Annotated in this window: 58 protein-coding genes, 4 tRNA genes and 1 riboswitch (1 of these 63 running past the window's edge); of the genes, 24 read left to right on the forward strand and 38 right to left on the reverse strand. The window is 69.1% G+C overall.

Annotation, left to right across the window (positions count from 1 at the left end; all coding sequences use genetic code 11):
- From clpX to BJQ94_RS10535, 5 genes are all read right to left on the reverse strand, one after another.
- On the reverse strand, nt 1–86 hold the start of the coding sequence (gene clpX / locus BJQ94_RS10515; RefSeq protein WP_265400326.1) for an ATP-dependent Clp protease ATP-binding subunit ClpX. It extends 1,195 nt beyond the left edge of the window; the window shows 86 of its 1,281 coding nt (coding positions 1–86); its start codon is at nt 84–86; its stop codon lies off the left edge, out of view.
- Nucleotides 87–264: 178 nt separating this feature from the next.
- On the reverse strand, nt 265–936 hold the full coding sequence (locus BJQ94_RS10520; RefSeq protein WP_275875468.1) for an ATP-dependent Clp protease proteolytic subunit: 672 nt from the start codon (nt 934–936) through the stop codon (nt 265–267).
- 12 nt (nt 937–948) lie between these two features.
- Nucleotides 949–1,548: an ATP-dependent Clp protease proteolytic subunit gene (locus BJQ94_RS10525; protein ID WP_130178823.1), complete on the reverse strand. Its 600-nt coding sequence runs from the start codon at nt 1,546–1,548 to the stop codon at nt 949–951.
- A 180-nt stretch (nt 1,549–1,728) separates the two neighbouring features.
- A complete protein-coding gene (gene tig / locus BJQ94_RS10530) occupies nt 1,729–3,114 on the reverse strand; it encodes a trigger factor (protein ID WP_265400325.1) in 1,386 nt (461 codons plus the stop codon).
- Between the two features lie 41 nt (nt 3,115–3,155).
- A tRNA-Pro gene (locus tag BJQ94_RS10535) sits at nt 3,156–3,232 on the reverse strand.
- A gap of 230 nt (nt 3,233–3,462) precedes the next feature.
- Between BJQ94_RS10535 and BJQ94_RS10540 the strand changes: the two genes are divergently transcribed.
- Nucleotides 3,463–3,536 (forward strand) — tRNA-Gly (locus BJQ94_RS10540).
- A 164-nt stretch (nt 3,537–3,700) separates the two neighbouring features.
- Here BJQ94_RS10540 and BJQ94_RS10545 read toward each other — a convergent pair.
- Complete coding sequence (locus BJQ94_RS10545) at nt 3,701–4,654, reverse strand: oxidoreductase (RefSeq protein WP_265400324.1); 954 nt, start codon at nt 4,652–4,654, stop codon at nt 3,701–3,703.
- Nucleotides 4,655–4,656: 2 nt separating this feature from the next.
- Nucleotides 4,657–5,643 (reverse strand): L-lactate dehydrogenase, encoded by a 987-nt coding sequence (locus tag BJQ94_RS10550; protein WP_265400323.1) that lies wholly within the window; start codon nt 5,641–5,643, stop codon nt 4,657–4,659.
- Nucleotides 5,644–5,776: 133 nt separating this feature from the next.
- Here BJQ94_RS10550 and BJQ94_RS10555 point away from each other — a divergent pair, with 133 nt between their 5' ends.
- Nucleotides 5,777–6,508: a hypothetical protein gene (locus tag BJQ94_RS10555; RefSeq protein ID WP_265400322.1), complete on the forward strand. Its 732-nt coding sequence runs from the start codon at nt 5,777–5,779 to the stop codon at nt 6,506–6,508.
- Between the two features lie 158 nt (nt 6,509–6,666).
- Here the strand turns inward: BJQ94_RS10555 and BJQ94_RS10560 are convergent, their stop codons facing one another.
- The 7 genes from BJQ94_RS10560 to BJQ94_RS10590 form a co-directional block, all read right to left on the reverse strand.
- Nucleotides 6,667–7,341, reverse strand: a complete 675-nt coding sequence (locus tag BJQ94_RS10560; protein ID WP_265400321.1) for a response regulator transcription factor — start codon at nt 7,339–7,341, stop codon at nt 6,667–6,669.
- A gap of 20 nt (nt 7,342–7,361) precedes the next feature.
- Complete coding sequence (locus BJQ94_RS10565; RefSeq protein WP_265400320.1) at nt 7,362–8,942, reverse strand: sensor domain-containing protein; 1,581 nt, start codon at nt 8,940–8,942, stop codon at nt 7,362–7,364.
- A gap of 352 nt (nt 8,943–9,294) precedes the next feature.
- Nucleotides 9,295–10,800, reverse strand: coding sequence for an amidohydrolase family protein (locus BJQ94_RS10570; protein WP_265400319.1), 1,506 nt, complete (start codon nt 10,798–10,800; stop codon nt 9,295–9,297).
- Nucleotides 10,797–11,483, reverse strand: a complete 687-nt coding sequence (locus BJQ94_RS10575; protein WP_265400318.1) for an FMN-binding negative transcriptional regulator — start codon at nt 11,481–11,483, stop codon at nt 10,797–10,799. The genes BJQ94_RS10570 and BJQ94_RS10575 overlap by 4 nt, the downstream gene beginning before the upstream one ends.
- A gap of 125 nt (nt 11,484–11,608) precedes the next feature.
- Complete coding sequence (locus BJQ94_RS10580; RefSeq protein WP_265400317.1) at nt 11,609–12,601, reverse strand: DNA-formamidopyrimidine glycosylase family protein; 993 nt, start codon at nt 12,599–12,601, stop codon at nt 11,609–11,611.
- A gap of 15 nt (nt 12,602–12,616) precedes the next feature.
- Nucleotides 12,617–13,105, reverse strand: a complete 489-nt coding sequence (locus BJQ94_RS10585; protein ID WP_265400316.1) for a ribose-5-phosphate isomerase — start codon at nt 13,103–13,105, stop codon at nt 12,617–12,619.
- Between the two features lie 10 nt (nt 13,106–13,115).
- A complete protein-coding gene (locus BJQ94_RS10590) occupies nt 13,116–13,733 on the reverse strand; it encodes a DsbA family protein (RefSeq protein ID WP_265400315.1) in 618 nt (205 codons plus the stop codon).
- A 283-nt stretch (nt 13,734–14,016) separates the two neighbouring features.
- Between BJQ94_RS10590 and BJQ94_RS10595 the strand changes: the two genes are divergently transcribed.
- The 7 genes from BJQ94_RS10595 (at nt 14,017) to BJQ94_RS10625 (ending at nt 24,765) form a co-directional block, all read left to right on the forward strand.
- A complete protein-coding gene (locus BJQ94_RS10595) occupies nt 14,017–15,594 on the forward strand; it encodes an MFS transporter (protein WP_265400314.1) in 1,578 nt (525 codons plus the stop codon).
- 207 nt (nt 15,595–15,801) lie between these two features.
- Nucleotides 15,802–17,364, forward strand: a complete 1,563-nt coding sequence (locus BJQ94_RS10600) for an SDR family oxidoreductase (protein ID WP_265400313.1) — start codon at nt 15,802–15,804, stop codon at nt 17,362–17,364.
- 141 nt (nt 17,365–17,505) lie between these two features.
- Nucleotides 17,506–18,249 (forward strand): exonuclease domain-containing protein, encoded by a 744-nt coding sequence (locus tag BJQ94_RS10605; protein ID WP_265400312.1) that lies wholly within the window; start codon nt 17,506–17,508, stop codon nt 18,247–18,249.
- A 141-nt stretch (nt 18,250–18,390) separates the two neighbouring features.
- Complete coding sequence (pepN, locus tag BJQ94_RS10610; RefSeq protein ID WP_265400311.1) at nt 18,391–20,934, forward strand: aminopeptidase N; 2,544 nt, start codon at nt 18,391–18,393, stop codon at nt 20,932–20,934.
- Nucleotides 20,935–21,047: 113 nt separating this feature from the next.
- Nucleotides 21,048–22,490, forward strand: coding sequence for a mechanosensitive ion channel domain-containing protein (locus tag BJQ94_RS10615; protein WP_265400310.1), 1,443 nt, complete (start codon nt 21,048–21,050; stop codon nt 22,488–22,490).
- Complete coding sequence (locus BJQ94_RS10620) at nt 22,483–22,983, forward strand: globin (protein WP_265400309.1); 501 nt, start codon at nt 22,483–22,485, stop codon at nt 22,981–22,983. The genes BJQ94_RS10615 and BJQ94_RS10620 overlap by 8 nt, the downstream gene beginning before the upstream one ends.
- A gap of 75 nt (nt 22,984–23,058) precedes the next feature.
- On the forward strand, nt 23,059–24,765 hold the full coding sequence (locus BJQ94_RS10625; RefSeq protein ID WP_265400308.1) for an FAD-binding dehydrogenase: 1,707 nt from the start codon (nt 23,059–23,061) through the stop codon (nt 24,763–24,765).
- A 77-nt stretch (nt 24,766–24,842) separates the two neighbouring features.
- Here BJQ94_RS10625 and BJQ94_RS10630 read toward each other — a convergent pair whose 3' ends face one another.
- Entirely contained in the window at nt 24,843–25,430 is a 588-nt protein-coding gene (locus BJQ94_RS10630) for a hypothetical protein (RefSeq protein ID WP_345893437.1), read from the reverse strand.
- 153 nt (nt 25,431–25,583) lie between these two features.
- On the opposite strand from BJQ94_RS10630, the gene BJQ94_RS10635 reads away from it, so the two are divergent.
- Together BJQ94_RS10635 and BJQ94_RS10640 are read left to right on the forward strand one after the other, a co-directional pair.
- Complete coding sequence (locus BJQ94_RS10635; RefSeq protein WP_265400306.1) at nt 25,584–26,459, forward strand: acyl-CoA thioesterase II; 876 nt, start codon at nt 25,584–25,586, stop codon at nt 26,457–26,459.
- A 93-nt stretch (nt 26,460–26,552) separates the two neighbouring features.
- A complete protein-coding gene (locus BJQ94_RS10640) occupies nt 26,553–26,981 on the forward strand; it encodes a Rieske (2Fe-2S) protein (protein ID WP_265400305.1) in 429 nt (142 codons plus the stop codon).
- A 91-nt stretch (nt 26,982–27,072) separates the two neighbouring features.
- On the opposite strand, the gene BJQ94_RS10645 is transcribed toward BJQ94_RS10640, so the two are convergent.
- Genes BJQ94_RS10645 through ssb form a run of 4 tightly spaced genes read right to left on the reverse strand, consistent with a single transcriptional unit; the run spans nt 27,073 to nt 30,339 of the window.
- On the reverse strand, nt 27,073–27,555 hold the full coding sequence (locus tag BJQ94_RS10645) for a thioesterase family protein (protein WP_265400304.1): 483 nt from the start codon (nt 27,553–27,555) through the stop codon (nt 27,073–27,075).
- 6 nt (nt 27,556–27,561) lie between these two features.
- Complete coding sequence (ettA, locus tag BJQ94_RS10650) at nt 27,562–29,244, reverse strand: energy-dependent translational throttle protein EttA (RefSeq protein ID WP_265400303.1); 1,683 nt, start codon at nt 29,242–29,244, stop codon at nt 27,562–27,564.
- 5 nt (nt 29,245–29,249) lie between these two features.
- Nucleotides 29,250–29,771, reverse strand: a complete 522-nt coding sequence (locus BJQ94_RS10655) for a hypothetical protein (RefSeq protein WP_265400302.1) — start codon at nt 29,769–29,771, stop codon at nt 29,250–29,252.
- A gap of 46 nt (nt 29,772–29,817) precedes the next feature.
- The gene (ssb, locus tag BJQ94_RS10660; protein WP_265400301.1) at nt 29,818–30,339 is read right to left on the reverse strand and encodes a single-stranded DNA-binding protein; all 522 of its coding nucleotides are present in this window, start codon (nt 30,337–30,339) and stop codon (nt 29,818–29,820) included.
- A gap of 230 nt (nt 30,340–30,569) precedes the next feature.
- Here ssb and BJQ94_RS10665 point away from each other — a divergent pair, with 230 nt between their 5' ends.
- The 5 genes from BJQ94_RS10665 to BJQ94_RS10685 all read left to right on the forward strand — a co-directional run bounded on the left by BJQ94_RS10665 (nt 30,570) and on the right by BJQ94_RS10685 (nt 33,984).
- On the forward strand, nt 30,570–31,577 hold the full coding sequence (locus tag BJQ94_RS10665) for an aldo/keto reductase (protein ID WP_265400300.1): 1,008 nt from the start codon (nt 30,570–30,572) through the stop codon (nt 31,575–31,577).
- A 178-nt stretch (nt 31,578–31,755) separates the two neighbouring features.
- Nucleotides 31,756–32,013, forward strand: coding sequence for a hypothetical protein (locus BJQ94_RS10670; RefSeq protein ID WP_265400299.1), 258 nt, complete (start codon nt 31,756–31,758; stop codon nt 32,011–32,013).
- Between the two features lie 65 nt (nt 32,014–32,078).
- The gene (locus tag BJQ94_RS10675) at nt 32,079–32,903 is read left to right on the forward strand and encodes an EI24 domain-containing protein (protein WP_265400298.1); all 825 of its coding nucleotides are present in this window, start codon (nt 32,079–32,081) and stop codon (nt 32,901–32,903) included.
- Between the two features lie 141 nt (nt 32,904–33,044).
- On the forward strand, nt 33,045–33,686 hold the full coding sequence (locus BJQ94_RS10680; protein ID WP_265400297.1) for a hypothetical protein: 642 nt from the start codon (nt 33,045–33,047) through the stop codon (nt 33,684–33,686).
- A gap of 109 nt (nt 33,687–33,795) precedes the next feature.
- Nucleotides 33,796–33,984, forward strand: coding sequence for a VOC family protein (locus BJQ94_RS10685; protein WP_265400296.1), 189 nt, complete (start codon nt 33,796–33,798; stop codon nt 33,982–33,984).
- A gap of 34 nt (nt 33,985–34,018) precedes the next feature.
- Here BJQ94_RS10685 and nadE read toward each other — a convergent pair whose 3' ends face one another.
- Entirely contained in the window at nt 34,019–34,840 is an 822-nt protein-coding gene (gene nadE / locus BJQ94_RS10690; protein WP_265400295.1) for an ammonia-dependent NAD(+) synthetase, read from the reverse strand.
- A gap of 148 nt (nt 34,841–34,988) precedes the next feature.
- Between nadE and BJQ94_RS10695 the strand changes: the two genes are divergently transcribed.
- Complete coding sequence (locus BJQ94_RS10695) at nt 34,989–36,080, forward strand: YeeE/YedE family protein (protein ID WP_265400294.1); 1,092 nt, start codon at nt 34,989–34,991, stop codon at nt 36,078–36,080.
- A 67-nt stretch (nt 36,081–36,147) separates the two neighbouring features.
- Nucleotides 36,148–36,375: a sulfurtransferase TusA family protein gene (locus BJQ94_RS10700; protein ID WP_265400293.1), complete on the forward strand. Its 228-nt coding sequence runs from the start codon at nt 36,148–36,150 to the stop codon at nt 36,373–36,375.
- Between the two features lie 53 nt (nt 36,376–36,428).
- Here the strand turns inward: BJQ94_RS10700 and BJQ94_RS10705 are convergent.
- From BJQ94_RS10705 to BJQ94_RS10715, 3 genes are all read right to left on the reverse strand, one after another.
- A tRNA-Arg gene (locus BJQ94_RS10705) sits at nt 36,429–36,501 on the reverse strand.
- Nucleotides 36,502–36,577: 76 nt separating this feature from the next.
- On the reverse strand, nt 36,578–36,838 hold the full coding sequence (locus BJQ94_RS10710) for a thioredoxin family protein (protein WP_265400292.1): 261 nt from the start codon (nt 36,836–36,838) through the stop codon (nt 36,578–36,580).
- Between the two features lie 8 nt (nt 36,839–36,846).
- Nucleotides 36,847–37,065, reverse strand: coding sequence for a hypothetical protein (locus tag BJQ94_RS10715; protein ID WP_265400291.1), 219 nt, complete (start codon nt 37,063–37,065; stop codon nt 36,847–36,849).
- A gap of 63 nt (nt 37,066–37,128) precedes the next feature.
- On the opposite strand from BJQ94_RS10715, the gene orn reads away from it, so the two are divergent.
- The 4 genes from orn to BJQ94_RS10735 all read left to right on the forward strand — a co-directional run bounded on the left by orn (nt 37,129) and on the right by BJQ94_RS10735 (nt 39,619).
- On the forward strand, nt 37,129–37,749 hold the full coding sequence (orn, locus tag BJQ94_RS10720; RefSeq protein WP_265400290.1) for an oligoribonuclease: 621 nt from the start codon (nt 37,129–37,131) through the stop codon (nt 37,747–37,749).
- A 46-nt stretch (nt 37,750–37,795) separates the two neighbouring features.
- Nucleotides 37,796–37,871 (forward strand) — tRNA-His (locus BJQ94_RS10725).
- 67 nt (nt 37,872–37,938) lie between these two features.
- Nucleotides 37,939–38,289, forward strand: coding sequence for a metallopeptidase family protein (locus BJQ94_RS10730; protein ID WP_265400289.1), 351 nt, complete (start codon nt 37,939–37,941; stop codon nt 38,287–38,289).
- A 22-nt stretch (nt 38,290–38,311) separates the two neighbouring features.
- Nucleotides 38,312–39,619 carry a hypothetical protein gene (locus BJQ94_RS10735; protein WP_265400288.1) on the forward strand — a complete coding sequence of 436 codons (1,308 nt, stop codon included), beginning with the start codon at nt 38,312–38,314 and terminating at the stop codon, nt 39,617–39,619.
- Nucleotides 39,620–39,679: 60 nt separating this feature from the next.
- Here the strand turns inward: BJQ94_RS10735 and BJQ94_RS10740 are convergent, their stop codons facing one another.
- The 9 genes from BJQ94_RS10740 to BJQ94_RS10780 form a co-directional block, all read right to left on the reverse strand.
- Nucleotides 39,680–39,940 carry a hypothetical protein gene (locus tag BJQ94_RS10740; RefSeq protein ID WP_265400287.1) on the reverse strand — a complete coding sequence of 87 codons (261 nt, stop codon included), beginning with the start codon at nt 39,938–39,940 and terminating at the stop codon, nt 39,680–39,682.
- 9 nt (nt 39,941–39,949) lie between these two features.
- The gene (locus tag BJQ94_RS10745) at nt 39,950–40,627 is read right to left on the reverse strand and encodes an ATP-binding protein (protein WP_265400286.1); all 678 of its coding nucleotides are present in this window, start codon (nt 40,625–40,627) and stop codon (nt 39,950–39,952) included.
- The gene (locus BJQ94_RS10750) at nt 40,614–41,408 is read right to left on the reverse strand and encodes an energy-coupling factor transporter transmembrane component T (protein ID WP_265400285.1); all 795 of its coding nucleotides are present in this window, start codon (nt 41,406–41,408) and stop codon (nt 40,614–40,616) included. The genes BJQ94_RS10745 and BJQ94_RS10750 overlap by 14 nt, the downstream gene beginning before the upstream one ends.
- On the reverse strand, nt 41,405–42,943 hold the full coding sequence (locus BJQ94_RS10755) for an ATP-binding cassette domain-containing protein (protein ID WP_265400284.1): 1,539 nt from the start codon (nt 42,941–42,943) through the stop codon (nt 41,405–41,407). Before BJQ94_RS10755 ends, BJQ94_RS10750 begins: the two co-directional genes overlap by 4 nt.
- A gap of 40 nt (nt 42,944–42,983) precedes the next feature.
- Entirely contained in the window at nt 42,984–43,637 is a 654-nt protein-coding gene (locus tag BJQ94_RS10760) for an ECF transporter S component (protein ID WP_265400283.1), read from the reverse strand.
- Nucleotides 43,638–43,669: 32 nt separating this feature from the next.
- Nucleotides 43,670–43,779: riboswitch (TPP riboswitch) on the reverse strand.
- A 92-nt stretch (nt 43,780–43,871) separates the two neighbouring features.
- Nucleotides 43,872–44,201, reverse strand: coding sequence for a hypothetical protein (locus BJQ94_RS10765; RefSeq protein ID WP_265400282.1), 330 nt, complete (start codon nt 44,199–44,201; stop codon nt 43,872–43,874).
- A 9-nt stretch (nt 44,202–44,210) separates the two neighbouring features.
- Nucleotides 44,211–45,479: a DNA polymerase IV gene (gene dinB, locus BJQ94_RS10770; RefSeq protein ID WP_265400281.1), complete on the reverse strand. Its 1,269-nt coding sequence runs from the start codon at nt 45,477–45,479 to the stop codon at nt 44,211–44,213.
- 119 nt (nt 45,480–45,598) lie between these two features.
- Entirely contained in the window at nt 45,599–46,222 is a 624-nt protein-coding gene (locus BJQ94_RS10775; RefSeq protein ID WP_265400280.1) for a hypothetical protein, read from the reverse strand.
- A gap of 30 nt (nt 46,223–46,252) precedes the next feature.
- Entirely contained in the window at nt 46,253–47,296 is a 1,044-nt protein-coding gene (locus BJQ94_RS10780) for an LLM class flavin-dependent oxidoreductase (RefSeq protein WP_265400279.1), read from the reverse strand.
- 146 nt (nt 47,297–47,442) lie between these two features.
- Here BJQ94_RS10780 and BJQ94_RS10785 point away from each other — a divergent pair, with 146 nt between their 5' ends.
- Together BJQ94_RS10785 and BJQ94_RS10790 are read left to right on the forward strand one after the other, a co-directional pair.
- Nucleotides 47,443–47,913 carry a DUF3566 domain-containing protein gene (locus BJQ94_RS10785; RefSeq protein ID WP_265400278.1) on the forward strand — a complete coding sequence of 157 codons (471 nt, stop codon included), beginning with the start codon at nt 47,443–47,445 and terminating at the stop codon, nt 47,911–47,913.
- Nucleotides 47,914–48,006: 93 nt separating this feature from the next.
- Nucleotides 48,007–48,636, forward strand: coding sequence for a TIGR03086 family metal-binding protein (locus BJQ94_RS10790; RefSeq protein ID WP_265400277.1), 630 nt, complete (start codon nt 48,007–48,009; stop codon nt 48,634–48,636).
- A 122-nt stretch (nt 48,637–48,758) separates the two neighbouring features.
- On the opposite strand, the gene BJQ94_RS10795 is transcribed toward BJQ94_RS10790, so the two are convergent.
- From BJQ94_RS10795 to BJQ94_RS10820, 6 genes are read right to left on the reverse strand one after another with little or no spacing between them, the layout of a single operon-like run.
- On the reverse strand, nt 48,759–49,859 hold the full coding sequence (locus BJQ94_RS10795; RefSeq protein WP_265400276.1) for a VIT1/CCC1 transporter family protein: 1,101 nt from the start codon (nt 49,857–49,859) through the stop codon (nt 48,759–48,761).
- A 5-nt stretch (nt 49,860–49,864) separates the two neighbouring features.
- Complete coding sequence (locus BJQ94_RS10800; protein WP_265400275.1) at nt 49,865–50,176, reverse strand: hypothetical protein; 312 nt, start codon at nt 50,174–50,176, stop codon at nt 49,865–49,867.
- Nucleotides 50,176–51,696, reverse strand: a complete 1,521-nt coding sequence (gatB, locus tag BJQ94_RS10805; RefSeq protein ID WP_265400274.1) for an Asp-tRNA(Asn)/Glu-tRNA(Gln) amidotransferase subunit GatB — start codon at nt 51,694–51,696, stop codon at nt 50,176–50,178. The genes BJQ94_RS10800 and gatB overlap by 1 nt, the downstream gene beginning before the upstream one ends.
- Entirely contained in the window at nt 51,696–53,243 is a 1,548-nt protein-coding gene (gene gatA, locus BJQ94_RS10810) for an Asp-tRNA(Asn)/Glu-tRNA(Gln) amidotransferase subunit GatA (RefSeq protein ID WP_265400273.1), read from the reverse strand. Before gatA ends, gatB begins: the two co-directional genes overlap by 1 nt.
- A gap of 3 nt (nt 53,244–53,246) precedes the next feature.
- A complete protein-coding gene (gatC, locus tag BJQ94_RS10815; RefSeq protein ID WP_265400272.1) occupies nt 53,247–53,543 on the reverse strand; it encodes an Asp-tRNA(Asn)/Glu-tRNA(Gln) amidotransferase subunit GatC in 297 nt (98 codons plus the stop codon).
- 36 nt (nt 53,544–53,579) lie between these two features.
- The gene (locus tag BJQ94_RS10820; RefSeq protein ID WP_265400271.1) at nt 53,580–54,950 is read right to left on the reverse strand and encodes an alpha/beta hydrolase; all 1,371 of its coding nucleotides are present in this window, start codon (nt 54,948–54,950) and stop codon (nt 53,580–53,582) included.
- Between the last annotated feature and the right edge of the window lie 310 nt (nt 54,951–55,260).

A 55,260-nucleotide genomic window follows, 5' to 3' on the forward strand; every position in this document is an offset into this window, starting at 1 on the left:
CCGGCAATGAGCTGCTGAACCTGCTTCTGGCTCTTTCCGCAGAAAGAACACTTCAACAGGTCGGCGCTCTCGCCTATTCGTGCCATCCGTGAGCCTCCTCCATCAATGACGCTGAATCGAGCCTAGCTTGTGCGTGTGACAGATAGGTGCACCCGCGGAACAAAGCGAAACGGCGCGCCGCCGGTGGGGCGGCACGCCGTTTCGCAGCCATCGGACTCCGGGCGGGGCCCGGAGCGGGTGGGACGTGACGTGTTACGTGACGAGTTACTTGACGAGCGTCGGCACGTTTTTGCGGCTGGTCAGGATCTGGTCGATCAGGCCGTACTCGAGGGCCTCGGGGGCGCCGAGGATCTTGTCGCGGTCGATGTCCTTGTGGACCTGCTCCTTGGTGCGGTTGGAGTGACCGGCGAGGGTCTCTTCGAGCCATTCGCGCATCCGCTGGATCTCGGCTGCCTGGATCTCGATGTCGGACGCCTGGCCGCCACCCTGGCCGCCCGCGGAGGGCTGGTGGATGAGGATGCGGGCGTTCGGCAGCGCGAGGCGCTTGCCGGGGGTGCCACCGGCCAGCAGCACGGCAGCGGCGGATGCCGCCTGACCCAGGCAGACCGTCTGGATGTGCGGACGGATGTACTGCATGGTGTCGTAGATCGCCGTCATCGCGGTGAACGAGCCACCGGGCGAGTTGATGTACATCACGATGTCGCGGTCGGGGTCCTGGCTCTCGAGCACGAGGAGCTGGGCCATGACGTCATCGGCTGATGCGTCGTCGACCTGCACGCCGAGGAAGATGATGCGGTCCTCGAACAACTTGGCGTACGGGTCCTGGCGCTTGTAGCCGTAGGCGGTGCGCTCCTCGAAGGTGGGGAGGATGTAGCGCGACTGCGGAGCCTGCGGTGCCATCCCGCCGGCCTGGTGGCCGAAGTTTGTGAATTCCATTGTCTGCCCGTCCTACTTCTTGTTCACTGAGTCGTCGGTACCGCCGCCGCCGACCACTTCCGACGCGAATTCGCGCAGGTGGTCGACAAAACCGTAGGCCAAGGCCTCCTGGGCGGTGAACCAGTTGTCACGGTCGTTGTCGATGAGGATCTGCTCGACCGACTTGCCGGTCTGCTCGGCGGTGAGCTCGGCCATCCGCTTCTTCATGTCGAGGATGACCTTGGCCTGGGTCTGGATGTCGGCCGCGGTGCCGCCGAATCCACCGGACGGCTGGTGCAGGAGCACACGCGCGTTCGGGGTGATGTAGCGCTTGCCCTTGGTGCCGGAGGAGAGCAGGAACTGGCCCATCGAGGCCGCCAGTCCGATTCCCACGGTGACGATGTCGTTCGGCACGAACTTCATGGTGTCGTAGATCGCCATGCCGGCCGTGATCGAGCCACCGGGTGAGTTGATGTAGAGGAAGATGTCCCGCTGCGAGTCCTCTGCTGCCAGCAGCAGGATCTTGGCACAGATCTCGTTGGCGTTGTCGTCGCGCACCTCTGAGCCGAGCCAGATGATGCGGTCGGCCAGCAGTCTGTCAAAAACGCCGGGTGTAGGTGCCATTTCGGCCATGTCGCGCTCCGTTTCGCTTGTCGCTTCAGAATGAATCTATAGGGTCTAACGCGCGCAAACGTCTCTGTTCGCCCTCGGCAGATTCACCGGCCGGGCGGGGCAGAACGCGGCATACACGAAACGGGCCGGATGTCCGAAGACAACCGACCCGTTCTCAGCGCACCCCTGCGGGCGGCGGTGCTACTTCTTTGCTGCGGCCTTCTTCTTCGGCTTGGCCTCGGCGGCCGGAGCCTCCTCGGCTGCGTCCTCGGCGGGCGCCTCGGCGGCCTCATCCGCGGCCGGCTCGTCGTCGACGACGGCCGTGAACTCGGACAGGTCGACGGCGGCGCCGTTGGAGTCGGTGACCTCGGCCTTGCCCAGGGCGATCGCGAGGGCCTTGTTGCGGGCTACCTCGGCGACCATGGACGGGATCTGGCCGTTACCGGACAGCGCCTGAACGAACTCGCTCGGGTCCATGCCGTACTGCGAGGCACCCTGGATCAGGTACTGGGTGAGCTCGTCCTGGCTGACCTTGACCTTCTCGGCCTCGGCGATGGTGTCGAGCAGGATCTGCTGACGGAAGGTCTTCTCGCTGGCCTCGGTGACCTCGGCGCGGTGGGTCTCGTCTTCGAGGCGGTTCTCGCCCTCGAGGTGACGGTGCACCTCGTCGGCGATGATCGCTTCGGGGATGGGGACCTCGACGGAGGAGAGCAGCTGCTCGATGAGCAGTTCGCGAGCCTGGTTGCCCTGGCCGAAGACCTTGGAGCGGCCGACCTGGACCTTGAGGCTCTCGGTGAGCTCCGCGATGGTGTCGAACTCGCTGGCGATCTGCGCGAAGTCATCATCGGCGGTGGGAAGCTCGCGCTCCTTGACGGCGATGACGGTGACGGTGATCTCAGCGGTCTCGCCCTCGTGGTCGCCGCCGAGCAGCTTCGACTCGAAGGTGGTGGTCTCACCGGCGGTGAGGGACTCGAGGGCTTCGTCGATGCCCTCGATGAGGTCGCCGGAGCCGACCTCGTAGGAGATGCCGCTGGCGTTGTCGACCTCGACACCGTTGACGGATGCGACCAGGTCGATCTGCGCGAAGTCACCGGTGGTGGCGGGGCGGTCGACGGTGATCAGCGTGCCGAAGCGGCTGCGCAGCGTGTTGAGCTCTTCGGTGACCTCGTCATCGGAGATGTCCACGGCGTCGACGGTGAGCTTGAGGCCCTCGTAGGCGGGCAGGTCGATCTCGGGACGCACGTCGACCTCGATGGCCAGCAGCAGGTCTCCGGAGAAGTCCTTGTCGCTGGGCCATTCGACGATGTCGGCCTCCGGGCGGCCGAGCGGGCGCAGCTTGTGCTCGTCGACGGCCTTGCGGTAGAAACCGTCGAGGCTCTCGTTGACGGCGTGCTCCAGCACGGCGGACTTGCCGACGCGCTGGTCGATGATGGGCGGCGGAACCTTGCCCTTGCGGAAGCCGGGGATGTTGATGTCCTCAGCGATGTGCCCGTAGGCGTGGGTGATGCTGGGCTTCAGCTCTTCCGGGGTCACCGAGATGGTGACCTTGGCGCGCGTGGGGCTCAGCTTTTCGACCGTGGACTTCACGTTAAGATCTCCTGTGTTCTGACAGATGTGCAGGGGGGTGATGGTCGGGGCGACAGGATTCGAACCTGCGACCTCTCGGTCCCAAACCGAGCGCTCTACCAAGCTGAGCTACGCCCCGGATGTCATCTCAACCCGTTGGGGCCACCAACTTGGCGCGCAGACTCACGCGACAGGCGGATTGACCTCCGTCAGTCTAGTGCACGAGCTGAAGCCTGGGGCGTCCCTGTGTGTATTCCGGGCGCGTTCCTGGGTGTCTCCCTGGTCGCGTCCTGGCCACGTCCGGCGCAGCGGGAAAAGCTTCCCCGAAACCTGTACTACGATATTCGAGTGCCGCTACGCGTGGCACATGGGGATGTAGCTCAATGGTAGAGCCTCAGTTTTCCAAACTGATGGCGCGGGTTCGATTCCCGTCATCCCCTCCATATCACCCGCTCAAGCCACATGTTCTCCGGCGTGCCTGCGGGACGCCACCACCCCGCTGGTCGAGCTTGTCGAGACCTCCCGACGTGCCCGCACAACGTAGGCAGGGTCGCGGGATCTCGACAAGCTCGATCAACGTCTCGGTGCGACCGAGGTCCAACCGCGGTTAGGCGAAGGCGTAGCTGACGCCGGTGAGGCGTTCGCTCTCGGCCCAGAGCCGGCGGGCATCCTCGGTGTTCTGTGCGCGCTTGGAGCGCGTCACCGGCACCGGATGCCCGTGCTGCTGGCCGAATCCCTCCGGGCCCACGAACGAGTTGCCGGCCAGGCCGGGCACCGTGGCCGCGTAGAGCGTCGGCAATGCGCCCCACACCGCCGGCTGCGCGAATTCGCGCGTGAGGGTGGCGACCAGCCGGCTGCGCCGCGTGCTGCTGTCGGCGCCGCGCATGGCCGGTCCGGCGGTCTGCAGGTTGGTGAGAGCGAATCCCGGATGCGCCGCCATCGCCCGCAGCGACACTTTCGCCGCCGCCGCCCTGCGCTGCAACTCACTGGTGAACAGCAGGTTCGCGAGCTTGCTCTGCCCGTACGCCGGCCAGGCCCTGTACCGCCTGGCGCCCATCAGGTCGTCGAAGTCCATCTTGCCGATGCGGTGCACCGTGGACGACAGCGTCACGACGCGCGCATCCGGGCTGGCCAGAAGCAGCGGCAGCAGGCGCCCGGAGAGAGCGAAATGGCCCAGGTGGTTGGTACCGAACTGCATCTCGAAGCCGTCCGCCGTGCGGCGCTGGGGCAGGTTCATCACGCCGGCGTTGTTCACGAGCAGGTCGAGGCGGCCCGTGCCGGCCGTGAACTCCTCGGCGAACGCGGCGATGGAGTCGAGACTGGCCAGGTCGAGCACCCGCACCGTGAGCTCGGCGTCCGGCAGGCGCGGACGCATCCGCTCGACGGCGGCGGCACCCTTGGCGGCGTCGCGTACGGCCAGTGTGACGGCTGCGCCGTGCGCGGCGAGCTGCGCCGCGGTCACGAAGCCGAGGCCGGAGTTGGCGCCTGTCACGATCGCGGTGGTGCCGGTGAGGTCGGGGATCTTGTCTTCGGTCCAGCCGTAGCCGAGTTTCGGTTCCATGATCAGGCCAATCCGAGGGTGTCGAGTGAGGCGCGCAGCGTGGCTGCTGAGTGTTCGAAGAGAGCCTGCTCCTTGGCGGAGAAGGGCACGTCGATGACGCGGGCGATCCCGCTGGCGTCGATCACGCTGGGCACGGACAGGGCCACGCCGCTGACGCCGCGGTAGTCGGTGAGCACCGAACTCACCGGCAGGATCGCACCTTCGTCGCGCAGCACGGCCTCCACGATGCGGGCGCCGGAGAGCCCGATGGCGTAGTTGGTGGCACCCTTGCCCTCGATCACCTTGTAGGCGGCGTTCTTGACCTCCTCGGCGATCGACTCGAATTCGGCCTCGGTGAACGGCACCGCCCCGGGCGACGACGTCGATCCTGCGGCGCCGCGGGAGAGCATCCAGTCGGCCAGGGAGATCGGGCCGATACGGGCCTGCGACCAGAGCGGGAACTCGGAGTCGCCGTGTTCGCCCACGATGAGGGCGTGCACATTGCTGATCGCCACGCCGACCCGCTCGGAGAGCATCCAGCGCAGCCGGGAGGAGTCGAGCACGGTGCCGGAGCCGAAGACCCGGGCCGGCGGCAGCCCGCTGAACTGCTGGGCGGCCACGGCGAGCACGTCGACGGGGTTGGTGACGAGCACGAAGATGGCGTCGGGGGCGCGCTCGACGAGCTTGGGCATCAGGTCGCGGAGGATCTCCACATTGACGCCGGCCATCTCGAGGCGGGACTGGCCCGGGTGCTGGCGCGCACCGGCGGTGATCACCACGACGTTGGCGTCGCTCACCACGTCGAGGTCGTCGCCGCCGGTGACCCTGGAGGCGCCGGTGAACTGGGTGCCGTGCGCGAGGTCGAGCACCTCGGCGGCGACCTTGGCCGAGTTGATGTCGTACAGGGCCACCTCGCGGGCGGATTCCCGGATCAGGGCCGCATACGCCAGGGATGTTCCCACGGCGCCGGCACCGACGATGGCCAGTTTGGAGTTCTCAATCACGCTCATGGTCCTAGTGTCCTCCATCCTGATCGGGCCCTTGGTACCGAGCGGCCCCCGGGCACTGTGCGGTTGGCACTGTGCGGTCGGTACTGTGCGGTCGGTACTGTGCGGCGTGGCGGATGCGGGCCACTATGGCTGCATGCCCGACGACGAGCCGGCGTCGACAGCGCCGAGACCCGAGGAGCCGGGGTCCGCAGAGCCGAGACCCGGCGTTCCGCCCGCGGTGCGCGCGCAGTTGCTGGCCACAGAGCACTGGAGCCTGCTGGCCTCGCGCAGCACCACCCAGGGCGAGGTGCTCACCCGCATCAGCATGTTCCTCTACCTGGTGTCAGCCGGGCTGGTGAGCCTGGCCCTGGCCGGGCAGGCCACCGACTTCGACGAGGGATTCCCCGGTTTCGCGCTCACGGTGTTGAGCATCATCCTGCTGGTGGGCATCCTCACCCAGGTGCGGGTGACCAACGTCAGCATGGAGGACCTGGCCTATGTGCTGGCGATGAACCGGTTGCGGGCTGCCTACGTGGAGCTCGACCCCGGCGTGGAGCCGTTTCTCATGGCGTCCCGCTTCGACGACATCCGCGGCTCGCAGACCACCTACTACTTTCTCGGCGACCGGCCGCGCAACCTCAGCCAGATTCTGGGCAGCAGCATGGTGTTCATCATCGCGGTCAACTCCACCCTGCTCGGCCTGTTGCTGGCCGGAATCACGCTGGGCCTGGCCCTGCCGCTGTGGACGAGTGTCGCGATCTCCGTCGTCGGCGGGCTGTGCTTCCTGGTCGGCTCGGTCGCGGTGGGCGGCAACCGGTATCTCGGCCTCTGGCGGCGCTACACGCCCCTGTTCCCCTCTCCCCCGGCCGACGGGCCGGCCGCCTGACCGGCTGCCTGATCCGACCACTAGTTGCGAACAGCGGATGCGCACGGCGCCCCGCGTGCGCCGACTTCGGGCAAAGACCCCCTTCAGGAGCGCTGAAGGGGCAGTTTGCGGCAAGTCGCGAGGAGTAGGAGCCGGGATGCGCGCCGGACGCGGGCAGGCTAGCCCTGCAGGAACGCCAGCACGGCGAGCACCCGCCGGTGGTCAGAGCCGGTGTCGTCCAGGCCGAGCTTGGAGAAGATCGCCGTGACGTTCTTCTCCACGGCGCCCACCCCGATCACGAGCCGCTCGGCGATGCCCACGTTGGTGCGGCCCTCGGCCATCAGGCCGAGCACGTCCCGCTCCCGCGGGGTGAGCGCCGCGAGCGGGTTGGTGCGCCGGGCGAGCAGCTCGCGCACCACCTGCGGATCGAGCACGGTGCCGCCGGCGCTCACCCGGGCGACGGCATCCTGCAGCTCGTCGAGCGAGGCCACCCGGTCCTTGAGCAGGTAGCCCAGGCCGCCCTCGCCCGACGCGAGCAGCTCCTGCACGTAGGTGCCCTCGACGTACTGGCTGAGCAGCAGGATGCCGATGCCCGGCAGCCGGCGGCGCAGCTCGATGGCCGCCCGCACACCCTCGTCGCGGAAGGTGGGCGGCATCCGCACATCGAGCACGGCCAGGTCGGGTCGCAGTGCGTCTACCTCGGCGAGCAGACTGTCGGCGTCGCCGTAGGCGGCGATGGTGTCGAAACCGGCCTCGGCGAACAGCCGCACCAGGCCCTCCCGCAGTAGCACCGAATCCTCGGCGAGCACCAGACGCAACGGCACCGGTCGGTCTGGACGTTGGAGTGTGCTCACCCGTTCAGGATAGGGCGCACTCACGGCCGGGCGAGCGAACTGCCGAGCGAACTGCCCAGGTCGCTCACCAGGGGAATGTGCGCGCCCACTGCGGTGGGGCCACCGTCGGGGCTGCGCACCGAGAGCACCCCGCGCAGGCCGCGCAGGCGTTCGTCCAGACCCGCCAGGCCGTGGCCATCCCGCAGCACCGCGCCGCCCCGGCCGTTGTCGATCACCCAGAGATCCAGCCAGGTCGAGTCGTCCTCCGGGATGCGGCGCAGTTCGAGGTGCAGGCGGATGCCGGTGGCCCCGGCGTGCTTGGCCACATTGGTGAGCAGTTCGGAGGCGATGAAGTAGGCGCTGCGCTCGATCTCCGAGGGCAGTCGCAGCTCACGGTCGACCAGCAGTTCCAGCCGCACCGGCACGGTGCTGCGGGCCGCGAGCGACTCCAGGGCCACGATCAGGCCACGGTCCTGCAGGATCGGCGGCACCAGGCCGCGGGACAACGCCCGCAGTTCCTCGAGGGTGTCCCTGGCCTGCTCGCGGGCTTCGACCAGCAGCCGGCGGGCGGCCTCCGGGTCGTCGTCGAGACGGCGCTCGGCACTGGCCAGGTCCATCTGCAGGCGCACGAGGCGCTGCTGCGGGCCGTCGTGGATGTCGCGCTCGAGCCGGCGCAGCGACTGGTCCTCGGCCGACACGGCGGCACCGCGGGAGGCGCTGAGATCGGCGACCTCGCGCTGCAGCGCCTCGGACGACCAGGCGCCGAGCATCCCGCGGGCGATGCCCTGGTGGGCCAGCACCAGCGCGCGAGTGACGAACGGGAGGGTGACCAGGAAGAACAGGCCGGTGGCGGCGTTCACGAGGTTCTCGGCGGCAAGGTTCTGCACGCTGCCCGAGCCATAGACTCCCGCCCACAGGCCGTAGAGGCCCACGGAGTCGTTGTCGACCGGCAGCGACCAGCTCCACATCCAGTAGGTGAGGCCGCCGAGGGCCCCCGACACCCAGACGATGGCGATCGACCAGGTGGCGACACCCACGATGAAGTTCACGATCATGCCGTGCATCAGGTAGAGCCAGTAGCGCAGCGAGACCAGCGGGCCCAGGATGGTGCGCAGCGGCGTCGCGGGCTCGCCGCGGGGCGTCCACTGCGGCGCGGCGATCGCGGGCTGGCCGGCCCACCGCAACCGGGTGAGTTCGACGACGCCGAACCCCCTGGCGGCGTAGAGGGCGGCCACCACGATGAACAGGCCCACGAACAGGGCCACGAGGCTGACGCCGGTGGAGAACAGGGTGACCAGCACGGTGAATGCAACGATGACCACGGGCAGGGTGGGCAGCAGGAAGCCCAGTTCTCTGGGCGTGCGCGCCCACAGGCCGAGGTAGCCACGGCCGGCGCCGGCGGCGCCGGGATCGACGGGGGCACGACCGGCGGACCCGGCGGCGGGCTCCGTGGTGGACGGCGCAGCGGTCGAGGGCTCAGCGGTCGAGGGCTCAGCGGTCGCGCCAGCGGGGATGTTGTCGGGTTGCACGAAGCCCAGCGTGGCAGAGATCGGGGCGTCGGTGGTGGCACCGGTGTCGGTGGCGCTCTCGGCGCCGGCTGGGGGCAGGGTGTCGTTCGTCATGGTTCCAGCCTCGCCGGGCCGCCGCCCACCGCCCATCCCCCCAGCCGCCGGATCGACTCGGGGGTTATCCCCCGCGGGCACGACACCCGCGCACGTCACGAAGTGTTGAACTCGACCAGTGGCCAGTGTCGGCGAGCGTGCCCGCAGACCGCGCCCATTCCGTTGGTCGAGCTTGTCGAGACCCGGTGAGCCGGCCTCGAGACACGTCACGGGGTCTCGACAGGCTCGACCAACGTGCGGGGCACGCCATACGCGCACGTCACGGGGTCTCGACAGGCTCGACCAACGTGCGGGGCACGCCATACGCGCACGTCACGGGGTCTCGACCGGCTCGAGCAGCCTGCGGGGACGGTCAGAGGGCGCTGTGCGTGAACCGGCCGCCGAGCAGCGTCGCGGCCACGGGCATCCGGCGCAGGTCGGCGACGGAGGCGACGAAGGGGTCGATCTCGCAGATCGCGAGGTCGGCCACCTGACCCGCCGAGATCGTGTGCCGGCCGCGGGCGGATGCCGCCAGTGCGGCCTGCCGGGAGATCGCCTGGTCGGGGTGCCACGCGGCGCGGTCTCCTCGGCTGCGGCCGACGGCGGCCGAGATGGCCAGCCACGGATCGAGCGGGGCAACCGGGGCGTCGGAGCCGAGGGCGAGGTGCACGCCGGCGGCCAGCAGGTCGGCCAGCCTGAACGCCCTCTCCGTGCGGCCGGCCCAGTACCGGTCGGCCACGTCGCGGTCATCGAGGGCGTGTTCTGGCTGCACGCTGGCCGTGACGCCCAGACGGGCGAACCTGGCCACATCCGCTGCGGTGAGCAACTGGGCGTGCTCGATGCTGCCGGCGCAGCCCACGGCCTCGAAGGCGTCGAGGGCGAGGCTGTTGGCCTGGTCACCGATGGCGTGCACGGCCGGGCGGATGCCCGCGGCCCAGGCCCGGCGCATCTGCGCCTCGAGTTCGTCGGCCGGCACCGTGAGCATGCCGTGGGCGTGCTCGCCGGTGACACCGGGGTAGGCGTCGAAGCAGTACGCCGTGCGGGTGTTCAGCGACCCGTCCGTGATCACCTTGTACGGGCCCACCGTGAGCAGACCTCCGGTGCCGTCGATGGTCTGTCCGCTTGTCAGGCCCTGCGCGACGGCATCGTCGAGGTGGTGGGTGTACAGGCCGAAGTCGACTCGCAGCGAGTTCTGTCCGGCGGCCATCCGGCGCGTCCAGACGTCGAGGTTCCAGGTCATCTCGAGGTCGACGATGCCCACCACACCGCGGGCGGCGGCGGCACGTGCGGCCTCGTGCGCCCAGGCGTCGAGGTCGGCGTCCGGCACATTGTCGATGGCCCGCTCCACCGCGAAGGCGTCGTCCTCCCGGAGTAACCCGGTCTGGTGGCCGGCGAACCCGTAGACGGCCAGCGCCGCGGAGTTGAGCCAGCAGCTGTGCAGGTCGCCGCTGACGAGCACCACCGGAACCGCGCCGGTGGCCGCGTCGAGCAGGGTGCGGCTCGGCGCATCCGGCCACAGTCCGTCCCGGAAGCCGAAGCCGACGAGCCTGTCGTGCCCGGGTCCGGTGTGGTCGCCGGCACCCGGCAGCGCGGCCAGGGCCGCGAGCCGCTCCGCCACCAGCTGGGCGGCGGCGTGCGCGCTCGTGGCCGCCGAGACGTCGAGCCGCCTGGAGGTCTGCGCCCACTGGCTGAAGTGTACGTGGTTGTCCCAGAGCCCGGGGATGATCCAGCGCTCGGCGAGGTCGACGGTCCTGGTCGCCGGCGCGTGGTCGTCGGCGGGCGGGAGGTAGCCGATCGAGGTGATCCGGCCGCCGTCGATGCGCACGTCGACGAGGTCGTCGCTGCCGGGCAGCCGGCCGTTGCGCAGCACCAGGCTCATTCGGCGAGCCCGTCCGCCGAGATGCTGGGTGCTGATGCGCTCTGTTCCGCTGCGCTGCCGTGCACCCGGCGCATCCGCTCGGCCAGCGCCGGGCTCGCGTACGGCCCGCTGCCCTCGAGTTCGGTGATGATGCGGGCGACGGTCTCGGCCGGCTTGTTCTGGCTCATCTTCTCCTTGGCCGTGAAGCGGGTCACCCGCAGGCGGAAGCCGACGGTGCCGGAGACAATACGGGCGGCGTAGTCGGCGTTCGCCAGGGTGCCGTTCATACGCCGGGGCTCGGGCATGCGGTCTTCGAAGTAGTCGACCAGGGCGGCCAGCACCCGCAGGTTCTCGACGTCGCTGAGTATTTCCGGGGTGCCGTGCAGGTGCGCGCTGACGAAGTTCCAGGTGGGAACGGCGGGACTGGCGTCGTACCAGCCGGGTGAGATGTAGCCGTGCGGACCCTGCACGATGACGAGCAGGGCGTGCCGGCCAAGTTCGTGCAGCGTCTCGTCGGGCCGGCCGACGTGGCTGAGCAGCACGATCTCGTCGTCGGCGGCCGCCGGGTCGAGGATCACCGGGTAGTGCGAGGCGACGAGGTCACCGGCATCGGTGTGGCTCACCAGGGTGACCCAGGGGTGCTCCTGGATGAGTCGGCGCACCTCGTCGACCTGGTCGAGCGCGAAGCTGGGGTTGTCTCTCACGGGGAACGCTCCTGGGTGTGGGCCGGGTTCAGCGGGCGGTTCAGCGGGCAATTCAGCGGGCAGTTGAGCGGGTGGTGCAGCGGATGCGGCGGAGTCGGTCGTCGCTGCAGGTCAGGTCTGTCGGCTCAGGCCTGGCAGCGCGGGCACCAGTAGAGCTTGCGCGCGCCCATCTCCTCGAGGGTGATGTGGGTGCCGCAGACTCGGCACGGCAGGCCTTCGCGCTTGTAGACCCAGTGTCGGTCGGCCCGGTTCTTCATGGCGAGCACGTAGGCGTCGTCGTCGAGGTCGTCCATGGTCATCATCTGGCCGGTCGCGACGCCGATGTGCAGCAGGTGCGCCCAGTCCCGCCAGAGGGCGCGCAGGCTCTCCTCGCTGAGGGACTTGCCCGGGGCGTGCGGGTTGATTTTCGCGCGGAACAGCAGCTCGGCCCGGTAGACGTTGCCGATGCCGCTGACGACGGACTGGTCCATCAGGAGCAGGCCGATGCGGGTGGGTTTCTTGCGCACGACGTCGACGAACCGCTGTTCGGCCTCTGGGCTGTCGTCGAGCTGCGGGTCGGGGCCGAGCCGGTTCATGACGGCCTCCACCTGGGCCGGGTCGAGCACCTCGCAGGCGGTGGGGCCGCGCAGGTCGGCCGAGACGGTGTCGGTGAGCAGGCGCACCCGCACCTGGCCGACGGGCTCGGGCGGGAAGGTGTCCAGCTGGTCGATCTCCTTCTCCTGCTCGGCCATCCGCACCCGGGTGCGCCGGGGCGCTCCGATGCTGTGCATCGAGTTCTCGCCCGCGGAGTCGAGCACCGGTGCCGCGGCCAGGTCGGTGCCGCGCTGGTTGGTCTGGCCCATCCGGCCGTTGCTCGAGGCGATGGTGGCGTCCATCACGATGTCGCCCGCGAAGTCCCAGGCTCCGTACATGCCCAGGTGCACCCGCAACCAGAGCCCGTTGTCGAACTCGAGGAACATCTGCTTGCCCACGGCGCGGGCATCCGTCATGACATGACCGTTCAGCTGCGCGGCGCCGGCCGCGAACCGGCCCTGCGGGCTCGACAGCGCCACCCGGCGGCCCACGAAGTTACGCGCGAACTGCCGGGTGATGCGGTGGACGGAATGACCTTCTGGCACGACGGCGCCCCGTTTTCAGTTGCCCAGGACGGTGCCGGCGATGGTGCCGGTGGCCTCGTACTCGGCCAGCTGCAGGATGCGGCGCTGGTGGCGCTCCTCGCCGGGGAACGGGGTTGCGATGAACGTGTCGATGAACCCGGAGACGTCCTCGATGGGGTGCTGGCGGGCGCCGATCGCGATGACGTTCGCGTTGTTGTGCTCGCGGGCGAGCGTGGCCGTCGACTGGTTCCAGACCAGCGCGGCGCGCACGCCGTGCACCTTGTTCGCTGCGATCTGCTCGCCGTTGCCCGACCCGCCGAACACCACGCCGAGCGCCTCGACCCCTGCGGCCTGGTCGGCGACGACGGCCGCGGCCGCACTGATGCAGAACGCCGGGTAGTCGTCGAGCGGGTCATAGCTGGTGGGCCCGTGGTCGATGACCTCGTGACCGTTCGCACTCAGGTGGCTGATCAGGTGCTGGCTGAAATCGAGGCCGGCGTGGTCTGTGGCGATATGGATGCGCATGAATAGCAGTCTATTTAGTGAGCGCGGGCGCGAAGATCGGGTCGCGGGTGCGGCTGCGCTTGATCTCGAAGAAGCCGTCGTAGCTGGCCACGGCCACCACGCCGTCCCACAGGGCCACGGCCGCATCGCCGGTCGGCGCCGGCGAGATGACCGGGCCGAAGAAAGCGACGTCGTTCACGGCGATGACGGGGGTGCCGACATCCTGGCCCACCCGGTTGATGCCGTCGAAGTGGCTCGAGCGCATCTGCACGTCGAACTCGTCGCTCAGCGCGTAGCGGGCGAAATCGGCCGGAAGGCCCACCTCGGCGAGCGCCGCGGGAATCACGGAATCGGCATCCGAGTTGCCCTCGTGGTGGATGCGCGTGCCCAGCGCGTCGTACAACGCCTTCACGGTCTCCTGACCGTGCAGCTCCTGTGCGGCCTGCACCAGGCGGGTGTATTTGAGGGCCCGGGGGAAGAACGCCCGGTACTCCTCGGAAACGTCGGTGTTCTCGTTCAGGACGGCCAGGCTCATCACCTGCCAGTTCACCTCGAAACCACGCAATTCACTCACCTCGTCCACCCAACGAGAAGTCATCCAGGCCCAGGGGCAGGAGGGGTCGAACCAGAAGGTCACAGAGTCGCTCATCGGTCCAGCCTAAGTGAGTCGAAGGTCCCGAAATGCCGCATTCCGAGCACACTCGAAACCCGGCTAAAGCCCTGTCCAGACCCGCTATCGAAAACAAAATGCCTGATTCTGGGCTATTTTGCGCTAAAATTGAGTCTTATGCCCACTGAGGGGCGGCCCCGCATCCGGGGCACATGACCTCCATCTGAGGCATCTCACGACCTCCACTCGAGGACTGACGTGCCTGCGCAAGAGTCATGTCATGACCTCCACAAGAGGCATCTCTACTGTCAGAAAGTGACACATGTCAAACGTAACGAATGGTGCGGAACGCACCGTCAAGAAGCTTAAGAAGCCGCTGCTCCGACGCCGGCTGAAGGTGTCCGACGTGAACGTCGTCGACACCCCCATGCTCCGCAAGGCGCTCGGCGGCACGATCGTCGGAAACACCATGGAATGGTACGACGTCGGAGTCTTCGGCTACCTGATCACCACCATGGGCCCGGTCTTCCTCCCCGAGGCCGACCCGACCGTGCAGACCCTCTTCCTGCTCGGCACCTTCGCCGCCACCTTCATCGCCCGCCCGCTCGGCGGAGTCTTCTTCGGCTGGCTCGGCGACAAGATCGGCCGCCAGAAGGTTCTCGCCATGACCCTGATGATCATGGCCGCTTCGACGTTCGTCGTCGGCATCCTGCCCGGCTACGCCCAGATCGGAATCTGGGCCGCCGCTCTGCTGGTGTTGACCAAGCTCGTTCAGGGATTCTCCACCGGCGGCGAGTACGCCGGCGCCACCACCTTCGTCAGCGAGCACGCCCCGGATAAGAACCGCGGCTTCCTCGCCAGCTTCCTCGATATGGGCAGCTACCTCGGCTTCGCGATGGGTGCGGCACTCGTGTCGATCCTGCAGGTCACCCTCGGCCAGGCGGCCATGGAGGAGTGGGGCTGGCGTCTGCCGTTCCTGCTCGCCGGACCCCTGGGCCTCATCGCCATCTACTTCCGCATGAAGATCGAGGAGTCCCCCGCGTTCCAGGCCAGCCTGGACGCCCAGGAGGTCAACTCCAAGAACCCCGACTTCGTCGAGGACGACAGCATCCCCAAGGGACCGCTCGCGATCTTCAAGAACTACTGGCGCGGCATCCTGCTCGCGATGATCCTCGTCGCCGCAGCGAACACCGTCGGGTATGCCCTCACGTCGTACATGCCCACCTACCTCACCAGCACCATGGGGTATGACGAGCTGCACGGAACCCTGCTGACCATCCCGATCCTCGTGATCATGGCCTGCTGCATCCCGCTCACCGGTCGTCTCTCCGACAAGATCGGTCGCCGCCCGGTGCTCTGGATCGGTTCGATCAGCGCCGTGGTGCTGTCGATCCCCGCATTCATGCTCATCGGTGTCGGTACGATCTTCACCACTCTGCTGGGCCTGGCCCTGATCGCCTTCCCGGTGACGTTCTACGTCGCCAACCTGGCCTCCGCGCTGCCGGCACTGTTCCCCACCGCCAGCCGCTACGGTGCCATGGGCATCGCGTACAACTTCGCTGTCGCCATCTTCGGTGGCACGACGCCGTTCATCATTGCGGCGCTCATCGCGGGCACCGGCAACGACATGATGCCGGCCTACTACCTGATGGCCACCTCGTTCATCGGCGCGATCAGCATCTTCTGGCTCAAGGAATCGGCCAACCGCCCGCTGCCCGGCTCCATGCCGAGCGTGGACACGGTGGAAGAGGCCCACGAGCTCGTCGCCGGCCAGTTCGAGAACCCGCTGCTCGACCACGACGAGATGCCCTTCGACGCCACCTATGAGCCGCCGACCTCGTCGATGGACCTCACTGCGCTCAAGGCTGCCGAAGCCGACGAAGAGCCCGCCAAGGTCTAGCTCCACCCGCACCGCAGCTCCAACCGCACCGCAGCTCCACCCGCACCGCAGCTCCACCCGCACCGCCCCCTCCCGCTGTCCCGGAGGGTCCTCGATCCGAGGAACTGTGGCCGGTGCGGACAATTGCACCCCGCACACCGGGACCAATTGTCCGCACCGGCCACAGTTGTCTGGCTGGGCACGGATGGCTCGTCGTAGAATTCTCTGATGACCACCGAGCAACACCCGCAGAGCACGCCCGCCGATGCCGTCTCCCCTGATACCGTCTCAGCCGACGCCGCATCCGCAGCCGCCGCACCCGCTTCCGCTTCCGCCGCACCCGCGATCGACCCGCACGACCTCGAGGTTGCGCTGCGCGTTCTCGCGTCGCTGGCCACCATCGATCCCGACGACCCCGACTTCGTCACCGTGCGCCAGGCCACCGCCAAGATGTTCAAGTCGGTCAAGACCGTGCGCAGGCACGAGAAGCGCCAGCTGATCGCGGATGCCGACCGCGAGGTCATCGCGGCCACCGCCACGGGCGCCCCCACCCGCATCGACGACGAGACCATCGGCGCCCAGCTGCGGCTCGGCACCGACCGGGCCTCCGCCGGCGAGCTGCTCGTGCCGCGCGCCTGTTACATCTGCAAGCAGAAGTACACCCTGGTGGATGCGTTCTACCACCAGCTCTGCCCGAGCTGCGCGGCAATGAGCCACAGCAAGCGGGATGCCCGCACCGACCTCACCGGCCGACGCGCGCTGCTCACCGGCGGCCGCGCCAAGATCGGCATGTACATCGCCCTGCGGCTGCTCCGCGACGGCGCGCACACCACCATCACCACCCGGTTCCCCCGCGACGCTGTGCGCCGGTTCAGCGCCATGCCGGACTCCAAGGACTGGCTGCACCGCCTCCGGGTGGTGGGCATCGACCTGCGTGACCCGGCGCAGGTGATCGGCCTGGCCGACTCCGTCGCGGCGCAGGGACCGCTGGACATCCTGATCAACAACGCCGCCCAGACCGTGCGTCGCTCCCCCGGCTCGTACTCTCCGCTGGTGGAGGCCGAGTCGTCGCCGCTGCCGGAGGGCGAGCTGCCCGAGATCGTCTCGTTCGGGCACACCAACGACGCGCACCCCACCGCGCTGGCCGCCTCCGTGGCGAGCCACCCGATCCTCGCCGCCGCGGCCACCGGCGCGGCCCTCACGGCCGACGACCTCACCGCGCTGGCCCTGGCGCCCGGGTCCTCGTCGCTGGCCCGCCTGGCCGCCGGCACCGCGATCGACGCGGGCGGCCTGGTGCCCGACCTGCACGAGGAGAACAGCTGGACCGCCAACGTCGAAGATGTGGACCCGCTGGAGATGCTCGAGGTGCAGCTGTGCAACACCACGGCCCCGTTCCTGCTGGTGAGCCGGCTGCGCGCCTCAATGGCCGCATCCGACGCCCGGCGCACCTACATCGTGAACGTCTCGGCGATGGAAGGCGTGTTCGGCCGCGGTTACAAGGGCCCAGGCCACCCGCACACCAATATGGCCAAGGCCGCGCTGAACATGCTCACCCGCACCAGCGCCAAGGAAATGCTCTCGGACGGCATCCTGATGACCAGCGTCGACACCGGCTGGATCACCGACGAGCGCCCGCACCCGACCAAGATCCGCCTCGCCGAGGAGGGCTTCCATGCCCCGCTCGACCTGGTCGACGGTGCCGCGCGCGTCTACGACCCCATCGTGCGCGGCGAGCAGGGCGAAGACATCCACGGCGTCTTCCTCAAGGACTACAACCCCAGCACCTGGTAACTCGCGAGCCGTGAGGAAAGCCCCGAAAACTCACGATTTTCGGGGTAAAGCTCACGGCTCGCGAGAGATGCGCGGGAGAGATGCGCGGCACTCCCGGGCGCCTGACGGGAAGTGTCGGGGGTGGCCGTTAGGGTTTTGAGCGTGCAGACATCAACCGCGAAGATCGCCATCACCGACATCGCCTCGCTCTGTGTCTTCGACCTGGAGACAACCGGCGTCAACACCGACGAGGACCGCATCGTCACCTGCTTCATCGGCCGCGTCATGCGCGACGGCCAGGTGAACGGCTCGTACAGCTGGCTCGTCAACCCGGGAATCCCCATCCCGGAGGGCGCCTCCGCCATCCACGGCATCACCGACGAGGTCGCCCAGCGCGACGGGGTCGACCCGGCCACCGCGATCGCCGAGATGCTCACCGTGCTGCGCCGCAGCATCGCGGGCGGCCGCCCGATCGTGGCCTACAACGCCAGCTTCGACCTGTCCATGCTCAACGCCGAGGCCCGCCGCTACGGCCTGGAGCCGATCACCGACTTCGGTCCGGTGCTCGACCCCTACGTGATCGACAAGGCCATCGACAAGTACCGCAAGGGCAAGCGCACCCTGGTGGCCACCGCCGAATACTACGGCGTGCTGCTCGAGGGCGCCCACGACGCCGAGGCGGATGCCGTCGCCACGGGCCGGGTCTGCTGGGCCTTGCTGGCCAAGACCGAGGAGTCCGACCTGCACTCCCTGCACAACCGGCAGATCGACTGGGCGTTGGAACAAGCCGCGAGCTTCCAGTCCTACCTGCGCAAGTCCAAGGGCGACGACCTCATCGTGATCGACGGAGCCTGGCCTATCCGGGTCGGCAGCGACCGCGCCGTCGCCCCCGTTCCCGCCCTGTAGCCTGCGCTGTCGCCCACCCGGACGCCCGCCGGGTAGCCGGCACCGGGCCGGTCCCCGCGCCATCGGCTGATTCATGGCTAGGCTTGTTCTCTATGCGGAAGCGCCAGAAGCGCTCGCGCGAAACGAAGATGGAGAATACCGTTGCCCGGAGAAAACCTCACCAGGATCGAAGCCCAGGAGCGCGCGGCGCTCGTCACGGTGACCAGTTACGACGTCACCCTTGACCTGACGACCGGTCCCACGACCTTCGCCAGCACCACCACCGTCGCCTTCGGCGCCGTGGCCGGCAGTTCGACCTTCATCGACGCGATCACCGAGACCGTGCACAGCGTCACCCTCAACGGCGTCGAGCTCGACCCGGCCGTCGTCAGCGACGGCATCCGCATCCAGCTCGACGGCCTGCAAGCCTCGAACGTGCTCACCGTCGTCGCCGACGCCGCGTACACGAACACCGGCGAGGGCCTGCACCGCTTCGTCGACCCCGTCGACAACGAGGTCTACCTCTACAGCCAGTTCGAGGTACCCGACTCCCGCCGCGTCTTCGCGGTCTTCGAGCAGCCTGACCTCAAGGCCGTCTTCAGCTTCACGGTCACAGCGCCCGGCGCCTGGGAGGTCATCTCCAACTCGGCCACACCTGAGCCCACCGACGCCGGCGACGGCAACAAGACCTGGGCGTTCGCCCCCACCCACACCATTTCCAGCTACATCACCGCGCTCGTGGCCGGCCCGTACGCCGTGGTGCGCAGCGAGCTCACCTCCAGCGACGGCCGGGTCATCCCGCTGGGCCTGTTCAGCCGCAAGAGCCTGTTCGAGTACCTGGATGCCGACTACATCTTCGAGAAGACCCGGCAGGGCTTCGCGTACTACGAAGAGAAGTTCGACTTCCCCTACCCGTTCGACAAGTACGACCAGATGTTCGTGCCGGAGTTCAACGCCGGCGCGATGGAGAACGCAGGCGCGGTCACCTTCACCGAGACCTACGTCTTCCGCTCCAAGGTGACCGACGCCATCAAGGAACGCCGCGTCGTGACCATCCTGCACGAGCTGGCCCACATGTGGTTCGGCGACCTGGTCACCATGAAGTGGTGGAACGACCTGTGGCTGAACGAGTCGTTCGCCGAGTGGGCCTCTACCATCGCCACCGCAGAGGCCACCGAGTGGACCGAAGCGTGGACCACCTTCGCCGCGATGGAGAAGAGCTGGGCATACCGCCAGGACCAGCTGCCCTCCACCCACCCTGTTGTGGCCACCATCACCGACCTCGAAGACGTGCAGGTGAACTTCGACGGCATCACCTACGCCAAGGGCGGCTCGGTGCTCAAGCAGCTCGTCGCCTGGGTCGGCATCGACGCGTTCTTCACCGGCGTCGCCTCCTACTTCAAGAAGCACGCCTGGGGCAACACCGAGCTGCGCGACCTGCTCGTGGAGCTCGAGGCCGCGTCCGGCCGCGACCTCAGCGACTGGGCCGCCCTGTGGCTCGAGACTGCCGGCGTCAACACGCTGCGCCCGCAGATCGAGGTCGACGAGGCCGGTGTCATCACCGCGTTCGCCGTGCTGCAGACCGCCACGGCGGACTACCCCACCATCCGCCCGCACCGCCTGGCGATCGGGTTCTATGACCTCGTCGACGGCGCTCTGGTGCGCACCCACCGCGTCGAGCTCGACGTCGACGGCGCCCAGACGGATGTGCCGCAGCTCGTCGGCCGCACCCGCGCCGACCTGATCCTGCTCAACGATGACGACCTCGCCTACGCCAAGGTTCGCCTCGACCCCGCCTCGCACGCCGTGGCGCTCGAGCACCTCGCCGCGATCGAGAGCCCGCTCGCCCGTTCACTGGTCTGGGGTTCCGTCTGGGATGCCACCCGCGACGCCGAGACCTCCCCGCGCGACTTCGTCAAGCTGGTTCTGGGAAACATCGCCACCGAGACCGAGTCCACGACGTTGCGCACGGTTCTGGGTCAGGTGTCGCTCGCCGCGCAGTACTACGTGGCGCCGGAGCACCGCGACGCCACCGTCGCCGCCGTCGGTGACACGCTCTGGACCCTGGCCCAGGGCGCGGAGGCCGGCAGCGATGCCCAGTTCCAGTTCGTCAAGTTCTTCGCCTCCGTCGCCGAGACGCCGGCCCAGCTGGCTGCCATCGCGGGCCTCCGCACCGGCTCGTTCGCACTGCCGGGCCTGGAGATCGACACCGACCTGAGCTGGGAGCTGCTCGGCGCACTCGTCGCCGGCGGAGAGGCCGGAGCCGCGGAGATCGATGCGGCGCTGGCCGCCGACAACACCGCCACCGGCGCTCAGTCGGCCGCGAACGTGCGCGCCGCCATCCCCACCATCGAGGGCAAGCAGGCCGCCTGGTCGTCGCTCATCGATGTGGACACCGCACCGAACACCATCGTGCGGGTCACCGCGGCCGGGTTCCTGCGGGCGCACGACTCCAGCCTGCTCGAGCCGTTCGTGAGCCAGTACTTCGACGTTCTGCAGAAGGTCTGGGCCGAGCGGAGCTACTCCATCGCGGAGAAGCTCATCGTGGGCCTCTACCCGTCGCCGCTGTCGAACCAGGCCCTGGTGGACGCCACCCGCGCCTGGCTGGACGCCAACCAGGAGCCCGCCGCCCTGCGTCGCCTCGTGGTGGAAAACCTGGCCGGCGTGGAGCGTTCCCTCCGCGTGCAGGCCCGCGACAAGGAGTAACACCTCCCGACGCAGCCCAGCTGGCGCCGCACCGTTCCGCAAGGAACGTGCGGCGCCATCGTCGTTGTGCCTTCAGGAAGGCCGGAGTCGCCGCTCGGTAGACTGGGCGGGCTATGACATGGGACACATTCTTCACAACAGTCAACAAAGTTCTCGAGTGGGACATCGTCCAGATCGCCATCATCGTCATCTTCGCGTTCGCCGCGCGCTGGGTGCTGTTGTTTGTGATCCACCGGGTGGTCAACCAAATCGTCTCCGGGGTTAAGAAGACCCAAAACGTCGAAGACACCCAGGCGCTGAACGTCTCACCGCTCTCTGCTGTGCGCACCGTGCAACGCACCCGCACGCTCGGCTCGGTACTCACCAACATTGTGAACGTGGTCGTCGTTGTCGTGGCCGTGCTGCTGAGCGTGAATGCTATCGACACGAGTATCCTCACCTCGTTCGCCCTCCTCACCGCCGCCCTCGGCGCCGGCCTCGGTTTCGGCGCCCAGAACATCGTCAAGGACGTGCTCAACGGGCTGTTCATGGTGATGGAGGACCAGCTCGGCGTCGGCGACGTCGTGGACCTGGGACCGGCGACGGGTGTGGTCGAAGCCGTCGGCATCCGCATCACCCAGGTACGCGACGTGAACGGCACCCTCTGGTTCGTGCGCAACGGGGAGATCCTGCGGGTGGGCAACATGTCGCAGGGCTGGGCCCGCGTGATCATCGACCTCGCCGTGCCGTACAAGACCGATGTCGACGCCGTTCAGGCCGAGATGCTGCGCGTGGCCGTGGAGATGGCCACCAATACCAAGTGGCGCTCCCGGGTGCTGGAGAAGCCCGAGATCTGGGGCCTGGAGTCGATCTCCGAGGATGCCATTGTCATCCGCATCGTGATCAAGACCCGCACCACGGCCAAGGACGACGTGGCCCGCGAACTGCGCCTGCGGCTCAAGAAGGCGCTGGATGCCATGGGCGTGCAGCTGCCATCTTTGACCAGCATCGTGCTCACCGGCTTCGAGGGCGCCGCGAGCGTGCAGGGCGCCCGACCGCCACGCACCACCCCGCTTCCGGTGATCGCGCCGCCGGCGAAGAAGGCTCCGCGCAAGACCCGGGCCCAGAAGGCCGCAGAAGCTGCCGCAGCGGCCGCAGCCCCGGCCGCGCCGGCCGCGCCGCACCCGGCAACACCCCGGGCCGCCAAGGCCCCGACCGCGCCGGCCGGCTCGGCCAGCCCGGCGGCACCACAGGCCGCGGAGGCCGCCGTGCGTCCCACCACCCGCATCCCGTCGATCGCCCGCAACCAGGCGCCGCGCTCACCCCGCACCGTGCACCTGCCGGTTCAGGAAGCTGCGCCCGAGCCTGCGCCGTCGGACACGGCAGCCGAGACTGCAGCCGGAACGGCGGCGGAGTCGGCAGCCCCGCCCGTGAAGCCCGCCACGAAGCAGCCCGCCAAGCCCCGCACCCGCCCGATCGAGAAGCCGGCCGGCGCCTCGGCCGACGCCGAGGCCGCCCCGAAGACAGACCCGCGGCCCGACCAGGCCACACCCCGTGATGGAGACACCAATGACTGATCCGCAGGCCGCCGAACCGACCAGCCAGCCCGCATCCGCCCAGGGCCCCGTTCTCATCCCCGTGACCGGCCCGTCCGGTGTGCACCTCCGCTCGGGCGAGAACGGCGCGTCACTCGGCCCGTCGTTCTATCAGGACGTGGGAGGCCGGCCGTTCTTCGAGAAGCTCGTCGCCGAGTTCTACCGCGGCGTGGCCGGCGACCCCGTGCTCAAGCCGATGTATCCGGAAGAGGACCTGGGCCCCGCTGCCGAGCGGCTCACCGGATTCCTCGAGCAGTACTGGGGCGGCCCAGGCACCTACAGCGAGCAGCGTGGCCACCCGCGTCTGCGCCAGCGGCACCAGCCGTTCAAGGTGAACCCGGATGCCCGCGACCGCTGGCTGCTGCACATGAAGGCCGCCGTGGACTCCTGCGAGCTGCCCCCGTTGCAGCGCGCCACGCTCTGGGACTACCTCGAGCGGGCCGCGCACGCTATGGTCAACACCTTCGACGAGTAAGCTCGGCCCGCACGATCCGCCTCACTGGCACACCCGCCTCACTGGCACACCCGCCTCACTGACAATGGAGTCAACATGAGCCCAACCCGCCCCGGCCTGCCCACGCAGAATCCGACATCCGCTGACGTGATCGTGGTGGGCGCGGGGTTGGCGGGCCTGGTCGCAACGGCCGAGCTGGTGGATGCCGGCAAACGGGTTCTGCTCGTCGATCAGGAGCCCGCTGCCTCGCTTGGCGGGCAGGCCTGGTGGTCCTTCGGCGGGCTGTTCCTGGTGGACTCCCCCGAACAGCGTCGGATGGGCGTGAAGGACTCCCTCGAGCTCGCCCGGCAGGACTGGTTCGCGAGCGCCGGTTTCGACCGCACCGAGGATTATTGGCCCACCCGCTGGGCCGAGGCGTACCTCAACTTCGCCGCCGGCGAGAAGCGGGCCTGGCTGCGGGAACGCGGCGTGGGCTTCTTCCCCGTGGTCGGCTGGGCCGAACGCGGCGGCTACACGGCGCTGCAGCACGGCAACTCGGTGCCCCGCTTCCATATCGTCTGGGGCACCGGTCCGGCCATTCTCGAACCGTTCATCACCCGGGTGCGGGAGGGGGTGCGCGCCGGCCTGGTCACGGCCCTGCACCGGCACCAGGTCGACGAGCTGATCGTGGAGGCTACAGCAGGGTCCGCCCCCACCGGAGCCGTGGTGGGTGTGCGCGGCAGTGTGCTCGCCCCGAGCTCGGCCGGTCGCGGGCAGGCCAGCAGCCGCGAGGTCGTGGGCGAATTCGAATTGCGGGCATCCGCGGTGATCGTCACCAGTGGTGGCATCGGCGGCAACCACGACCTGGTGCGCGCCCAGTGGCCGGCCCGGCTCGGCGCCGCACCCGCCCAGCTGCTCTCCGGTGTGCCCGCCCACGTCGACGGCCGGATGCTCGGCATCACCGAGGCTGCGGGTGCCAGGCTCATCAACGGCGACCGCATGTGGCACTACACGGAGGGCATCGTCAACTGGGACCCGGTCTGGGCCCGGCACGGCATCCGCATCCTGCCCGGGCCGTCGTCGCTCTGGCTGGACGCCACCGGCACGCGGCTGCCCGCGCCGCTGTTTCCCGGTTTCGACACTCTCGGCACCATGGAGTACCTGCTGAAGACCGGCTACCAGCACAGCTGGTTCATTCTCACCCAGAAGATCATCGAGAAGGAGTTCGCGCTCTCCGGTAGTGAGCAGAACCCCGACCTCACCGGCAAGGACCTCCGGCTGCTCGCGAAACGGGTCGCTCCGGGCGCTCCAGGGCCGGTTGAGGCGTTCAAGAGCAAGGGCGAGGACTTCGTCGTGGCCGACACCCTGCACCAGCTGATCGCCGGTATGCAGCAGCGCTCCCCCGAGGTGCGCATCGACGCCGCGCAGGTGGAGCGCGAGGTGCTCGCCCGCGACCGCGCCCTCGACAACGACTTCGGCAAGGATGCCCAGATCACCGCGATCCGCCAGGCGCGGCACTACCGCGGCGACAGGCTGATCCGGGTCGCAAGTCCGCACAAGCTGCTGGATCGGGCCCACGGGCCACTCATCGCCGTGAAGCTGCACCTGCTCACCCGCAAGAGCCTCGGCGGCATCGAGACGGACCTCTCGGCCCGGGCGCTCGGCGCCGACGGCCACCCGGTGCCCGGCCTGTATGCGGCCGGTGAGGCATCCGGCTTCGGTGGCGGCGGAGTGCACGGCTACCGTGCCCTCGAAGGCACGTTCCTCGGCGGCTGCCTCTTCTCCGGCCGCATGGCAGGCCGGGCCGTCGCCGCCGCCCTGTAGCCGCGAGCCGTGACCTGAGCCCCGAAAACCCCGAGTTTTCGGGGCCGAACTCACGGCTCGCGAGAGGTGACGGGCGGTTAGGCCTGCAGGCTCCAGGGCTTGCGGCGCACGAGGATGTGTCCGCGAGAGGTGCTCAGGCGGGTCCAGGGACCGGTCTCGAAGAGCTGCACCGGCTCATCGGCCGACAGGAAGCCGAGGCTCACCGCGGCGAAGCCCGCGCCGGACGGCACGAAGTCGAGCGCGTCGATCGGCCGGCCCCAGACCTCGGAGCGCACCCGCTGCACGATCTGCTCGCCCGTACCCGTGGGAATGACCGATGCGACCTCGGCGATACCCGCGTGCGCTGCCGCCTCGAGCACCGCGGCAGGAGCGCTGCCCTGCGGCTTCCAGCCGCCCCGTGGCGGCGTGATGCCCGCCCAGGTGACCGAGGACACCTGCAGCGGAACGGTCACCGTCACAGGCGCCTCCACATCGGTCACGGCCGCCTCGAGGCGCAGCAGCCGATCGAGAAGCGACCGCACCGGAACGACGACATCGAGCTCAACCGGTTCGGTGAGCGCGAAGGTGCGCAGCCCGAGCACGGTGGGGCTCGAGTCCAGCAGACCACGCGGGTACAGGATCGCGGTGTACACCGCCAGGACCCCCGCGGCGGACACGAGCCGCACCGACCCGTCCTCCACCCTGCTGGCACGCGAAAGGTATACCTGAAGGTCACCGAGGGACAGGGAATCTGAGAGGGAAAATGACTGGCTCATCTGCTGTCTAAACTACCAAGGTACGTCGGCGTCTCCGGACCCGAGCTCGAACAAGGAGGCAGCATGCACGCACCGCTGGAGGGTCTTCTGGCCGCTCTCGACCTGACCGACACCGGAGCCCGCACGAGCGAGGACATCTTCACGGGTCCGTCCCAGTGGATGCCGCAGGGCCGCGTCTTCGGCGGACAGGTGCTCGCCCAGTCCCTCGTCGCCGCGATGCGCACCGTGCCCGACGAACGGCATGTGCACTCGATGCACGGCTACTTCCTGCGCCCTGGCGACATCAACCATCCCATCACGTTCTCGGTCGACCGCATCCACGACGGCCGCTCGTTCTCCACCCGCCGCACCCAGGCCTACCAGAACGGCGTGCCGATCCTGTCGATGATCGCCTCGTTCCAGGACGACGACGAAGGCCTCGAGCACCACCTGGAGATGCCCGCTGACCTGCCCGACCCCGAGTCGCTGCCGACCACAGCCGACACCCTCGGCCACATCGACCACGACTTCGCGCGCGCCTGGGCCAACGACCGGCCGTTCGACATGCGGCACGTGCCCTCGTCGATCTATCTCACCGTGGACGGCGAGCACACCAGCAAGCAGATGATCTGGATGAAGACCTTCGAGCCCATCCCCGACGACCCCGACCTGCACCGCGCCGCGCTGGCCTATGTGAGCGATTACTCGATCATGGAGCCGGTGATGCGACGGCACGGCCTGGCCTGGGCCACCCCCGGGCTCAAGGTCGCCAGCCTCGACCACGCCATGTGGTGGCACCGGTTCGGCCGGGTCGACGAGTGGATGCTCTACGTGCAGGACTCTCCCTCTGCCCAGGGCGGCCGCGGGCTCTCCACCGGCAGCATCTACAGCCGCGAGGGCCTGTTGCTGGCCACAGTGGCCCAGGAGGGCATGGTGCGGGTTCCCAAGCCCAGAGACTAGGCTCTCGCTGCACTCACTGTCGCTGCACTGCATCTCGCTGCACTGCATCTCGCTGCACGCCACCTCGTCATCCTCACCTGCTCCGGGAGCATCATGACCGACTCACCCGCCCTCACCCGTCGCACCCTGCTGGTCGCCGGGAGCGCCGGCACTGCCCTCGCGCTGGCCGCCTGCGCCCCGAATACCTCGAGCAGCGGCTCCGGCACCGGAGGCGATTCCGGCACCACCACGCCCACCGAGGTCGCGCGTCTGTCGGATGTGCCGGTCGGCGGCGCCGTCGCGGTGATGTTCGACGGCGCGCAGATCATCGTGTCCCAGCCCACCGCCGGCGAGGTCGTGGCCTTCAGTGCCATCTGTACCCACCAGGGCTGCATCGTGCAGCCGGAGAAGACGGGCCTGAACTGCCCGTGCCACCAGTCGCTCTTCGACACCGCGACCGGCGCCGTGCTCCAGGGCCCGGCCACCGAACCTCTCCCACCCGTGGCGGTCACCCTCGACGGTGACAAAGTCCTAGCGGGCTAACGCACACCCTCAAGCACGCGAGCCGTGAGTTGGGCCCCGAAAACCGGAGGTTTTCGGGGCCCAACTCACGGCTCGCGGAAGTGGGGGCGGGCTATTTGCGGGAGAAGAGCAGGGGCGCACCGAGGTAGGGGGTCCAGGCTGTGCGCTCGACCTCGTTGATCTTGCGAGGGCGGCCGCTCGCCGCATCCACCAGCACGATCGTGGTACTCGCCCTGGCGAACACCTGCGCCGGTTCCTGCCCGGCCGGGCTCCACACCTCGTAGCAGACGTCGAGGCTGGCCCCGCCGAGTTTGCCGATCCACAGCTGGATGTCGATGGGCGCGCGCAGGTACGGGATCGGTGCGAGGTACTCGATCTCCAGGCGCGCGATCAGCGTGAGCGTCGCGGCCCCTGGCCGGCCGTCGAGCACAGCGGTGCTCTCGCCGGTACCGGGCAGGTCCCCGCCCGGCTCGTCGTTCGACCAGAACGCCTGGATGCGCGCCTCCTCGAGGAGGCGCAGCATCTCGGCGTTGTTGACGTGGGCATACGCGTCGAGATCCGACCAGCGCAGCCGGATGGGAACGTGCAGCCGCATGGGTGACTAGTCCCTGGTGAGCTTGCGGTACGCGGACCGGTGCGGCTTGGCCGCATCCGGGCCGAGCCGCTCGATCTTGTTCTGCTCGTAGGACTCGAAGTTGCCCTCGAACCAGTACCAGTTGCCCGGGTCCTCCGCCGTGCCCTCATACGAGAGGATGTGCGTGGCGATGCGGTCGAGGAACCACCGGTCGTGGGTGATGACCACGGCGCAACCGGGGAATTCGAGCAGCGCGTTCTCGAGCGAACCGAGCGTCTCGACGTCCAGGTCGTTTGTCGGTTCGTCGAGCAGCAACAGGTTGCCGCCCTGCTTGAGCGTGAGGGCCAGGTTCAGGCGGTTCCGCTCACCACCGGAGAGCACACCGGCCTTCTTCTGCTGGTCGGGGCCCTTGAAGCCGAAGGTGGACACGTAGGCGCGCGAAGGCACCTCGGTCTTGCCGACCTGGATGTAATCCTGGCCGTCGGAGACGACCTCCCAGAGCGACTTGTTCGGGTCGATGCCGCCACGGGTCTGGTCGACATAGGAGATGTCGACGGTCTCGCCGATCTTGAGGTCACCGGCATCCAGCGGCTCGAGGCCCACGATGGTCTTGAACAGCGTGGTCTTACCCACACCGTTCGGGCCGATCACGCCGACGATGCCGTTGCGCGGCAGCGTGAACGAGAGGTCCTCGACGAGCACACGGTCGCCGAAGCCCTTCTTGAGCTTCTTGGCGTCGATGACCTGCGCGCCCAGGCGCGGGCCCACGGGGATCTGGATGTCTTCGAAGTCGAGCTTGCGTCCACGCTCGGCCTCGTTCACCATCTCCTCGTAGCGGGCCAGACGGGCCTTCGACTTGGCCTGACGGCCCTTGGCGTTGGACCGCACCCAGTCGAGTTCCTCGGCGAGGCGCTTGGAGAGCTTGGCGTCCTTCTTGCCCTGCACCTGCAGACGTTCCTGCTTCTTCTCCAGGTAGGTGGAGTAGTTGCCCTCGTACGGGTACAGGTGTCCGCGGTCGATCTCGGCGATCCACTCGGCCACGTGGTCGAGGAAGTACCGGTCGTGGGTGACGGCGAGCACGGCACCGGGGTACTTGGCGAGGTGCTGCTCGAGCCAGAGCACGCTTTCGGCGTCGAGGTGGTTAGTGGGCTCATCGAGGAGGAGCAGGTCGGGCTTCTGCAGCAACAGCTTGCACAGGGCAACACGGCGCTTCTCACCACCGGACAGGTCGACAACCGAGTAGTCGCCCGGCGGGGTGCGCAGCGCATCCATCGCCTGCTCCAGCTGAGAGTCGAGGTCCCAGGCGTCGGCGGCGTCGATCTCCTCCTGGAGGGTGCCCATCTCTTCGAGCAGCGTGTCGAAGTCCGCGTCGGGCTCGGCCAGCGCGGCGCTGATCTCGTTGAACCTGTCGACCTTGGCCTTGATCGGGCCGACGCCTTCCTGCACGTTCTCGAGCACGGTCTTGCTCTCGTCCAGCTGCGGCTCCTGCATCAGGATGCCCACGGTGTATCCGGGCGAGAGCCTGGCCTCACCGTTGCTGGGGGTGTCGAGCCCGGCCATGATCTTGAGGATCGTGGACTTACCGGCGCCGTTGGGCCCCACCACGCCGATCTTGGCTCCGGGGAAGAACGACATTGTGACGTCGTCGAGGATGAGCTTGTCGCCAATGGCCTTGCGCGCACGCACCATCGAGTAAATGAATTCAGCCATAGTGTTTACCAGTCTATTTGGCGCGTGGCTCCGACGAGACACGTTCCGGTTGCGAGCATGGGGGCGACGACGCTGTGAAAGCCGCCGGAGGACGGTCCGTTCTGGCCGACCAGGCACTCCGCGTTGAACTTCACGGCGAACTGGATGGAGTCGGCGGGCTTGCCCATGGTGGTCGTGTCTGCGGTGACTTCCAGGTGGTCCTTCTCGAAACCGGCAGCCACGAGGGCGTCGATGAGCGTCCGGCCGGGCGGGTTCGCCTCCGTCGCCAGTGTCGCGGTGATCACCGAATCGAAGTAGGGCAGGTTGTCGGTGGCGGTGCCAGTGGGCAGGAGCACCGGCGCGGCCGGTTCGGTGGGACTGGGTGCGGCCTCTGATGCGCTCGGCTCGGTGGTGCTGGCCGCCGTGCTGGGAGCAGGGGTGGCCGCCGTGCCGGCACAGCCGGCCAGGGCGAGGACCACGATCAGGCAGGCAGCCCCGGTCGCGGCCCAACGGGGACGTCCGGTCTGTCCGGTGAAAATGCGAGCCACGCGTCGTCCTCCCCCGCGGCCGCGCGCTGCGACCGAGAAGTCGAGTCTAGGCGGACTGTGTTTCCGGTTCGCTCTGAGCGGCCAGGGCGACGGCCGGCGCGGGCTGCTCACCGGCGGAGTGCTCAGCAGCAGGCTGCTCGACACCGCGCTGCTCGACACTGGGCTGCTCGACACCGGGCTGCTCGACACCGGGCTGTTCGACGGCCGAGGGCGGTGCGCTGCGCACGAGCGCCGTGGTTCCCCAGGCCAGATCGTGGCCGACGGCGTCGGCCTCCACTTCCACCGATGTGCCGGAGCGATCCTGGTTCTCCCAGTCCCGGATGCGCAACCGCCCGGTCACGAGCACATGCTCGCCCTTCTTCACCGAAGCCTCCACATTGTGCGCGAGCTGCCGGAAGCACGACACCGTGTACCAATTGGTGTCTGCGTCCACCCAGCTGTTCCGCACCCTGTCGAAACGGCGCTGGCGGCAGGCCAGCCGGAACGAGGCGATAGCCAGGCCGGAACTGGTGACGAGATGGCGCGGCGTAGTGGCCACGATGCCGGTGAGGGCGATGGTGTCGGTCACGGGATTCTCCTAGGCGGCACAAGGCTATGGCGGGCGGGCTGTGGCAGTCGGGCGGCACGCGCGACCCCGGGCCAGTCCTCGTGCCGGGTTCGTGTCCCGGGGCCGCGCTCTACCCAGACTCCCCTCGCCGTCGGCCGTCGTGCACGCGGCCTCCCCAGGTGTGCACAATCCGCCCCGCGCACCCCTGGGGAGGAGCACCGCTGGCGTAGCCGCGGATCTAGAGTGACTTCATGACCTTCGCTGCTGCAGAGAACCGTTATTCCGACATGCCGTACCGCCGAACCGGGCAGAGTGGCCTGAAACTCCCCGCGCTCTCCTTAGGGCTGTGGCACAATTTCGGCCACGAACGCCCCATCGACACCCAGCGCGGTATCCTGCGCCGGGCCTTCGACCTGGGTGTGACCCACTTCGACCTGGCCAACAATTACGGCCCGCCTCCCGGCTCGGCCGAGACCAACTTCGGCCGCATCTTCGCGGAGGACTTCCGCCCGTACCGCGACGAGATGATCATCTCCAGCAAGGCCGGCTACGACATGTGGGCAGGCCCATACGGCGACTTCGGCTCGCGCAAGTACCTGCTGTCGTCGCTGGATGCGAGCCTGGGTCGTCTGGGGCTGGACTATGTCGACATCTTCTACTCCCACCGCCCGGACCCTGAGACGCCCATCGAGGAGACCATGGGCGCCCTGGCCACGGCCGTGCAGTCCGGCAAGGCGCTCTACGCCGGCATCTCCAACTACAGCCCGGAGCAGACCGTCGCCGCCTACGCCGCCCTGGCCGAGCACAAGATCCCCCTGCTGATCCACCAGCCTCGCTACTCCATGTTCGACCGCCACATCGAGGACGGCCTGTTCCCGGTGCTCGACCAGCTCGGCATGGGCAGCATCGTGTTCTCCCCCCTCGCCCAGGGCCTGCTCACCGACCGCTACCTCGGCGGCTCCGTTCCGGCCGACTCCCGGGTGGCCACGAGCCGGTTCCTGAACGAGACCTCGCTCAGCGAGACCTATCTCGAGCGCGCCCGTGCCCTGAACAGCATCGCCGCGGACCGTGGCCAGACCCTCGCCCAGCTCGCCGTCACCTGGATCCTGCGCCAGCCGCAGGTGACCAGCGTGCTGGTGGGGGCCAGCAGCATCGGCCAGCTCGAGCAGACCGTCGCCGCTCTCGAGGCGCCGGCTCTCGATGCCGACGAGATCGCGAGCATCGAGCCGTACGCCGTGCACGGCACCGGCATGAACTGAACCCTGTCCCGACTGCCCGGCCTGCCGGCCGAGCCCGCCACCCGCGACCAGACCGGTCGCGGGTGGCGTCGTTAATGTGCCGGCAGGCTGCGTGCCGGCACCGGCACGGCGGATGTCGGTGGTCGGCTCTAGCCTGGCGTCATCCTCAATCCGGCCCCGCCGACACTTGGAGCACACCGTGATCACCCTGACTGCGCAGCCCCGCCCCACCACCATCGCCCATGCCGTCGGCCGCAGCAGCGGGCCCACCCTCGTCGCCGTCCGCGACGGCCTCTGGCGGGTGGTGGACCGCACCGGCGCGGTCCTCGGCCACATCGAACGCCAGGCGCAGGACGACGGCGACCGGTACCTCGCCCGTCGGATCGTGATGTCCACCAGACGCATCGAGCTCGGCGCCTTCTGGCGCATGGACGACGCCGCGGACTGCTTCCGCTGAGCCTCCGGCGGATGCCCGGGCGCGGGAACCCGGGCCGGGTCCCCTGGCGCCGCTACGCTGAAACGATGCTGCCCCAGCCCACTGCCCCGTCATCCGGCCCGCGCTCCTCCGGCCCGGCCGCGGCCGGACCGGTCCGCGACGCCTGGACCGGTGTGCGCTTCCTCGGCCGCGGCTTCGGCATGTGGGTGACCTCGCCACGGCTGATGCTGCTCGGCGCCATCCCCGCCCTCCTCGTGGGCATCGTGTACCTGGCCGGCATTGTGATCCTGATCGTGAATCTCGACGGCATCGTGGTGTGGGCGACCCCGTTCGCCACCGGCTGGGCGGAGCCCCTGCTGGTGAGCACCAGGGTGGCCGCAGCCCTGGTCTTCGTGATCGTGGCCGCCCTCTTCGCGGTCTACACCTTCACGGCCGTCACCCTCGTGGTCGGCGACCCGTTCTACGAGCGCATCTGGCGTGAGGTCGAGACGAGGTTGGGCGATGCGCCGGCCGAGGTGAAGCAGAGTCTGCTGGGTGCGGTCGGCCGCGGCATCATCGACGGCATCCGGCTTCTCGTCCCGGCCGTCGGTGTGGGCATCCTGCTGCTGGCCTGCGGGTTCATCCCGCTCGTCGGTCCGCTCGCGGTGGCTGTCGTCGGCGCCCTGTTCGGCGGCTGGCTTCTGGTCGTCGAGCTCACCGGCTTCGCCTTCGACGCCCGCGGGTTCAGCCTCAACGAACGGCGCCGCGCGCTGCGTTCCCGCCGCGCCGTCGCCCTGGGATTCGGGGCGGCGTCCTACCTGGTCTTCCTGGTGCCGTTCGCGGCCATCGTCGCGATGCCCTCGGCCGTGGCCGGTGCCGCGATGCTCAGCCGCGACACCGTGGACAGGCTCGCGCTTCCCGCCACGGACTGAGGCGCTCGCGAGCGGTTTGAGCTGGTTATCCGGCCACGCCGCCACGGCTACCGCCGAACAGGTCCCCTGGGAGGTAGCCTTCCGCACATGCAGTGGTGGAATGATTTCGTAACCTGGCTCTCAGCGACCAGGAACCAGCCCGTGATTTTCAGCGCCGTGGTGCTGATCGTCGCCATTATCGTGGCCAGCCTGCTGGCAGCGTGGATCGCCAAGAGCGCCATCAAGCGCCTCCTGGACCAGCACGACCGTGAGCTGAGGGCCGCGGCCATCGGCACCATCGTCGACGCCGCGACCGAGGCATCCGTGTGGAACTCGCTCACGCCGCAGGAACAGGTGATGAACGACCGTGCCGTGGGCATGGCCGACATCCAGGTGCGACTGCTGCCGGTGAAGGGCTCCAGCATTGCCGCCGACTGGGCAGCGCATCAGCTCGCCGAGCTCAAGCGCACCTCCGCCACCTTCGGATACCAGCTCGAGCCGGCTCTCGTCGAGTTCCGCGACCGCCTGATCGAGTGGCAGACCAAGCCGTCCCGCGCTCGCAAGATCTTCCAGGCCGACATCGAGCGCTGGAAAGCCCAGAACTCGTCGACGGAGAAGAATCTCATCGCCGACCAGGATGCCTGGGTGGCCCAGCAGCACCACGACCAGTTCGCCGCACCGACCGCGGCTCCCGCCGCACAGCCGATCGGATACGTGCCCGCCGCGCCTGCGCCGGAGACCCAGCGCCTCCTCGACGACGTTCAGGCTCTCGAAGTGCGCCCCGCGCCGCTGCCGAACCCGTAACGTCCCCCACCGTCAAACGCCGGTCCGCTCTCGAGCGGGCCGGCGTTTCTCGTGCCCACGGGCTCCCGGCGCACAGACCGCGATCACCCTGGTCACCTGGTTTCCGACGATGCCCGCGGGCTCGCTCCAGGGCCTCGTTCTGGAAACCGACGACCTCGACGGCGACGTGGCGCGCCTGGCCACGGCGGGGATCATCAGCGCACACGGCAGCGAGACCGCGCCGTGGGCACGATTCGCCCAGATCACGGATCCCGACGGCAACGGCCTCGTTCTGCAGGAGACTGCCCCGCAACCCTGAGCTCAGCGCCCGCCGCTTCGGCTGCCGACTCCGGCTATTTCCACCAGTCGTCGAAGAGGGATGCCGGCACCTGACGCTTGTGCTCCGTGCTCAGGTAGCGGCGCTCGATCGCCATCGCGATGTCGTCGTCGACCGGCTTGCCCTCGAGGAAGTCGTCGATGTGCTCGTACTGCATGCCGAGGTTGGCCTCGTCGGTCTGGCCAGGGTTGTCGTCCAGCAGATCGGCAGTCGGAGCCTTGAGGTAGAGGTGCTCCGGGGCGCCCAGCGCCATCAGCAACGCCCGGCCCTGCCGCTTGGTGAGACCCGTCAGGGGCAGCAGGTCCGCACCTCCGTCGCCGTATTTCGTGAAGAACCCGGTCACCGCCTCCGCGGCGTGATCGGTGCCCACCACCAGCAGCCCCTGGGCGCCGGCGATGGCATACTGCGCGATCATGCGGGCGCGCGCCTTGACGTTTCCCTTGTCGAAGTCGGGCAGCGCCGCCCCGGTGCTGTCGGCGAATTCGGCTTCGAAACCGTCCACCGCACGCTGGATATTGAAGGTGAGGTTCGACTGCGGCGCGATGAACTCCAACGCCAGCTGCGCGTCATCCTCGTCGCGTTGCACGGCATACGGCAGGCGCACCGGCACGAACCGCAGGGTGTGGCCCTCGACGGTGAGTTCCTCGATCGCGAGCTGGCAGAGCCGGCCGGCCAGCGACGAGTCCTGTCCGCCGCTGATCCCCAGGATCAGGCCCTTGGCGCCGCTGGCGAGCAGGTAGTCCTTGAGGAAGTCGACGCGGCGGCGGATCTCAGCGGCCGGGTCGATGGACGGTGTGACGTGCAGTTCCGCGATGATTCGCGCCTGGAGTTCTCGCATGGGAAGAATCTACCAAGTCATCGCCGTGCGGGCGCTGCACATCCGCCCGGTCACACGGCGACGCATTGGCGCGGGCACCGGCGGCCCAGTCGTAGCGTCGAGAGTGCCTCCCGCACGACGCGGGGCGCAGGACGAATGGGGATTCGGCATGCTCGTCACAGGACTGCTCATAGGGATAGCCCTCGGTTTTGTCATGCAGCGGGGCCGTTTCTGTGTCACCGGCGCCTTCAGAGACGTCTGGGTCACCGGGAGCACGAGGTGGCTCACGGCTTTCCTCATCGTCATCGCGGTGCAGAGCGTCGGCGTGTTCACCCTCGACGAGCTCGGCGTCATCTCCCTCTCGACGAGCCCGTTCCCGTGGCTGGCTACGATCGGCGGCGCGTTCATCTTCGGCTTCGCCATCGTGCTGGCCGGCGGATGCGCCACCGGCACGTATTACCGGGCCGGCGAGGGCCTCGTCGGCAGCTGGCTCGCCCTGATCTTCTACGCCTTGTTCTCGGCGGTCTCCAAGACCGGCGCCCTGGCCCCCGCCGTCACAGCTCTTCGCTCGGTCACCGTCGAGGCGTCCACCGTGCACGGTGTCCTGGGCGTGTCGCCGTGGCTGCTCGTGGTGGTGCTCGGTGTCGGCGTCGCCGCGCTCGTGCGGCACCACCTGCGCCGCCGTCCCGCAACACCGGTCGCGACCCTGCCCGCCCGCAAGCACGGCATCACGCACCTGCTGTTCGAGAAGCAGTGGGGCGCCTTCAGCACGGCGCTGGTCATCGGGGTGCTGGCCATCCTGGCCTGGCCGCTCAGCTGGGCGACCGGCCGCGAGGCCGGGCTGGGCATCACCGGCCCTTCCTCGAACATCGTCAACTACCTCGTCGCCGGCGACGCCGAAGTGATCGACTGGGGCGTGTACCTCGTCATCGGCATACTGCTCGGCGCCTTCATCGCCGCGAAGTGCAGCGGCGAGTTCCGCATCCGCATCCCCGATGCCGTCACCACCGTGCGCAGCATCGGCGGCGGCGCGCTGATGGGCATCGGTGCCAGCCTCGCCGGCGGTTGCACCATCGGCAACGCCATGGTCAACACCGCCACCTTCCAGCTGCAGGGCTGGGTGGCCTTCGGTTTCATGATCGTGGGCGTCGGCGCCGCGACCCGACTGTTGATCACCGGGCCGTCCAAGGCCAGGAGCCGGCTGGCGGCCACAGCAGCATCCGCTGGCCCGACACCCGAACGCACCACGGTGCGCTCGTAAACGTCCCACCGCCGCCGCATAACGCAACTCTCGCCATCGCAGCACCCATCAGCAAGGAGACCCCACCATGGCCCAGCACATCCTCGAAACCGACGGCCAGGTCTGCCCGTTCCCCCTCGTCGAGGCCAAGGAGGCCATCGCCCAGCTGGCGATCGGCGACGAGCTGGTGATCAACTTCGACTGCACGCAGGCAACGGATGCGCTGCCCAGGTGGGCGGCAGAAGCGGGCTACCCCGTGACCAACTTCGACAGAGTGGGTAGCGCGGCCTGGACCATCACGCTGCAGAAGGCCTGAGGCCCGCCAGACAAAAAACAACCCCGCCGGGTTCCCCCGGCGGGGTTGTGCTGTGCCCCCGGCAGGATTCGAACCTGCGACAAAGAGATTAGAAGGCTCCTGCTCTATCCCCTGAGCTACGGGGGCGGATAGCGATTCAACGATACCGTAGTCGGGCGGCCGGGCTCGGCGGCACCCCCACTGGGAGGTTCAGAGCCGGGCTCTACAGGGCCTTCGCGGTGGCCACGAGCACCTGGGCGAGGGTGGGTACGCCGGCCGCCCGGAAGACCTCGTCGCCGGCCGCGTTCCGCACGATGATCGTGGGGGTGTTGCGGATTCCGGCCGCCTCGGCCTCGGCGTTGTCGTGCGCCACATCGAACTCGCGCACCGTGGCTGCGGGCACCAGGCGTTCGACCTCGGCGAGGATCGCCCGGGTTTGCAGGCACGGTTCACAGAACGCCGATGAGAAGAAGACCAGTTCCATGCCGGCTCCTACCCGTTCACGAGGGCGATCACGGCGACGACCGCGGAGACGGCGGCCAGCAGCAGCGACACCCCGACCAGCACGGCGTGCACGATCAGGAACGGTGTGGGCTTGCCCGCGGCGTCCCTGGCACGGGCATCCTGGCTGACCCGCTTGTAGAAGCGCGGCCAGACCACGACGTTCCAGACGGCGTTGAGCAGGAGCAGGATGGCGAGTGTCGTAAGCATCACAGCAAGTCTACGAGCGAACCGGCCGGGTGAGCTGTCTGGACCCACCGCTAGACTCGCCCCATGACAAACAGCAGTGACCGGTTGGTATGGATCGACTGTGAGATGACCGGGCTCGACCTGAACAGCGACGAATTGGTTGAGATCGCGGTGGTCATCACCGACTTCGACCTCAACATCCTCGACCCAGGCCTCGACATCGTGATCAAGCCCGATTCCTCCGCCCTCGAGAACATGGGCGACTTCGTGCGCAACATGCACACCTCGTCGGGCCTGATCGAGGAGATCCCGAACGGCGTGAGCGTCGCCGATGCCGAGTACCAGGTACTCGAGTACCTGCTCAAGTTCGTTCCAGAGGACCAGCACGCCCCCCTGGCCGGCAACTCCATCGGCACGGACCGGGCCTTCCTGACCCGGTACATGCCGCGCCTGGACAAGCAGCTGCATTACCGCAACGTCGACGTCTCGTCGATCAAGGAACTCGCCCACCGCTGGTTCCCGCGCGCGTACTTCAACGCCCCGGCGAAGGACGGCGGTCACCGCGCCCTGGCCGACATCCTGGAGTCGATCCGGGAGCTCGCGTACTACCGCAAGAGCGTCTTCGTGGCCGACCCCGGACCCACGAGCGCCGAAGCAAAATCGCACGCGGCGGCCGTAGTGAACAACTTCACCTCAAACGTGTAATAGAATTCTTGAGTTGCCTTCGCTCGTCAGAGTGAAGCGGCACATGGTGGGTATAGCTCAGCTGGTAGAGCGCCTGGTTGTGGTCCAGGAGGTCGCGGGTTCAAGCCCCGTTACTCACCCCAATGAACGAAAGTCCCCGTCTCGACAGAGACGGGGACTTTCCGCTTTAACCCGTGTCATGCTGAACGGATGCTCTCGCTCAACCACGACGACTTCGAACGGCTCGTCATTGATCAACTCGACCTCCTGCCTGACGACATGGTCGACGGCCTCGACAACGTGATCTTCGTGGTCGAGGATCGTCCGGAGGACGGCAGCCTGGACACTCTCGGCCTCTACGACGGTGTCGCGCTCACCGAACGGGGCCAGTACGGCTTCGGTGAGATGCCCGACCGCATCGTGATCTTTCGGGAGCCGCTGCTCGCGATCGTGGCCGACCTGGACGAGTTGCGGGAGGAAGTGCACGTCACCCTGGTGCACGAGATCGCCCATTTCTACGGGATTGACGACGACAGGCTGCACGAGCTGGGCTGGGCCTGACGCACGTCGGCTACCCTGAACCATGAGTAGATTTCGACCTGGCCGTCTGATCGGAATCCTGGTGGGAACCCTCGTCATCCTTGCGATCGGCGTCTACGGTCCCGCAACACTGCTCGGCCCGCTTCCTGCCGCCCAGGTCTCAGTGACCACACCGGATGCGCCGGTGACGGCCTCCACACCGGTGCTGCCTGCGGCCGGAACGAGCGGAATCCTCGCGATCACCCCGCTGGCTGCCGCCGACGACGCCGCGGCCGACGACACCGCCTCGACGGACGCTGACGCTGACGCATCCCTCGGCGTCGACCCGATCGCAACCGGCGGCGGCAGCGATCCGCTGCCGATGGCATCCGCGGCCAAGATCATCACCGCACTCGTGGTCCTCGACGCCAAGCCCCTCGCCATTGGCGAGCCCGGCCCGGCCTATTCTCTGGTGACCGCCGACTATCAGGACTACCTCAATTACACGGCCGAGGGCGCCCGCACCGTGATCGTGTTCCCCGGCGAGAGCTGGACGCAACGCGAACTGCTGCAGGCCATGATCCTGGGCTCGAGCAACAACCACGCCGATACCCTGGCCCGCTGGGCCTTCGGGTCCGTCGACGCGTACATCACTGCCGCCAACGCCTGGCTGGTGGCGAACGGCATGTCCCACACCCAGGTCGCCGATGCCAACGGGCTCCTCGACGCCAGCGTGGGAACCGGAGCCGACCTGGCCCGGATCGCCGGGCTGGCCGCGACGAACCCCGTGATCGCCGACATCATCGCCAACCCGGCGTCGGCGCTGGTCAACCAGCGCGGCGTCAGCAACACCACCGCCTACCTGCCCGAGCAGGGCATCACCGGCATCTCCCGCAGCTACACCGACGCCGGCGGGGTCTGCTTCCTGTTCACCGCCACCGTGACCGCCGGCGAGAAGACCTTCACCTTCGCCGGCGGGTTCCTCGGCGAACCTGATTACGACACCCTCACCGCCGACCTCACGGCACTGATGGCTTCAGCCACGGCCGGGGTGACCGAGTTGCCGGTGCTGGCCGAGGGCGCCGCCTATGCGACGTTCACAACGGCGTGGGGCGATTCCGCGGATGCCGTCGTCGCCACTCCCCGCACCCGGTTCGGCTGGCAGGCGGTCGCTCCGTCCGATCCGGAGGTCACCCTGGACGCCGTCGCCACCGGACGCGCCGGAAGCAAGGTGGGCCGGGTCACCGTCGACGCGTTCGGTGAGAGCGTCACCTCGACCCTGGAGCTCGACCGCACCCTCACCGACCCCGGACCGGGCTGGCGTCTGCTGCACCCGTTCCCGGTGATCAGCGCCCTCATCGCCGCCCAGTAGATCCGTCGACAAGGCAACTCACTAAGCCGGGCAGTGCTGCCGGCCTCAGGCCGGAGTCGATCAGTCGGGCTCGTCGTTTGATTCGATGGGGTCACTGTCGCTGGAGTCGAACGCGTAGCGCACGTGCAGTTTGCCCTGCACCTCGCGGGTGTCGACCTCGTCGTACCAGAACAGGGATTCCATGCTGTCCACGGCGGCGACCATGCTGACGCGCGCGTCGTGCTTGCCGTGCAGGAGCACGCGGGTGTCGGTCTGGCCCTCGAGTGGGCCGTCCACGAATTCCACGATGTATTCGGTGTTGTCGCTCTGCGGAGTACTCATACCCCCAACCTACTGCGCTGCCTCCGGTTTCGGGCCTGCCGCGCTCTGCCCCGCCGTTGACTGACCCGACGTGGGCTGCCCCGACGTTGGCTGCCCCGTCGCTGCCCGGCCTGGAGTGGCCGTGAGCCTCACCGTCGCCCACTGCTCGGGGCGTTCCCGTTCGCGGTAAGACTCCCAGTCCTGCTGCCACTGGTCCCAGTGCGCCTCGAACACGCCGCCGTCGCGGTCGAGGGCGCGCTGTTTGCGGATGCCGTCGTCGGCATCCAGCCAGACCCGCACGTCGCTCAGTGCGGCATGCGCGTGAGCCAGGGCGCCACAGCCCTCCACGATCAATGGCCGGTCCGCGGCGACGGTGTGCCATTCGGCCGGTGACCCTGTGGCCCAGTCGTGCCGCTGCCAGGCGGCCGGGCCGCCGGCGCGGCGCGGCAGGAGGACCCGGGAGCCGATCTGGTCGATGGCGGCGTCGAGGCCTTCCCAGCCGGGGTAGATGTCGTCCAGGCGCACCAGGGTCGGGGCGACAGGGCCCGGCCAGGCCGCGACGACGGCATCCGCCAGGGTGCTCTTGCCGGCACCGCTCGGGCCGTCGATGAGGATCACGGCCCGGTCCCCCGCCGGATGCCGGCCGAGCGCGCGCACGGCCGCGAGCACCGGTGCCAGCAACTCGGGGCCGGCGTCAGGCGAGGACAAAACGCCACGTCCCCGCGAGAACGGCCGCCGTGATCGCGACGGCAGCGATGCCCAGGCCGAGGAGCACGACCAGGGCGTCCCGCACGCCGAACACCGAGGGCCTCGCCCAGGTGCGCGGCTCGTCGCTGCCGAAACCGCGCGCTTCCATCGCGGTGGCGAGCTTGCTGCCGCGGCGCACCGAGAGTACGAGCAAGGCGAAGGCCAGACCGCCGAAGCGACCCGCCCGGCCCCGGAGGCCGCCACCGTCGCCCACACCACGGGCCCGCCTGGCCAGGGCCAGCGAGTGCCAATCGTCGACGAACATGCCCACCAGGCGCAGCCCGGCGAGGGCCCCGAGCACGAATCGTGCGGGCAGGCGGAGCACCTGGGCCAGGCCGTCGGCCAGGTCGGTCGGGTCGGTTGTGGCGAGCAGCACGATCCCCGGGAGGCCGATGGCGAGAACCCGCAGGCCGATCGCCAGCCCCAGGGCCAGCGAGCCCTCGGTGATCGTCACGAAGCCGGCGCCCCAGAGCACGGCGCCGGAGTCCTGGCCGTAGAGCAGCGTGGTGAGCATGCCGAACGGTGCCGCGATCCAGACCGGTGCCGTGCGCAACCAGAACTGGCGGGCGCTGAGCCCGCACCAGGCCAGCAGCACTCCCTCGAGCAGCAGCGCGACCGCCGCCGACACCCAGTCGATGGAGAGCATCAGCGCGCAGCCGATCAGCAATGCCACCGCCAGTTTGGCCACCGGATTGACCCGGGCGATGGCGCTCGAGCGGATCTCGGGGGTCATCATGCTCATGAGGGCTGCTTCTGCGGAGGCCGCGTGGTACGGATGCTGCCGGCTGCCGGGCGCGCGGGATGCTGCCCCTCTCCGGCAGCCAGGACCAGCCGGGAATCCGCCAGTGCGCTCACGAAGTCGGCGTCGTGCGTGACGGCCACCACGGCGGTGCCGGTGTCGAGCAATTCGGCCAGCAGACGCACGAGCTCCGCCCAGGTACGCGAGTCCTGCCCGAAGGTGGGCTCGTCGAGCACCAGCAGCCGGGGCCGGGTGGCGAGCACCGTCGCGACCGAGAGCCGGCGTTTTTCGCCGCCGGAGAGGGTGAACGGGTTCGCGTCGGCCAGGTGCTCCAGCCGTAGCCGGTGCAGGAGTCCGTCGACGCGCTCGGCCTGCGCGGCCGCCGCCAGGCCCAGGGCGCGCGGACCCACCGCGAGTTCCTCGCGCACCGTGCCGGCCAGGAACTGGTGCTCCGGGTCCTGAAAGACGGTGCCTATGCGCTCGAGCAGGTCACGGGAGCGCCAGCGATGCGGCGCTGCCGCCAACCCGGCGGCCAGCTGGTCCTCCGCGCTGAGCCGCCCGCCCGCAGGGGTCAGCAGGCCGGCGAGGGTGAGCGCCAGGGTGGACTTGCCGGTGCCGTTGGGCCCGCTGATCGCGGTCGCCTCGCCGGCACGCACCTGCAGGTCGAGTCCGTCGGCCACCACCACGGCCTGCTTGCGGGCGAACGGCACCCGGCCGACGGCGAGACGTTCGGCCTCGAGCAGCAGTTCCCGGCCGGCTCCCCCGGCGGAGGGGACGCGGTGCGGTCGCGCCGGCGGGTAGCGCGGAATCCAGACGCCGGCGGCGGCGAGCCGTTCGCCTTCGGCACTGAGCACGCGCTCGGTCGGTCCGTCGGCGAGGATTCCGCCGGCCGGATCGAGCACGATGACCCGGTCGACGACGTGTTCCCACACGGCTACCCGGTGTTCGATCACGATCAGGGTGGCGCCGGAGGCCTGCACCGAGCGCAGCACGGCGTCCCGCACCTCTACGACACCGTCGGGGTCGAGGTTGGCGGTGGGTTCGTCGAGCAGCACCAGGCCGGGCCGCATGGCCAGCACCCCGGCCAGCGCCAACCGTTGCTTCTGACCGCCGCTGAGCGCGCTGGTCGGGTGCCGCAGCGGCAGGTCCAGGCCCACCGCGGCGAGGGCCTCGGTGACCCGCGGCCAGATCTCGGCGCGCGGAACCGCCAGGTTCTCGCAGCCGAACGCCACATCGTCGCCCACCCTGGCGAGCACCACCTGGGAGTCCGGGTCCTGCAGCACGAGGCCGACCCGTCCGCGTGCCCGGCTGGGCCGCTCGCCGTCGATGCGCAGGTCGCCGGTCTCGTCGCCGTCCTCGTCGTCACCGAGCACGCCGGCCAGGGCGTGCATCAGGGTGCTCTTGCCGGCCCCACTAGGTCCGAGCACCAGCACCCGCTCGCCGGGTTGAATATCGAGGTCCAGCCCGGACACGGCCGGCCGCGACCGGCCGGCGTGCCGCCAGCCCCAGCCGGCCGCCGTGACCCTGGCTCCGGTCATGGGCGTTCCTGGCCTGGCGACAGCCGGCATCCGCCGCGGATCACCGGGTGGGCTGCGGCACGGCGAGGTCGACCTGGCCGGTCTCGCGGCCGGCGGCGAAGCGCGCGAGCGCACCGGTGCGGGCGAGCCCACGCACGGCGAGCCAGGAGAGCAGGCCGGCCAGAACGATGCCGGAGACGACAGCTGAGACGAAGTAGACGGCCTTGTAGCCGAAGTCGAGCGCCGCGTAGCTGGTGAACGTGGTGTCGAGCAGGCCGACTGCCACGCCGGCGCCGGCGCCGGCCAGGAGGGCCACGCCGAGCCGCCAGTTGGCGTAGAGGAACAGGGCCAGCACGATCTCGGCGCCAAGGCCCTCCACGATTCCCCAGATCAGGGTGGAGAAGCCCCACTGGGTGCCGATGAGCATCGACACCACTGCGGCGATGACCTCGGTGTAGATGGCCGCGCCGGGCTTGCGGATGATGAGGCCACCGAGCACCCCGGCGAACAGCCAACCGCCGGCGAGGAGCCCCTCAAGGCCCGGTGTGAAGGCGAGCAGAGCGCTCAGCGGCGACCAGGCCAGGCCCCAGGCCCAGAAGATGACGCCGCTGGCGACGCCGATAACGCTGGCCACGACGATGTCGACGACCCGCCACTTCAGAACCCGCGGCTTGCGAGCTGTGGACGGGGTGAGGGTATTGATTGATGCGTGCACTGTTCGTGCCCTTTCCGTAGAGGAATACTGGGCACGGGATTGAGAAGCCTCCCTGCGCTGGCATGATCCAGATCAGGTTCGACGGTCGAAGCTGAAGTAGCTTCCTCTCAGCCCGGTTCACCGGACTCCCGTGTTGTTCGCTTCGAGTATAGAACATGGCCCGCGAACCGTGAGTTGAGCCCCGAAAACTCGCGCATTCTGGTGCTCTTCTCACGGCTCGCGAGCCGGTGAGCGCTAGCGCTTGACAGCGCGGATGATGCGGGCGATGGCCTTGCCGGCCACCCACACGAAGGGAATCCCCACGGCGAGCAGCGAAATCACGTTCGGCTCGAAGCGGGCTGCCCCACCAGACTTCACGTAAGCGCCGATCGGGATGGCCATGCCGCCGCCGCCACCGCCCGCCGCGCCCTCCGGGCCCTCGCCTTCGCCGCCACCGCCGAAGCCGTACTGCACCAGGGCCACCGGCACGATCGTGACACCCTCGATCTGCACGGGGTCACCGTAGGCGGACCTGACGCCGATGGACCGAGCATTTTCTGCGAGCTTCAAGGCGAGATTAGTCATGCAGAGAGGCTACTCCCCTTCCCCGCGCGGTGTCCCGAACGGGTGCACGTCGCGTTTCGGGGCGCTGCCGCCGCCCAGCTGCGAGGCAGGGCGCACGATCCCACGGCCGAATCGGGCCGTCACGGTGTCCACCGCCAGCTCGGCCTCGCGCCAATCGTCGTCGTCGTCCCAGAGGCCCATGCCGGCACCGTCCCCGGTGCCGAGCTGTTCCGCCCGCACCCCGATGAGCCGCACCCGGATGCCCCTGGCCGCCAATACATCGAAGCTCGCGGCGACCTCCTCATAGATGCGCCGACCCACATTGGTGGGTTCGGCGAGGGTGCGCGAGCGGGTGACGGTGCTGAAGTCGGCGTAGCGCAGCTTGAGCACCACGGTTCGGGCCACCAGGCCCTGGCCGCGCAGCTTGGCCGCCACCGCATCGGACTGGCGCAGGAGCTCACTGCGCAACCGCGCCACATCCGTCACATCGTGCTCGAAGGTGACCTCGTGCCCCACGCTTTTCTCCTCGCGTTCGAGGTTGATCCGGCGCGGGTCGATGCCCCAGGCCAGGTCGTGCAGCTTCTGGGCTCCGGCCACGCCGACGGCGCGCTCGAGGGTCTCCCTGGAGGCGTGCGCGATATCGCGCACCTGCCGCAGCCCCAGCGCCAGGAGCGCCTGCTCGGTGGTGGCGCCGACACCCCAGAGGGCGCCGACGGGCAGCGGATGCAGAAAACCGATCGTGCCCTCGGCGGGGATCACCAGCAGCCCGTCCGGCTTCGCCCGACCGGAGGCCAGCTTGGCCACGAACTTCGTCGAGGCCGCGCCGACGGAGCAGGTCAGGCCGGTCTCGGCGAAAACCCGGGCGCGGATCGCCTGCGCGATCTCAGCCGGCGAACCGTGCAGGCGCCGGGCGCCGGCCACGTCGAGGAAGGCTTCGTCGATGCTGAGCGGCTCGACCAGCGGGGTCATATCGGTGAAGATGCCCATCACCTGCCTGGACACCTCCGCGTAACGGCTCATGTGCGGCTCGAGCACGATGGCGGCCGGGCACCGGCGCAGCGCGATGGACATCGGCATGGCGGAATTGACACCGTATTTGCGGGCGACATAGTTGGCCGCGGTGACCACCGAACGCCCGGAGCGGTGGCCGACGATCACGGGCAGGTGCACAAGTTCGGGGTGGTCGAGCAACTCGACAGAAGCGAAGAACGCGTCCATGTCGATGTGCAGCATGGTGGCGGTGCTGTCGTCGACATCGCTGCCGGTGGTCTGCCGCTCGCTGCCATCCTGCTTGCTCATGCAGCTCCTTGCCCTTCCGCCGCCGTGGTCGCGCTCAATTCGAATCTACCTTCGAGAGTACAGGCTCGACGGGGCGCCGCACGGGCACGGCTTTACCCACGCGGGTCAGTCGGCCGGGATCAGAAGCCGAAGTCTCCCCCGAAGTCGCTGCCACCACCGAAGTCTCCGAAGCCACCCGAGTCGCCGCCGAAATCGGAGCCGGAATCGCCCGAGGAGGAACCAGAGTCGGCGGAGTCGGCGGCACCGGAGTCGGCGGAGTCGCTGCCGGCATCGGCGGACGCATCCGCCTCGCTCCCGGCGTCGGGGAGGAACGTGCTCACGATCGCCGAACCGACTACATAGCCGGCGACGGTGCCCAGCAGCGAGGCGCCGAGCATGCTTCCGAAGCCCGGACCCTGCCGGCCGCCGGCCTGGTCGCCGCCGAACGCGCGGTCCAGGGTGCCGGGCTGGCGCAGCTCGGCGCGGGTCGCGGCCTTCGCGAGGGTCGCCGGTTCGGCGTCGGCCGGACGCTCGCCCTCCATCGCGTTCTCGGTCAGCTGCTGGAAGAGCAGGTCGCGCTGTTGGTCGGTGAGCTTGCTGAACGCTTCGGTGTGCACCTGCTCGATGGTTTCCGGCGGCGCCGTGCGCAGCAGGTACCGGTAGCGTTCCACGGCGATCTCGTCCGCGGAGCGCTGCGGCGCGGCCGCTCGTCGCGGCTGTTCCGGCTGCTCGGGGCGGCCCAGGAGGCGGTCGAGGAATCCCATGTGCGTTCTCCTTCGGTGTGGGGTTCCAGCCTAGGCTGAGGCTGCCTGCGCCGACAGGACCGCGGCCAGCGACTCCAGCGCATTCACAGGGTCGTCGCCGGCCGGGATCAGCACGACGCTGGTGGCGCCCGCCGCGTGCAGCTCGTCGATGCGCCTCCGGGCGGATGCCGCGGTGCCGACCACGGCGAGCTGATCGACCCAGGCGTCGGGCAGGTCACGCGCGAAATCGGCCCGGCTCGTGCTGGTCGCCCGCAGCGCGGCGAACTCCGCCGCGAACGGCAGCACCCGGATGTGCGGGGCCCAGTCCGGGTCGCCGATCCACTCGAGCGCCGGCCGGGCCGCAGCCCTGGCCGCGGCCGGGTCGGCGTTCACCGCGGCGACGTTGTAGACCACCACGTGTCGGGTCCCGAGGGCCGGCCGCAGTCCGGGGAAGCCGCGCGTGGCCTCGGTGGAGGCGGGACCGGCGTCGAGGGCGCCGATGGCCTCGGCCAGGTACTCGGGGGTGACCGGCTCGGCCAGCACCACGCCGTCCGCGGCAGCGCCGGCCAGGGCCAGGGACTTGGGGCCGCGCACACCGGCCAGGATCGGCGGCGCAGTGGCCGGCGCGCCGGCAAGGCTCACCGCATCGGCGCTCGTGTACCGGCCGCTGACGGTGGCGGTGGCGCCGTGTAGCAGGCCGCGCATGAGGTCGAGGCTCTCGGCGAGCATGGTCAGGGGGCTGGCCGGCCAGATCCCGCCCTGCCGCATCCAGCCGGGCATACCGTGGCCGACGCCCACCTGCAGCCGGCCGGGGAACAGCTCGGCCAGGGTCGCCACCTCGAGCGTCGCGAAGACCGGGTTGCGGGCGGCAGCGGGCAGAATGCCGATGCCCACCCGGATGGTGCTGGTGGCGCCGAGAACCACGGCCGCCTGGGCGATTCCACCGCGAAAGAAGCAGTCTTCCACCACCCAGATCTCGTCGAAGCCCAGCTCCTCGGCGCGGCGCGCGTAGGGCACGAACTGCTCGGCGGGCAGGTCGCGGGGCAGCATGACGGCGATGGCGGGTGACGGGGCAGGTGGCAGAACAGGTGACACAGGCATCCTCTTTCGGTGCGGCCGCCGGCGTGGGGCGGTGGAATTCCCCTTCGAACCTATCGCCAGCGCCGCCGGCCCACCCGAAATATTTTGCACGGAATTGAGACGTTTCCCGGAGTGCCGGACATATAGAGACAAGGGGACAAATGATTCGGGGGAATTATGACGCTATACAGGTCGACGTTGCACAGTTCGACGCGGGGGCCGCACCAGTGACCGACGTGGCCGAGAGGCTGGCCCGCAAGGGCGAGAAGGGCGAACCGGCCAGGCAGATGCGACTCGCGCTTGCCCACATCGGGGTGTGGTCCAGCGCGAAGTTCGCGTTCCTGCTCTCGGTCTGCCTGAACACGGTGACGGTCGTGCTGATCTTCCTCATCGTGCAGGTCCTCACCGACACCGAGGTGTTCTCCAGCGTCACCGGGGTCTACCAGGACCTCACCAACAGGTCGGTCGACCTGGGCAAGCTGCTGGACGCCAACACCGTGTGGGCCTTCGCCGCCACCGTCGTCGCGCTCAACACCGTGTTGATCACGGCGCTCGGGGCCGGCTATGCGCTGCTGTACAACTTCAGTGTGCGGGTCACCGGCGGCGTCCTGCTCGGTTTCAGCAGCAGCTGACCGGAATGCGTGGCGGCCCGATTTCGTTGCACCCATCACCAGCCGAACGCCTTCGGGCGGATGCCGCGTGAACCCCAACGAATTGAGCCCACTGTGACTACGAACACGACTGCTAACACGACTGCGACATCCGACACGTCCACGACCGCGAAATCTGCGACCACGGAGTTCGACTGGTTTGCGCTGCAGGAGCAGGCTCACCGTGAATTCGGCGCGCGCGTTGCCCAGGTCGACGATTGGACCGCCGCCACCCCGGACAAGGAATGGACCGTGGGAGATCTGGTGCGGCACGTGGTGCAGGAACAACAGTGGATCCCGCCGCTGCTCGCCGGTCTCAGCATCGAGCAGGCCAAGCGCCGCGTCGAACCGTTGGGCGACGATCTGGCCGCCGAGTGGGCCACGCACTCGGCGCGTGCAACGGCCGCTTGGCAGGCTGCCCCGGCGGATGCCGCCGTGCAGCTCTCCTACGACACCGTCACGGTGCTCGACTACCTGCGCGAGCAGGTGTCGGACGTCACGATCCACTCTTGGGACCTCGCCCGCGCCACGGCGGCCGACGAAGAGCTCGACGATCTGCTGATCGAGGCCGTCTGGACGGTCTTCGAACCGCAGCGTGACGCCCTGGAGGCCAGCGGCCTGTTCGACTCACCGGTGCCGATGCCGGAGGACGCGCCGCTGCAGTCCCGCCTGCTCGCCCTCACCGGCCGCGACGACCGCCGCTAAGCCGCCAGCCGGGTCCGCCGCATCCGCCAACTGTTGCCCATCCGGACAAATGCGCCCGGTACGCCGGGACCATTTGTCCGCACCGGGCGCAGTTGCAGCGGATGGGACCGGATGCGGCGGGGCTAGCCGACGCTGGTGCCGAAGAGCAGTCCGAGCAGGTAGGTGACGCCGGCGGCGGACAGACCGATCGCCAGCTGCCGGAGCGCCCGCTTGAGCGGCGGCCCGCCGGAGAGCAGCCCCACGACGGCGCCGGTCGCCAGCAGCGCCAGGCCCACCAGCACAGCCGCCACGACGATGGCCGCGATGCCCTGCATGCCGAACAGGTACGGCAGCACCGGGAGCAGCGCACCGGAGGCGAAGAAGCAGAAGCTCGACACCGCGGCCCCCATCCCCGTCCCGATGGCTTCGTGTTCGTCGATTTCGGGTTCGGCGGGTGCGCTCAGCCGGCTCAGGTCGAGTGCGTCTGTGGCGATCGCCACGGTGCGGAGCACCTCTCTGGCGTGCACCTCGGCATCGGCCTCCGACATACCCTGCGCCCGGTAGACCAGGGTGAGTTCGTTGGCGGCCTCGTCCAGGTGCGAGAGCACGCTGCGGGTGGCCGGGTTCGGGCTGGACGCCTCGAGCAGTTCGCGTTGGGAGCGCACGGAGACGTACTCCCCCGCCCCCATCGACAACGCCCCGGCCAGCAGGCCGGCGATGCCGGTGAAGAGGATAGTCGCGGCGGGAACACCGGTCGCGCCGATGCCGAGAACCAGGGCCAGGTTGCTCACCAGACCGTCGTTCACGCCGAAGACGGCAGCCCTGAACGTGCCGGACAGGCGTTGGCGGCCGCGGGCGGCCAGGCCGCGCACGACCTCCTCGTGGATGCGTTCGTCTGCGGCCATCGCGCTCGTCGCGTCGGCGTCGCCGTCGTACGGTGACCGGGCCTCGGCCCGTTGGGCCAGGGCGAGCACGAACACCGAACCGAACCGGCGGGCCAGCAGCCCCAGCAGCCGGGTGCGGAGGGCACCCTTCTTGGGCTGACCTGCCCGGTCGCCGAGCAGCGCCCGCCAGTGTGCCTCGTGCCGCCCTTCGGCTTCGGCCAGGGCGAGCAGGATCTCCCGTTCCTCGCCGCTGCGCCGGCCGGCGAGGTCGCGGTACACGGCCGCCTCGGCCTGTTCGTCGGCTAGGTACTGCCGCCACCGACGGATGTCGGCTTCACGCGGCGTTTTCCGGTCGGTCACGGCGATCACGACTCCGGCGCAGCCTCGAGGGAGCGCTGCGACACCCGGGCGGACTCGTGCGGGCCACTGCCGTCGAGGCCGTAGAACGGTTCCTCGAAGTGCACGACCCAGATTGCCTCCCGGCCGACGACGGGCGCGTACAGGGCGGACCCGACGAGCTCGCCGGGCGCGGTGATGACCCCGATCGGGTCGTCGACCATCGAGTCCGGGTAGCGGCTGCGGTCCAGCCTCACCACCACCTGCATGCCAACGCCGAACGCGGCGTCCGCCCCCGATGCTGCGGGGGCGGTCGCCGGACGACGCTTCCAGAGGGCCATTACTCGGCCGGCTCCGCCTGCGCGGACCCTGCCCGTTCGAGCACCAGTTCGCGCACCCGGGCGGCATCCGCCTGGCCGCGCATGGCCTTCATGACCGCGCCGATGACGGCGCCGGCGGCCTGAACCTTGCCGTCGCGGATCTTGGCGAGCACGTCGGGCTGGGAGGCGAGAGCCTCGTCGATGGCCGCGATGAGCGCACCGTCGTCGCTGACGACGGCGAGCCCGCGGCTGGCGACGACCTCGGTGGGCGTGCCCTCGCCGGCGATGACGCCTTCGAGCACCTGGCGGGCCAGGCGGTCGGTGAGCGTGCCGGCCGTGACCAGCTCGATCAGCGCGGCCACCTGGGCCGGCGTCACGAGGCTCTCGGCGGAGACGCCCGCCGCGTTGGCCAGCCGGGCGATCTCGCCGGTCCACCATTTCCGGGCGGCCTGGGCGGGAGCGCCGGCGGCGATCGTGGCCTCCAGAACGTCGAGCAGGTCGGAGTTGACGACGTCCTGGAACTCGAGGTTCACGAAGCCCCAGTCGGCCTGCAGGCGCTTGCGGCGGGCGGCGGGCGGCTCGGGCAGCGTGGCGCGCAGCTCTTCGACCCAGGCGCGCGACGGGGCGACGGGCACCAGGTCGGGCTCGGGGAAGTAGCGATAGTCATCCGCGTCGCTCTTGGGCCGGCCCGCTGAGGTGACGCCGGTGTCTTCGTGCCAGTGCCGGGTCTCCTGCGTGATGGTGCCGCCGGCGGTGAGCAGCGCCGCCTGGCGCTGGATCTCGTAGCGCACGGCTCGTTCGACACTGCGCAGCGAGTTGACATTCTTGGTCTCGGTGCGGGTGCCGAGGATGTTCGAGCCACGCGGGCGGAGTGACACGTTCGCGTCGCAGCGCACGTTGCCCTCTTCCATCCTGGCGTTGGAGACGCCGAGTGCCTTGACGATCTCGCGGATGGCGGCGACGTAGGTCTTGCCGATCTCCGGGGCGTCGGCCTCTGCACCCTCGATCATCTGGGTGACGATCTCCACCAGCGGCACGCCGCCGCGGTTGTAGTCCACCAGCGAGTAGTCGGCGCCCTGGATGCGTCCGGCCGCGCCGCCCATGTGGGTGAGCTTGCCGGCGTCGTCCTCCATGTGCGCGCGCTCGATGTCGACGGTGACCTGGCGGCCGCTCTCCAGCTCAATGGTGAGCTGGCCGTTGAACGCGATCGGCTCGTCGTACTGCGAGGTCTGGAAGTTCTTCGCGGTGTCGGGGTAGAAGTAGTTCTTGCGCGCGAACCGGCTGGTCTCGGCGATCTCGCAGCCGAGCGCCAGGCCCAGACGGATCGAGGACTCGATCGCCTGGCGGTTCACCTGCGGCAGACCGCCGGGCAGGCCCAGGCAGGTGGGGCAGGTGTTGGTGTTGGCGCCGGAGCCGAACTCGTTGGCGCAGCCGCAGAACATCTTGGTCTTGGTGTTGAGTTCGACGTGTACCTCGAAGCCGAGCACCGGCTCGAACAGTTCGAGGGCCTTGTCGTAGTCCATCAATTCGGCCTTAGCCATCAGACGGCTCCCCCTTCGGTTGCGAACATTTCGATGTTGGCCAGCGCGGGCGCCTGGCTGAGCAGGGTGTGCCCCCAGTGTGCCTCGAGCAGCTGCTCGACGGCGGCGCCGAACGTGTACAGGCGGGCATCCGCGCGGGCGGGCGCCATCACCTGCAGGCCGACGGGCAGGCCGTCTTCGGGGGCCAGGCCCATCGGCAGGCTCATGCCGGGGATACCGGCGAGGTTGGCCGGGATGGTGGTGATGTCGTTGAGGTACATCGCCATCGGGTCGGCCAGCTTCTCGCCCAGTTTGAACGCTGTGGTGGGCGCGGTGGGCGACACGAGCAGGTCGACCTGGTCGAACGCGGCGGCGAAGTCGCGCTGGATGAGGGTGCGCACCTTCTGGGCGCTGCCGTAGTAGGCGTCGTAGTAGCCGGCGCTGAGCGCGTAGGTGCCCAGGATGATGCGGCGCTTGACCTCGTCGCCGAAACCGGCGTCGCGAGTGGCGGCCATGACGCGCTCGCTGGTGAGCGGGCCGTCTTCGGGGTTGACGCGGATGCCGAAACGCACCGAGTCGAAGCGGGCCAGGTTGCTGGACGCCTCGGCGGGCAGGATCAGGTAGTAGGCGGAAACCGCGTACTCGAAGTTCGGGGCGCTCACCTCGCTGACGATCGCGCCGGCCGCGGTGAGCAGGGCCAGGGTTTCCTCGAAGCGCTGCTTGACGCCGGCCTGGAAGCCGGCCCCGTTGAGTTCCTTGATCACGCCGACGCGCACGCCCTTGAGGGCACCGTCCTTCAGGCCGGCCTGGGCCGCGGCGGTCATCGACGGCCAGGCATCCGTGAGCGAGGTGGAGTCGAGCGGGTCGTGCCCGCCGATCACGTCGTGCAGCAGTGCGGCGTCGAGCACCGTGCGGGTCACCGGGCCGACCTGGTCGAGCGAGGAGGCCAGCGCGATCGCGCCGTAGCGGGAGACGCCGCCGTAGGTGGGCTTGACGCCGACCGAGCCGGTCACGGCGGCGGGCTGGCGGATGGATCCGCCGGTGTCGCTGCCGAGCGCGAGGGGCGCCTCGAACGCGGCGACGGCGGCCGCAGATCCTCCGCCGGAGCCGCCGGGGATGCGGTCGAGGTCCCACGGGTTGTGGGTGGGGCCGTACGCGGAGTGTTCGGTGGAGGAGCCCATCGCGAACTCGTCCATGTTGGTCTTGCCGAGCAGGATCAGGTCGGCGTCGCGGATGCGCTTGACGACGGTGGCGTCGTACGGCGGGATCCAGCCCTCGAGGATCTTCGATCCGGCGGTGGAGGGCATGTCGATGGTGGCGAGCACGTCCTTGATGGCGATGGGCACGCCGGCCAGCGGGCCGAGCTTCTCGCCGGCGGCGCGGCGGGCATCCACCCGGGCGGCGGTGGCCAGGGCGGCATCGCGGGCCACGTGCAGGAACGCGTGCACGTCGGGTTCGACGGCGTCGATGTGGTCGAGGTGCGCACGGGTGACGTCGACGGAGCTGACCGACCCGTCGGCGAGCAGGCCGGCCAGGGTGGCGGCGGACTGGGTAATGAGATTGGTCACGGGTTACTCCTCGTCCAGGATGGCGGGCACGCGGAATTTGTCGCCGGCGCGATCGGGGGCGCCAGAGAGGGCCTGGTCGACGCTGAGCGAGGGCACGACAACGTCGTCGCGGAACACATTCGTCAGCGGCATCGGGTGGCTGGTTGCCGGAACGTCGGGCGTCGCGACCTCGGCGACCTTGGCGACAGAGTCGACGATCTGGCCGAGTTCGATCGTGAGACGATCGATTTCGGCAGAGCTGAGGTCGATCCGGGCGAGGTTGGCCAGATGGGCAACCTGCTCGGCCGTGATTTCAGACATGAAACTCCCAAGAAAATCGAAGTGGAAGCTTCAAGTCTATTCAGTGTCGCCGGTGACCAGTTCCGCGTTGTCGGTGCCGATCAAGGCCATGTTGTGCAGCGACTCGCTGCCGGGCTTGAAATAGTCGTTGTGGCCGACGGATTCGGTGAGTGTTGCGCCGGTCACGGAGTCGATGCCGCCGTGCACCCCGAGCACCCTGGCGCCGTAGGACGACGCGCCGGGGTCGCTGCCGAAGAACGCCGAATTCACGGCTGGATCCCAGTCCGCCTTGCCGACGAACACGTTCTCGTCGGTGACCTTCAGCTTGGCGGCCGACTGGATGGCGCTGCCCGGGGATCCGACGACGACGAGGGCGTCGACCTCGACCGATCCCTGCGCCAGGGCGAGGAGCGAGACCGTCGAACCGTAAGAGTGCGCGAAGACCGAGACGAACGGCTGGTCGGCGCCGCGCGTGGCGCGCACGCCGGCCCAGGACGTCTCCAGGAACGCGGCGCCGGCCACGGCACGGTCGAGCCCGCCGACGGAGAACAGGTCTGGTGCTTCGTACCCGATCCAGGAGATCGTGGCGACGGTGGGCGCGGCCGCGGGCGTCGCGCTGGTCAAAGCCGAAGTCGTCAGTGCCGTGGCAGCCAGCCCGCGACCGGAGGAGGCGGTCGTGACCGTCGGGCCGGCCGGCGTCGTGTCCTCGGCCAACACGGCGACCTGTTCGCGGTAGAGGTCGTCTGCGACGTTGGTCCAGTTCACGATCTGGGGCTCGACCTGGTAGTTCATGCCGGGAACGAGGTAGCCGATGTAGTCGGCGGTGTCGGGGTTGCCGAGGGCGATGGCGGCCCGGCCGGACCCCGAGGTGTCCAACAGCACCAGGCTGCGCTTGGGACCGCCGTCGCTGGCGTGCAGCGCCGCGGCAACCTGGGTCAGCATGGCCGCCTGGCTGGTCAGCCGGGTGCGCTCGGTGGCCGAGAGGACGCCGTCGAGGGCGCGGGTCGCCTCGTCCAGGGATTCCCGCAGGTAGGTCTCGTTCGCCCGGCTGCGCTGGGCGAGGGGAACGCCGTCGAGGTTGCCGACGAGCCGCGGCGTCGCGGCCGTGAGTGACGCCCGCTGGGTCGCGTCGAGCATCGTCCACCAGGCGGAGACCACGGTGGCCTCCGGCGGTGCGGAGAGGACGGCGTCGATGTGGGTGGGAAACTCCGCGGCGAAGGCCGCGACATCGGCGAGGGGCAGCTGGGCCAGCCCGACGAGCAGATTGGCTCCGGTCATCGTGCCCATGGTGGCCAGGTCGATGTCGACGGAGGACGCGGTTTGCGTTTCCAGCTGGGCCCAGAGCGCTGAAGCGCCGCCGTCGCTCTGGCGGTCGGACACCCGCGCGGCAACCGTCTCCTGCAGGGTGACCCTTGACGTTTCGGGCATGGTCGTGGTCCCGCCCGCCCCCACCAGGGACAGCGAGAGCGTCGCTACAACAGCGGCCTCGAACAGCACGACGGGTCCCGTCCCCTCCCAAACGACGAATAGTTAGCCGACTCGACGCCTGTGGCAAGTCATGCAGACTCAGCCTAGCGACCCCCGGAGGCCCGGAATGCCCCTCCAACAGGGCTATCGGGGGTATTTGCACGTCTTTTCAGCCCCAATGTTTCGTTGACGTTTCCGGGGCCTGCCGATCGGCTGATTTGCGCGTCGCGGGCACTCCTGCACTCTCGGGCAGCACCCCCGGTGGCGCGCC

The organism is Cryobacterium sp. SO2 (genome assembly GCF_026151165.2).
Taxonomy (GTDB): Bacteria; Actinomycetota; Actinomycetes; order Actinomycetales; family Microbacteriaceae; genus Cryobacterium.

Bases quoted from the DNA above. Each gene is read 5' to 3' on its own strand.
- BJQ94_RS10520 (WP_275875468.1), bottom strand. From the start codon at position 936: ATGGAATTCACAAACTTCGGCCACCAGGCCGGCGGGATGGCACCGCAG.
- BJQ94_RS10525 (WP_130178823.1), bottom strand. From the start codon at position 1,548: ATGGCCGAAATGGCACCTACACCCGGCGTTTTTGACAGACTGCTGGCC.
- BJQ94_RS10545 (WP_265400324.1), bottom strand. From the start codon at position 4,654: ATGGAACCGAAACTCGGCTACGGCTGGACCGAAGACAAGATCCCCGAC.
- BJQ94_RS10550 (WP_265400323.1), bottom strand. From the start codon at position 5,643: ATGAGCGTGATTGAGAACTCCAAACTGGCCATCGTCGGTGCCGGCGCC.
- BJQ94_RS10555 (WP_265400322.1), top strand. From the start codon at position 5,777: ATGCCCGACGACGAGCCGGCGTCGACAGCGCCGAGACCCGAGGAGCCG.
- BJQ94_RS10565 (WP_265400320.1), bottom strand. From the start codon at position 8,942: ATGACGAACGACACCCTGCCCCCAGCCGGCGCCGAGAGCGCCACCGAC.
- BJQ94_RS10570 (WP_265400319.1), bottom strand. From the start codon at position 10,800: ATGAGCCTGGTGCTGCGCAACGGCCGGCTGCCCGGCAGCGACGACCTC.
- BJQ94_RS10585 (WP_265400316.1), bottom strand. From the start codon at position 13,105: ATGCGCATCCATATCGCCACAGACCACGCCGGCCTCGATTTCAGCCAG.
- BJQ94_RS10590 (WP_265400315.1), bottom strand. From the start codon at position 13,733: ATGAGCGACTCTGTGACCTTCTGGTTCGACCCCTCCTGCCCCTGGGCC.
- BJQ94_RS10595 (WP_265400314.1), top strand. From the start codon at position 14,017: ATGTCAAACGTAACGAATGGTGCGGAACGCACCGTCAAGAAGCTTAAG.
- BJQ94_RS10600 (WP_265400313.1), top strand. From the start codon at position 15,802: ATGACCACCGAGCAACACCCGCAGAGCACGCCCGCCGATGCCGTCTCC.
- BJQ94_RS10615 (WP_265400310.1), top strand. From the start codon at position 21,048: ATGACATGGGACACATTCTTCACAACAGTCAACAAAGTTCTCGAGTGG.
- BJQ94_RS10620 (WP_265400309.1), top strand. From the start codon at position 22,483: ATGACTGATCCGCAGGCCGCCGAACCGACCAGCCAGCCCGCATCCGCC.
- BJQ94_RS10625 (WP_265400308.1), top strand. From the start codon at position 23,059: ATGAGCCCAACCCGCCCCGGCCTGCCCACGCAGAATCCGACATCCGCT.
- BJQ94_RS10635 (WP_265400306.1), top strand. From the start codon at position 25,584: ATGCACGCACCGCTGGAGGGTCTTCTGGCCGCTCTCGACCTGACCGAC.
- BJQ94_RS10640 (WP_265400305.1), top strand. From the start codon at position 26,553: ATGACCGACTCACCCGCCCTCACCCGTCGCACCCTGCTGGTCGCCGGG.
- BJQ94_RS10645 (WP_265400304.1), bottom strand. From the start codon at position 27,555: ATGCGGCTGCACGTTCCCATCCGGCTGCGCTGGTCGGATCTCGACGCG.
- ettA (WP_265400303.1), bottom strand. From the start codon at position 29,244: ATGGCTGAATTCATTTACTCGATGGTGCGTGCGCGCAAGGCCATTGGC.
- BJQ94_RS10665 (WP_265400300.1), top strand. From the start codon at position 30,570: ATGACCTTCGCTGCTGCAGAGAACCGTTATTCCGACATGCCGTACCGC.
- BJQ94_RS10675 (WP_265400298.1), top strand. From the start codon at position 32,079: ATGCTGCCCCAGCCCACTGCCCCGTCATCCGGCCCGCGCTCCTCCGGC.
- BJQ94_RS10685 (WP_265400296.1), top strand. From the start codon at position 33,796: ATGCCCGCGGGCTCGCTCCAGGGCCTCGTTCTGGAAACCGACGACCTC.
- nadE (WP_265400295.1), bottom strand. From the start codon at position 34,840: ATGCGAGAACTCCAGGCGCGAATCATCGCGGAACTGCACGTCACACCG.
- BJQ94_RS10695 (WP_265400294.1), top strand. From the start codon at position 34,989: ATGCTCGTCACAGGACTGCTCATAGGGATAGCCCTCGGTTTTGTCATG.
- BJQ94_RS10700 (WP_265400293.1), top strand. From the start codon at position 36,148: ATGGCCCAGCACATCCTCGAAACCGACGGCCAGGTCTGCCCGTTCCCC.
- BJQ94_RS10710 (WP_265400292.1), bottom strand. From the start codon at position 36,838: ATGGAACTGGTCTTCTTCTCATCGGCGTTCTGTGAACCGTGCCTGCAA.
- BJQ94_RS10715 (WP_265400291.1), bottom strand. From the start codon at position 37,065: ATGCTTACGACACTCGCCATCCTGCTCCTGCTCAACGCCGTCTGGAAC.
- orn (WP_265400290.1), top strand. From the start codon at position 37,129: ATGACAAACAGCAGTGACCGGTTGGTATGGATCGACTGTGAGATGACC.
- BJQ94_RS10730 (WP_265400289.1), top strand. From the start codon at position 37,939: ATGCTCTCGCTCAACCACGACGACTTCGAACGGCTCGTCATTGATCAA.
- BJQ94_RS10735 (WP_265400288.1), top strand. From the start codon at position 38,312: ATGAGTAGATTTCGACCTGGCCGTCTGATCGGAATCCTGGTGGGAACC.
- BJQ94_RS10740 (WP_265400287.1), bottom strand. From the start codon at position 39,940: ATGAGTACTCCGCAGAGCGACAACACCGAATACATCGTGGAATTCGTG.
- BJQ94_RS10750 (WP_265400285.1), bottom strand. From the start codon at position 41,408: ATGAGCATGATGACCCCCGAGATCCGCTCGAGCGCCATCGCCCGGGTC.
- BJQ94_RS10755 (WP_265400284.1), bottom strand. From the start codon at position 42,943: ATGACCGGAGCCAGGGTCACGGCGGCCGGCTGGGGCTGGCGGCACGCC.
- BJQ94_RS10765 (WP_265400282.1), bottom strand. From the start codon at position 44,201: ATGACTAATCTCGCCTTGAAGCTCGCAGAAAATGCTCGGTCCATCGGC.
- dinB (WP_265400281.1), bottom strand. From the start codon at position 45,479: ATGAGCAAGCAGGATGGCAGCGAGCGGCAGACCACCGGCAGCGATGTC.
- BJQ94_RS10775 (WP_265400280.1), bottom strand. From the start codon at position 46,222: ATGGGATTCCTCGACCGCCTCCTGGGCCGCCCCGAGCAGCCGGAACAG.
- BJQ94_RS10785 (WP_265400278.1), top strand. From the start codon at position 47,443: ATGATTCGGGGGAATTATGACGCTATACAGGTCGACGTTGCACAGTTC.
- BJQ94_RS10800 (WP_265400275.1), bottom strand. From the start codon at position 50,176: ATGGCCCTCTGGAAGCGTCGTCCGGCGACCGCCCCCGCAGCATCGGGG.
- gatB (WP_265400274.1), bottom strand. From the start codon at position 51,696: ATGGCTAAGGCCGAATTGATGGACTACGACAAGGCCCTCGAACTGTTC.
- gatC (WP_265400272.1), bottom strand. From the start codon at position 53,543: ATGTCTGAAATCACGGCCGAGCAGGTTGCCCATCTGGCCAACCTCGCC.
- BJQ94_RS10820 (WP_265400271.1), bottom strand. From the start codon at position 54,950: ATGCCCGAAACGTCAAGGGTCACCCTGCAGGAGACGGTTGCCGCGCGG.